The sequence below is a fragment of the Terriglobus sp. ADX1 genome (assembly GCF_036877645.1).
GTDB lineage: Bacteria > Acidobacteriota > Terriglobia > Terriglobales > Acidobacteriaceae > Terriglobus.
The window spans coordinates 1-41,057 of record NZ_JAEDXV010000035.1 but is presented as its reverse complement, the minus strand read 5'-3'; the positions used below and the strand labels follow the sequence as shown (position 1 = coordinate 41,057).

Sequence of the window (41,057 nt, the reverse complement as noted above, 5' to 3'; positions counted from 1 at the left end):
GCGCGTCCCTGGAAGCCATATCCGCGCACGAAGTCAGGATGCTTGTCATGAATGTTGCGAAAACGTGGGATATAGATCCCATTTGGCCGGTTGCCTAATTGCACGTGGTCTTCAAAGCCCGGCAGTCGCCCACTGGCGCCACTGTGGAAGATGTGGTCCATCAGGTTGTGTCCCAGCTCGCCGCTTGAATTTGCAAGTCCGTTTGGAAATTCAGAGGTAGCCGAGTTCATCAGAATACGAGCCGATTCAAGTGTGGATGCACACAGGAAGATCAGCTTGGCGTGGAACTCCATCGTCTGGCGGGTGTCTGCATCGATGATGCGAACGCCAGTGACGCGGCGTGTTACGGGATCGAAGATCAGGCTGTGCACCACGCTCATGGGCCGCAGCGTTAGCTTGCCTGTGGCTTGTGCTGCAGGCAATGTGGAATGGATGCTGCTGAAGTAGGACCGAGTAATACAGCCGTGATCGCACGGGCCGCATTGGTGGCATGCGTAGCGGCCCTTATGGTCTACCGTCAGGATCGCGGTTCGCCCAATCGTCACCTTGCGTTGTGGGAACTTCGCCTCGACTGCGTGTTTCATTGCAATCTCACCGCAGTTCATTTCGAAGGGAGGAAGAAACTTGCCGTCAGGCAGTTGCGGTAAGCCTTCGGCCTGTCCGCTGACGCCGATGAAATCTTCCACGTAGTCGTACCAAGGTTCAATATCCTTGTAGCGGATTGGCCAATCGACGCCGTGTCCGTCTCTGCTATTGGCTTCAAAGTCGATGTCACTCCAACGGTATGACTGTCGGCCCCACATGACAGAACGACCGCCTACATGGCGTCCACGCAGAAAGAGATAGGGTGCGTCCGGCGGTGTTGTATATGGATTGTCCACGTCGTTGACGAAGAACTTGGAGTTCCATTCATCACCGATGTGGCGCTGCATCGGTTGGTAGACCTCTTCGTATTTCCGATCGCGCAGTCCACGAAACTTTACTTCCCATACTGGCAGGTGATCGACATAGTCACGCTCGGGGATGATGCTCTGTCCTGCTTCAAGCACAAGCGTCTGCATGCCCTTTTCGGTAAGTTCTTTCGCAGCCCAGCCGCCACTCATGCCGGAACCGATCACGATTGCGTCAAAGGTATTCGTCTTCAAAGTGACAATGTTCACGAGCGGGCCTCCGAAAGTGGTGCGCATCCCGCGTGCTTTGGCGGGATGATTGAGGCTCCAAGTTCTTTTAAGAAGCCAATCTCAGATGTGTAATAACCCACGATCGTGAGGCGTTTCACGGTGTAGAAGAAGTTTGCGGGTGGTTGGGCAGATTTGGTCTTTTGCGCAAGTTTCGAAATCCGCGCGTACGCCATCGCTTCGTTGTCCCAGACCGTCATCAACTGCGTCTGCTGCGCGGCGGAGCATTCCACAAACGTTTTTCCGAACTGCTTCTGGCTGGCGGCATCCGCGTCGGCGATGCCCTGCAGAAATCGTTCGGTATCCGGCTTGTCGTACCACTCGGTGAGCAACAGATCGATGAACTCATTCACCTTTACCCCCTTCGCGCCTGGTGTGGCCGTTTCGGGGATAATCAACTCGCTGATGGTTGTGATGGTCGCATTTTGATGTGCATTCAATGTTCTCAAGCCCACAGTAGGGCCGACTTCCGCCCGCGCTTGCTGCAGAGACTGGAACATCTCCAATGGCAGTGAAGACACGACTGCTGCTGAGGTCAGCAGGCGCAGAACATCTCGTCGTTGCATGGATCGACTCCTTTTGATTTTGTGTGGCAGCTCAAAGCCGTACTGCTGCTACACATCGCAACGGTTGACCGCCTGCAGCAGGGCTGCATACGGGTCGCCAAGTGGTTTGAATTCGTGCGCAACGTAACCAGTGAAACCGGTGGCTGCAATGCCGCGCATCACACCATCCCACTGCACTTCCTGCATGTCATTGAGGTCATTTCGGCCGGGAACGCCGCCAGTATGAAAGTGACCGATCCACTTGATGTTCTTTTGGATCGTAGCGATCAGATCACCTTCCATGATTTGCATGTGATAGATGTCGTAGAGCAATTTACAGCTGGGGGAGTTGACCTGCTCCATGACCTGCGCTCCCCACTCTGTATGGTCCGCCATGTAGTCTTTGTGGTTGACCTTACTATTGAGGAGTTCGAGGCACAGAGTGATGTTGGCGTCTTCCATCATGTGTTTCACTCGGTTCAGACCGATGATCGTGTTCTTGGCGCCTTCTTCATCGGACATACCGTTTCTGTTGCCGGAAAATGTGATGAGATTTGGAACGCCCGATTTGACTGCAAGCGGGATAGTCTGTCGCAGCGCTGCTTCGATTGGTGCGTGATTCTCAACCCTGTTTAAGCCGTCCTTGATGGTGCCCGCGCCCGCATATCCCATGGCGCAGGTGAGCCCGTACTTCTTCGGGGTCTCAAAGTCTGCCGGCTGCAAAAGGTCAATACCCTTCAGGCCAATGTGAGCGCCATAGCGACAGAGTTCATCGATGGTAAGTCCGGGATAGGGGCCTTTACAAACGGACTGTCTGATTCTTCCTTTGCGAGTAAGGGGGACATCTTTGTCCTCTGCCTTCTGGCCTGACGACGGAGATGGGCTAGCGGCTAATGCTGCTGCAGCCAGGCCGCTCTGGAGCATCGCCCGACGAGATACCAGTGCCATAAAACAACCTCTTTGTTCGGTGTAGAAGACGCGTGCGTTTGTTGAAACTTGCCGGTTGCTGGTTGCAAGCATCATCCATAAGGATGAATTGAAAGACGGATTCGCCGTGTGGCGAACATCTTATCCGTCATTCAGTAAAACCGGCAAGAAGCGGTATGTCGAGATACCCGCGGGCAGTGGTGAGTTATCGAAGACTCGCGGCGATAACTCACCGCGATTCAAACGCGTCTTGGATTTGAGGGAGACCGTATAGAACGGGAACGGTGGACCAGTAATTAGCTTCCCAGATGGATGCGCCGCTTGCATTTGGGTCGTATCATGGCTCGTGATCGCGATGAGACCTATCAGGCTGGCAAAACTTGTCATTTCTCTGACAGCGTTGTTGATGAGCGTTTCTCTTCTGTACAGCCAGAACCCACTGGAGCAGCGGACGCAGAAATCACAGGAGGGCGCGCAATCTCCCGCTCAGGGTGGTTCGAACACTGCCGGAGCTTTCCCTCCTGTACTGGACGCTGACAAGCGACCCATCACTCTCGGTGGCACGGTTCGCACAGGCCCCATTCCGTATGCGGATGTGACCGTAGCTGCGGGGCTCTCCGTGTGGAAGCATGTTTCAGGGCAGGATGAAAAGCGATACATCCTGGAGGTGGTTGGCTCTGGCGTTGCGCTGTTCGACTACGACAACGATGGCTGGCTCGACATCTACTTGCCGAATGGTTCCACGAAAGCTGCGATGGAAGGGAAGGCAGAGTCTCCTCGCGCCGCACTGTTCCACAACAATCATGACGGTACCTTCGAAGACGTAACGGAAAAGGCTGGAGTCGGCAACGGACGGTGGGCCTTCGGCGCAGTTGCTGGAGATTTCGATAATGACGGCTGGCCGGATCTGTACGTAACAAACTTCGGCAAGAACCGGCTCTATCGCAATAATCACGACGGCACGTTCGTGGATGTTGCAGAGAAGGCAGGAGTGGCCTTGGGCGGCTGGTCAACAGGAGCGACCTGGGGCGACTATGACGGCGACGGCAAACTGGACCTGTTCGTGCCGGGCTACGTAAAAATCGATCTGAAGAATCTGCCGGATGCTGCACCGGGCGCAGCCAGTCTCGCCTACTGTTCGTTTCGTGGAGTGCCGGAATACTGCGGTCCGAGAGGCTTGCCGGGAGAATCTGACCATCTGTTTCACAACAAGGGCGATGGCACTTTCGAAGACGTCAGTGCCAGGGCAGGGGTAGCAGACAAACCGGGATACTACGGTCTGGCCTCCGCATTCGTCGATGTGAACAACGACGGCAAGCCTGACCTGCTGGTGGCGAACGACTCCACGCCAAACTATCTCTACCTGAATAAAGGCGATGGCACCTTTGAAGATGTGAGCTACGCCTCCGGTTACGCACTCAACAAGGATGGAAGAGAAACCGCATCCATGGGGATAGGGATTGGCGACTATCGCAACAATGGGCTGGTCGATATCTTCAACACGACCTTCTCCGATGACTACAAGCCCCTATACCGCAATGACGGAGACGCGAACTTCACGGACGTGAGCTACGAGATGCATATCGCGGAGGGGACGATTCCGTTCCTTGGCTGGGGCACGGCGTTTCTCGACTACGACAACGACGGCTGGAAGGACCTGGCCTTCGTCAACGGCCATGTGTACCGTGATGCGGATAAACATCCGTGGGGCACAAGCTGGGCGGAGCGCCTGCTCCTATTTCGGAATGCGCAGGGTAAGCTGGAGCCCGTTCCCGCAGTGGAAGGCACTGCGCTTGCCATGCCTCGAGCGTCTCGTGGACTGGCCGTAGGCGACCTGTTCAACACGGGCAAACTCGATCTGGTAATCAACAATATGGATGAGTCTCCGACACTGTTGCGCAATGTCTCGAAGACCCAGAACCACTGGGTTGGCTTCCACCTTGTTGGCGGGCCAAAGAGCCCACGCGATGCCACGGGCGCGGTTGTCTACCTACAGGCTGGTGGCATACGCCAACGCGTCGATGTGGTAGCCGGTGGGAGCTTTGCCTCAAGCTCGGATCCGCGTCCTCACTTCGGTTTGGGGTCTGTCAGCCGCATCGATTCCGTTGAGGTGCACTGGCCCAGTGGAGCTGTCGAGAAACTAAAGGTGCCCGGTCCGGACCGCATGTACACGGTTGTGGAAGGCCACGGGATTCAGTAGTAATGTTCGCGATTGAATAACTCACGGACTGACAGTTTTCATCTGTCTGGCATACCATGTTGTGCACTTCAGGATGTCTATGTCCCACCGTTTCGCGCGTGTCTTCACCGGCTTCGTTCTGCTCTCCATGGCGCTTGCCGTGGGCAGCTTCGTTGTGCGGAATGCTGTTCACGCGTCAACAGACGATGACGCGCACAGGGCGGCACGAACGGCCTACAACGAGAAGATTGCAGCGACCTACAACTATCGCTATGGCAAGGATCATCCGTTCACGCCGTCGAACATGACCACAGATAACGGCGAGTTCATCGATCCCAAGGACTTTCCCACGGCACAGTATTGCGGTCATTGTCATCAGGCTGCGCACCAGCAGTGGCGCGAGTCGGCCCACTCCAATTCCAATCGTGTGCCGTGGTACCTGAAGAATGTCGGACTGTTGAACGAGGAAAAGGGGATCGAGTTTTCACGGCACTGCGAGGGATGTCATGATCCCATTGCCATGGCCGCGGGGGCATTGACGCAAGCCGGACCGAAGAAGCGACCGTATGACGCCGACGGTATCACCTGCACCGTCTGCCACAGCATGCAGAAGAATGACCTGCGCGGAACGGGCAGTTACGTTTTGGCCGTGCCTGCGGTGCTTGTCGATGAAACTGGTGCACCCATCCATCGCAAGGTTTCCGATCTGGAGATTCTTTCGCATCTTGACCGTCATTCCGCTGCGGTGATGAAGCCGTTCTACAGAACCAGCGAGTTTTGTGCGAGTTGCCACAAAGCCGCGCTGCCGCATGAATTGAACGACTACAAATGGCAGCGCGCGATGACACCGTATGACGAGTGGCAGAACTCGAGCTTTGCGAAACAGTCGCCCTTGCCTTTCTATGTGAAGCCGGCGGTTTCTACGTGCGAGACGTGTCACATGCCCCGCGAGGCTCTCACGGGTAAGGGCGACCCCGGCGCGAAGAATGGTCAGCTTGCCAGCCATCGCTGGCTCGGCGCGAACTCGCTGATTCCGGCCTATTACAACTACGACGAACAGGCGAAACGCATTCGCGAATTCCTTGCGAATGGTGTCTTCAATGTCGATATCTTTTCCCTTGAGCGCGAAGGCGGGAAGGGGCAGCCTGATACGATCACCGCGCCCCTGGGCATGGTGTCCTACGCCGTAGCTCCGGGTGAAAAGCTGACGGTCACAGTTATGATTCAGAACAAAGGTGCTGCACATTCTCACGTGCCCGAACAACGGGACATGTACGAAAGCTGGACGGCGTTTACGGTGAAAGACAGCGCGGGCAGGCTCATCGGTCAAAGCGGTGGGCTGGAACTTTCCGGTGATCTCGATCCTGCGGCGCACAGTTTTACAAACCGGCTGATCAACAAAGAGGGAACGCTGAATGGCCAGCATGAAGTCTGGAACAATCGCGTGGTTGCCTATAACAACACGATTCAGAGCGGCCGATCGCAGGTTGTGCGTTACAGCTTCACCATTCCGAAGGACTGCACAGGATCGATCAGCATTACGGCCGCGGTCAGGTATCGCCGGTTTGATCAGCAATTCATCAATTTCGCACTGAAGCCGCACTATCAGCAGCCAGTGCTCGACATGGTGACGGCAACGCGAACCATCAACATCGGCAAGAATTTGCCGTCTGCACCTGATGCTGCCGAGAATCCTGTCTGGATGCGCTGGAACAACTACGGCATCGGCTTGCTGGACGCACAACAGTACGCAGCCAGTGTCAGCGCCTTCGAACAAGTGGTGAAACTCCGGCCAGACTATGCAGATGCCTATACCAACGTGGCTATCGCAGACATCCAGTGGGAGAGATACGCAGACGCCGTTCCGAGCTTGCATAAAGCCCTCGCGCTGTCTCCTGACAATGCTCGCGCGCTCTACTATCTTGCGCTGATCCAGCGGAACGAAGGGCAGGTGGATGAAGCCATCACCAACCTGCGGAAGGTGGCGCAACAGTTCCCGCGTTCCCGCGATGCTCATCGGGAGCTTGGCTTCAGCCTTTACCAGAAACAGCGTTATGCGGAGGCGCGCATCGAGTATGAGACGGTTCAGTCCATCGATCCCGACGATCTTGCGGCTCACTACAACCTGTCGATCATCTATCGCCGACTTGGGTTGAAGGAGGAGGCCAGCAAGCAGGCCGCCTACTTCGCGGATCAGAAGGATGATCCCACCGCGAGTACCTTTGCGTTGGAGTACTTGCGGAAGCACGGCGACATTGCGCAGGAATCCGTGCCGTGGCACACGCATGATCTTGATGCACACGGCAAAGCCGTAGCGGGTGAACTTACAACGAGCATGCTGCCGTCGCAGCAACAGCCGTGACGGTTGGGGATTCATGCCACGCCACACGCCTACTCCTCAGCTCGCCTTCCTACTGTTCGCCATCTTGTTCCTTTTGACGGCGCAACGGTCGTTCGCGCTCGATTCTCAAAGTGAAGCAGTAAAGGCGGGTGCTGTACTGTTTGGGAAATCGGGGTGCACGTTCTGCCACGGCCCTATAGGGGCGGGAACTGAACGAGCGCCATCACTGCACGATGTGTCCAAGCGACGGAATGATGAGCAGATTCGGCGGCAGATCCACGATGGAGGCCAGATGATGCCGCCCTTCGGTGAAGCGCTTACCGAGGACGAGATTGCGCAGCTCGCGGCATTTCTGCAAGCGAAAGACGCGTGGAATCTGGTGCCTCCGCCTAAATGACGCGAAGGAGACTCAATGCGTTGCGGTCGCTAAGGCAATGCTGATCCAACTACGCCCCAGATAGAGCTTCAGCCCATCTGCGGGATCGTTCAACAGCTGTAAGGGGCGAGGTCGCGGCATGCTTTGGTCCAGGTTGGTATCTGCCTGCAGGAGAGTGTGGCCTCCCACATCGGTGACGATGAACTTACCGTTTACCACGCCAGCGCCGTAAGCCCCCGGAGCGAGACGCTGACTGCCAATCTCCAATGCTCGTTCCGTAATCAGGTACATCTGATAAATTTCCTGCACGCTGCTGGCATAGCCGCTGGTATCGACCATTGCCACGAGAAGGTATCCGTCTGGTGCGAACCTCGCACCGGCGGAGTTGCGCAGTTGAATGGGAGCACTCTGGCCGCGGTAATAAACAGTCGCAGGCATTAAGTGCTCCACTTGCGCAGGCGTTAGCAATGTCGGTGCCTGGTCATCCGGCGCTGGGGACGTGGTGGAGCTCTGTGACTGGCTAGCAGCTGGGCCAGATACTGCATGGATTGCAGGCGCGACAGCCAGCATGAAAGAGACGGTAGCGACGGAAAGCGCATTTGTCAGATAACCCATTGCCATCCTTTATCGCATGGAGAAGGCTTGGTTTGCATGGATGGCTCGCACTCTCTGTTGCGCGAGTTCGGTGTGCGGCCTAATCTACTCCGTATGCCCGGCAGACCCGCGCTGACGCGCGCAACCCGCCAAGTTGCACACCACCTCCTATCGGCCTGTTTTGTTGCGATGCTGCTGAACATGTTGGCTGCAGCGCAGGACTTGAGGTATCTGCGGCACGGTAGCTGGTCTACGGAAAATGGACTTCCGCAAAACAGCGTTCATCAGATTCTGCAAACGAAGGACGGCTTCCTCTGGATTGCTACGGAGGACGGTATTGCGCGCTTTGACGGTGTGGTGTTCAAGACTTTCAAGCACGATAACGAGCCGGCATTTGCAAGCAATGACGCGTGCTGCCTTGCCGAAGGACCTTCCGGCGATCTCTGGGTGGGAACAAATGATGGCTTGTTGCGGTTGCGACGGGGTATTTTCCAGCGTTTCAGTGAGAAGGACGGTCTTCCGTCATCCGGAATCCTTGGATTGCAGGTAACAGATTCCGGCGATTTACTGGTACAAACGGCCTCCGGCATAGCCGTACAAAATGGAGAACGTTTCCTGCCACGCGTCAGCAAAACCTCTAACGATGCTGGCGCTGTTCATCCAGCGGTGAAAGGCCTTCGCGGAGAAGACTGGACGATGTTCGCGACGGGCGTAAAGCGGACGACGCCGACCGTCACTCGGGAGTGGACCATATCTAGATCTAACGGTCTGCCGGGCACACGCGTTGTGTCCCTTTTTGTAGACCGTCAGGGCAATGCATGGGTAGGCACCAATGATGGTCTCGCTGTTATCAAGCACGGAGCAGATTCCGTGGAAAGCATTGCATCGCTACATGGAGACTCCGTCCTGCAAACCTACCAGGATCGCGACGGCAACTATTGGATCGGGACAGAGTCGACAGGCCTGCACCTGCTGCACGCAGAAGTTTTTCGTGCGGCACCAGACCTTGCCGATCAGCCGCTGACATCGGTTATTCAGGGAAGCAATGGAGATATTTGGGTAGGCACCCGGAACGACGGTCTTCGACGCATCCGTGATGGTCGCGTTGACAATCCGGTGCGTGCGGACACTCTCACCAGCCGCTTCATTCTTGCGCTGGCACCCGGGCGCAACGGTGATGTGTGGGTGGGAACGCCGGATGGGTTGAACCATATTGATGCCACGGGCAAGGTGCAGCGGTTCACCTCTGCGGACATGCTGCCAGATGACTACATTCGCGCCTTAACAACGGGATCAGACGGAGCCATATGGGTTGGTACGCGCAAAGGCCTGCTGCGCCTGAAAGGAACCACCGCAAAGGTCTTTACCAGCGCTGACGCGCTAGGTGCAGATCTGATCGGAGCGTTGCTTTCCGCCAATAACGGGGACTTGTGGGTAGGCACTTCCGGCGGTCTTTCAAGGCTGACCTCCGATGGTCGATGGCTCACCTATGCGGCTAAAGATGGTTTGCAATCTCCGCTTGTGTCAGCACTTGCCGAGTCGCCCGCCGGAACAGTATGGGTGGGTACCACCGACGGAAACATAAGTCGCGTGAAGGATAACCACGTGTCGACTGTGCAAAGCTCGTCGTTGCACGCGGGGAAAATCTCAGCATTGCTTGCCGATCGGACTGGGTCTATGTGGATACGTGGCGAACAATCCCTGCTGCGTATTGCCATCGCTGACCTGAACAACTGCATTGACAGAGGAGAGCGCTGTGTTCTGCCGCTGAACCGGTACACCAAAGCGGACGGCCTCCCAGGTTCGGAAATTGTAGCGGGCGGATCGCCATTGCTTTGGCAGATGCGGGATGCGGAGGTCTGGTCGGCAACGCAGAAAGGCGCGGCAATTGCCACAGGTCAACCCATTGCGGTCGCACAATCGTTCCCCGTCGTCATCGACCGGATGCTGGTGGACGGTACCGAGCAAAGTCTGCAGCAGGGTTTGTTGACTCTTGGCCCCGGCGATACGCGTGTTGATATTGAATATGCGGGCCTCAGCCTCGCTTCGCCGCTTCGGGTTGAGTATCGCTACCGGCTCGATGGATTTGATCGAAACTGGACAGATGCAGGGACCCGACGCACGGCAACCTACACCAATCTGCCACCACGGACATATACCTTTTACGTGGAAGCCAGAGCCAATGATGGCACTTGGCTTCGATCTCCAGCGATCCTGACGTTCCGAGTCACACCACCTGTCTACAGGCGTTGGTGGTTCCTGCTTTCGACCTTTCTGTTGGCCATGGCAGCAGCCGTTTCACTGTATCGGTTGAGGCTTCGCGGGCTGCGGCGGCAGTTCGAGGCGGTGCTGGGGGAACGCAATCGGATTGCCCGTGAAATACACGACACGCTGGCGCAGGACTTTGTCGGTATCGCACTGCAGCTTGATCTCATTTCGCAGTTCCTTGCAGGCGGTAAGCCTGAGTCCGCCCAGCGGCAGGTCCAATCCACGCGGAAACTCGTGATGGAGGGGCTTGCCGAAGCACGGCGAAGCATCTGGGATTTACGTGCCATCAGTAGCAAAGACAGTCTTCCGACGCGTCTGGCTGCGCTGGTCGATCGATATACGGCGCCGTCCCTCACCATCAAGCTTCAGGTGGGTGGCGCCTACCGTCAACTTCTGCTGCGTGTTGAAGACGAAGTATTGCGGATTGCGCAAGAGGCGCTGTCGAACATCCAACGACACTCTGGTGCCAAAACCGCAGACGTTCAATTGCATTTCGGAACGAATATCCTGATGATGACTGTCAGAGATCACGGGTGTGGTTTCCGCGTTGACGAGCAGGCGCTCCTGCAAGGGCACTTCGGCGTGAGCGGCATGCGCGAACGTGCAGCAGCCATAGGAGCAACACTTCTCATCGAAAGCGAGAATGGCCAGGGAACAACGGTAACGCTGCGCGTCAGCATCACGGTTGAAGAGGGGAGACGGTCATGAACACAAAGATTCGGCTCATGGTTGTCGAAGATCATCATGTCGTGCGCGAAGGCCTGGTCGCACTTTTGTCTTCCATCGACGAGATGGAAGTTGTTGCTTCCGTCTGCGACGGTGATCAGGCCGTAACCAGCTTCTCTTCGCTGCATCCTGATGTAACCCTGATGGATCTGCAACTGCCGGGGATGGGTGGTGCGGAGGCGACAAGGAAGATTCGTGAACAGGCACCAGATGCCCGTGTGATCGTCCTGACCACTTACGATGGCGATGAAGATATCTTCCGAGCGTTGCAGGCTGGTGCGTGTGGCTATCTGCTGAAAGGTATGCCGTTCGATGATCTGCTGCAAGCCATTTACGCCGTGCACCGTGGTGAGTTGAGCATCCCTTCACAGATTGCCGACAAACTTGCGGAACGCAGCAAAGGCGAACAGCTCACACCGCGGGAGATTCATGTGCTGGAACGTATCGTCGCTGGCAGGGCGAACAAGGACATTGCGTCCGACTTGTCCATTTCAGAGGCCACTGTGAAGACGCATGTGAACAACCTGCTTGCGAAGCTTGGCGTCGTCGATAGAACACAGGCGGCAACGGCTGCATTACAACGCGGTTTTGTCCGTTTAAGGTAAAACGAATGTTTGCATGCCGTATCTGGATATGTTCTTTGTTACTCGTGCTTGCGATGCCGTTCAATCGTGCTGAAACCAAGGCGATCTGGCGCGCTGCAAGTCCTTCCGAACTCGAGGCATTTCTGCCTGCACGCGCTCCTGTAGACAAGGAGCACATTGAGACGGAACTGCGAACCGCAACGGGTATAAGGGACGACCAGGGCCGTACTGTGGCCGCTGTCGTCTTGATCACCGCTGGCTATGCGGCAGAGGGACGTTATTCGCATTACCTGCTTACCCAAATCACACTTCGCGTTGGCGACACGCTCGTATTGAAACCAGGCGCTTATGTGCTGGGCTGGACACGAGTGGCGGAGGGATTAAACGTGCATGTGTACGACGCCCGTAGCGGAACAGAGCTGGGGGCCGTAATCGCTCATCCATATAAAACCAAGGTTCGCGTTGAACCTATTCATATCTGGCCGCCTGCCGAGAACAGCCTCATCCAGATTGGCCGCTACTTTCTGACTTACCATCTCCTCTCAGAGGATTGAGTGCGCCCCTTAGTGGTGGGCACGCAGGTTGTGCTTCGACAGCCTTCTGCAACATGCGTAACATCATCTGCGAGTAAGGTTTCCTATCATCAACGTCATGCGGTCCAAGCCGATTGCTCGAAGCATCTCCGTCCTGTCCTACGGCAGCGCGTTGCTGTTTTTTTTGCCCATTGGACTCTGCGTAAGTCTGTCGGTTGCAAGGGCGTGGTCTCAGAATCAGCAGTTGCAGGACGTAGCCATGCTTTCCGGACGTGTTGTTGACTCGACAGGAAAGCCAGCGCCCGGCGCACGTATATATGCAGAGCCGCACGACGGGAAGACAGTAGTGCAGACGGAGACAGACATCTCCGGGCAGTTCCTGATCCGCTCCCTGGAAGCTGGCAGCTACACAATTCACGCGGCCGGCCACGGTCTTCAGAGTAGTCGGTCAACGCTCGCCGTAACGAAGGATTCCCGGCAGAACATCACGATCGTGCTGCACTCTGCAGGTACGTCGGATACAGGCACTGCTGGTTCGGCTGAGTCCGGCGACAGCATCAATTTTTTTGATAAGCCAAGCTTCGCTGTGGCGGGAGTTACCGATTGGACTGCGGTTGGTGGCCACGGTTCCGATGCCACGTTGCGCACCAGTGAAGAACTGAATCGTGAGGCATTGGCGTTGCGGGCGCAGAACTCCGCGGCTACGGCGACTGTGGAAGCGGCCAAAGCCGACGAGCGAAATAAGAAACAAATCGCGCTGCGTGCCGCGGTTTCCGCGTCTCCTTCAAGCTATGCGGCGAACCGCGATCTCGGCCTGTTTTACGTGAACGAGATGCAGTTCCAACAGGCCATTCCGTTCCTGGAAAAGGCTGCGAGCCTGAACGGTGACCAGCCCATTGACGAATACAACCTCGCCCAGGCGTGCAATGGAGTGGGCGATTTTGCCTCCGCACAGCTTCACGTGAAACGGGCTCTGGCGCAAGGCGATGCTGCTGAGTTTCATGAGCTATCTGGAGAAATCGAGGAGAAGTTGGGGAACCCATTGGTTGCGGTCCAACAGTATCAGCGGGCTACGCAGCTCGATCCGAAAGAGGCGAATTACTTTGCGTGGGGAACTGAGCTCCTGCTACATCGAGCCATCTGGCAGGCGGCAGATGTATTTGCAAACGGCGCGAAACAGTATCCCGCTTCTTTGCGGATGAAGACTGCCTGGGGCGCAGCACTTTTTGCAGGTGGTCAGTATGACGAGGCAGCGGAGAAGATCTGCGAAGCCTCTGACATGGAACCGACCGCTCGCGAACCTTACCTGTTCGCAGGCCAGATCGTCGTGACGTCATCGTCAATCAACAAATGCGTGGGGCCAATGCTCGAACGCTTTGTTCGCCAGCATTCAGACGATGCGAAAGCGAACTACTTCTACGCCATGTTTCTACTGAAGCAAGGCGGAACAGGTGCGCAGGACCGCGTCCGTCCACTATTGCTGCGAACCGTCGCGTTCGATCCAAAATACAGTGACGCCTACCTGCAACTCGGCATCATGCAGGCCGGACAGAAGGACTACAGCGCAGCGATTGCTTATTACCGGAAGGCGTTGGAAGCGGATCCACAGAACAGCGAAGCGCACTATCGTCTTGGCGTCGCATATGACCGCACAGGCAAACCCGACCAGGCAAAGGCGGAATACCAGATGCATCAGCAGATCGACGCTGCAAATGCGGCACTCGTCGAAACGCAACGACGCGCGGTGAAGCAGTTCTCGGTTGTTCCGAATGCCTCGTCAGCGCCTGCCAAGGCTCAGTAGATGCACAAATAACTTATGTAGTTCGTGGCTTCGTGCGTTGCACAATTCCATGTCCTTCTCGTATGGTAAGGATTTGATTCGCACTTACCCGAGGAAAGCGCTCTACTAACTGCGTTGTGGGCCACTTAACTTCCACCATGTCTGCTACGGTGGCAGTGCCCAGACCGAAGTGGAGACGCAGATCGCTCTGTGACATAACGCTGGTGCCGCTGTGTACTTCGTCCATCTGGGTATGTTTCCCGGTTGTTACTTTCACCCGGGCGCCAATCGCCGTGCGGTTGCACTTTGTGCCAATTAGTTTGATCTTGATCCAGTTTCCGCGATGACGGCTGACGTTGTGCAGAAGGGATGGAAGATCGTTCATGTTGAGTATGAGCGCGTCCATGCCTCCATCATTGTCGTAATCCCCGAAGGCTGCACCCCGACTTGAAAATTTCTCCGCGATCCCGGGGCCCATGCTGGATGAAACATCCTGGAAGCTCCCATTGCCAAGATTGCGGTACACGATGCGAGGGTTTTTGTAACTCTGCGAGAAATGGTACTTATCAATTTCCGGATAGACATGACCGTTGATCTGCATAACATCGAGCCAGCCGTCGTTATCGTAATCAAGGAAGCCGCAGCCCCAGGCGACATACTGGTTGTTACCACCAACGCCAGCGGTGAAGCTTACATCTGTGTAAGTTCCATCACCGTTGCAGTGATACAGATTTGAACTATCATCCGCGAAATTCGTTTTAAAGATATCGAACCATCCATCGCAGTCGTAGTCCGCCACGGCAACTCCCATGCCTGCCTGCTCGTGTCCGCCGTCACTGTAGGCACAGCCCGCCTCGACGGCAACATCAGTGAATGTGCCATCATGGTTGTTCTTAAACAGGATGCTGGGTTGCGAATCAACAGCCACATAGATATCGGGCCAGCCGTCGTTGTCGAAGTCGTAGGAGACAGCGGTAATGGAGTAACGTGGCCCCGGCTTCAGGATGCCTGACTGATCGGAGACATCGGTAAAAGTCCCGTCGCCATTGTTGTGGAACAGGAGGTTTGTGTCAGGCGGTAGACCACGTGGGCCGCACATGACAGGCACTCCCTTCCACTGGCAGAAGTGACTATCGTCGGACGTGTTCATATGCTGCGGATCAAGCTTCAGATAGTTACAGATGAATAAGTCAAGAAAGCCGTCCCGATCGTAATCCAGGAAGGTGCAGCCCGCTCCCCAGCGCACCTCATCGCGGTAAAGTCCTGCTTTTCGCGTCACATCGGTGAAGGTGCCGTTTCCATTGTTGTGGAAGAGGATGTTCTGGCCCCAGAGGCAGCAGAATAGATCGTCCCAGCCATCATTGTTGTAATCGCCGACACAGACGCCGGTCTGCCATCCGGTAATACCCAGCCCGGATCCCTCTGTCACATCGGTAAAGGTGCCGTCGCGGTTGTTTTTATACAGGTGCGATGTGGGCGCCTCACCCTTCGGCCACTGCGTGTCGAGGCGGTCGCCGTTCGTCAGGTAAATGTCGAGCCAGCCGTCATGATCGTAATCAAAAAAGGCCAGCCCGCTGCCCTTCGCCTCAATGATCGAGCGCTTGTGATCGACGCCGCCCCAGACACTCGGAGATGTGAGGCCAGCTTTCGCGGCGACGTCTACGAACTGCACCGGAGATGTACCCGCAGTTGACGATGGCGTCATAGTCGTTCCGCTCGACTTCGCTATCTGCAAAAGCGACGGGTCGGTCCACTTCCACAGAGGTGTTGCCAGTGCTTCCGTCAGTGCGCTGCCGAGCATAAACGCGGATGTGGCCAGGAATCTCCGCCTTGGTAAAAGCATGACGGCAATTATAGGTGGCTATGGCGGAGCTTCACTACGGTGCCGCGTCGAGTGCTGCGATGCCCTGCCTGGCTGCGGTGTTTTCCGGTTTGAGAGTCAGCAACGACTGCAATGCCTCTCGCGCCTTTGCCCTTTGACCTGTCAATACGTAGAGACGGGCAAGATTTATATACGACTCGTCAAAGGTGGGAACAAGTCGGACACAGGTCTTGAACTGCAGTTCCGCCTCGGCATAATTTTTGTCGTGAACAGCTAGCACGCCAAGATTATTCAAGGCCTCAGGATAGTCGGGTCGCAGTGCGAGAGCCTTACGGAGATAGTCCGCGGCAAGTTTCGATTGATTTTGTTGTGCGTACAGCATGCCCAGGCTGTAGTTAATTTCTGGATCATCCGGCTGAAGCGTCAGTGCCTGTGTCAGGTAGTTTTCCGCTTCATTGAAGGAGCGCATGCGACGGTATACGTTCCCAAGGTTCAGAAGGGCGGTCGCGTAGCCCGGCCGCAGCGCGAGCGATTGGCGGAAACTCTGTATCGCCTCATCCATCTGTCCCTGCTGGCCTGCAAGCATACCCAGGTTGTTCAAGGCCTCTGGATAATCTGGCTTCAAACTGAGTGTCTTTTGCAGATACTGCTTTGCTTCCGCAAAGCGGTTCCTGCGCAGACTCAACGTGCCGAGATTGTAGTAACCTTCCGCGTCATTTGGCCGCGCAGCAACCACTTGCTGGAAGGACTCTGCAGCCTGTTCCAGATACCCATGCTGGAACATGGCCACGCCATAGGTAAAGTCATTGCGAACAAATTGAGCTTCGTGCAAAGTGCCAGGGAAGGGAAGAGCTTTCGCGAATCGTTGCTGCTGCGTTTCCGGAATGGATCGCGCGTCGGTAAGCACCTGCTGCACACTGACTGTGCCCTGGTAAACCTTCACGATCATGCCTTGCCGATCGAGTAGAAATGATCCAGGCAAAGGCAAGTTACGGCGGCGATCATACAGGTAGCGAAAGATGATGTTGTAGATGCCCGCGATATCTTCGGTCGCAAAGAGGACAGGGAAGTTGAATTTCTGCTTTGCGGTATGCTCGCGCGCCTTTTGTATGCTTTCTGCTCGGTCGACATTGACCGTCAGAAGCTCCACTCCTGCCGCTTGCATTCCGCGCTGGTCCCGTTGCAACCGCAGTAGCTGGTCACTGCACGCTGGTGAGTCAATCGACCAGAAGTGGAGAAGTGTCACTCTCCCCTCCGTGGAGGACAACGTCCGCATCGCTCCGGCGAGATCGGGCAGGCTGAATCCAGGCGCTTTCAAAGGATCCAACAGCCAGGTATGCACAGGCTCCGCCGGAGACAAGTGGGAATCGCGTGAGGACTCCGCTGACTCGTGTACAGCTGGACTGTTGCCGAATGGTTTTGCTGTGAAGGTAGTTGTCCCCTCGATGAGTTCCACCTGATGATTTGCTGGCAGGTCTTTGAACTGCTGTACCAGACCGCTGGGCCAATGTACTGTCGCATCGATCGACGTCTGCGCATAGCCAATCCCAAAGAACAGATTCTTCGAATGCTGTGCGAGAAAACCCGAACCAGCCTGCACATAACGCGTCTGCTTTAGATCGCCGGCGATAAGCGTGATCGCCGTCCCGATCGCATCACGATTGCTCTTGGTTCCGTGCAGGCGAAATGCGATGGAACCACCGATGTCTTTCAGCGTGTTGCGAAGAATGCGAATTTGCGGAGCGTTGCGATTCTTCAGAATGATTTCGAGCCGGCCGTCATGATCAAGGTCCGCGAGAGCAAAGGACCGGCTATCTTCCAGAAAGTCCAGTCCCGCTGGTCCGGAAACTTCAGAGAAAGTGCCATCACGATTATTCAGAAGCAAGACATTGCGTTCGTTACCACTCCATGAGTTATCAGTACGGATCAACTCATTCAATGCGTTCCAGCCGTGCTCGTACGCAAGCGAAGGAGTCGCTTCGTCGGACGATTTTCCCACCACCTGACGCCAGAAGAAGCTGCCGAGGTCGATATCGTCGGCACCCTGACCTTTGACGTTCTGCTTTCCTTCCTCGGCTGCCATCCCGCTCTGCACCGGAGAGGTGATGTAGCCGTTTGTGACATAGATGTCCTGAAATCCATCGTGATCGAAATCAAGAAAGTCGGAGCACCATGCCCAGCGGCCCACTTCAACATCTGCTGATTCGCTCACGTTTTGGAATGTGCCGTCACCCTGATTCCGGTACAGGGCATTTCCACGCGCGTGCCTGCGGTACAGTTCACGGATCGCCTCAGGACTCTTTTCGTGAAACAGCTTCTGCTGCGAGACGCGCTGGCCCGCTGCAGACCACATGTTGGCGACATACAGATCAGCGTGCCCATCGTTGTTGAAGTCTGCCCACGCTGCGCTCATTCCTGCTCCGACGTCTTCGACATGAGCATTCGTGGAAACTGCCTTGAACGTTCCGTCGCCTTGATTGCGATAGAGATTGCTGCGCCCGAAGTCGTTGACCACGTAAAGGTCTGGTGAGCCAGTTGTGCCGGATTGTCCCCACGCGCAAGCGAAGCTGTATCGGTCATTTTCTACATGGAGGCCGGATGCTTCCGTCCGATCAACAAAGGCCGCATCGCCTTCATTGTGGAACAGGAAGTTCGGGGGGCCGTTACGCGCGTCGAAGTAGGGCATTGGATAGTGGTACTGATCCAGTCCCAGGTAATAACTGTAGACACAAAAGTAGATGTCGAGGCGGCCATCGCCATCGTAGTCAGCAACAGCGGCATGGGTGAAGGTGCCCTCCGCGGGACGCGCAAACCGGAAGGCATCATGCTTGCGAGCGAACGTACCGTCACCGCGATTGAGAAAGAGCAATGGCCCAGTGCCACATACAACCAACAGGTCCTGCCGGCCTATGTTGCGGAAGTCAGCAAAGATAGCGCAGGCGGTATTATCCAGCACGCCGACGCCGGCCTTCTCGGTTACATCTTCGAAAGTGCCGTCGCCACGATTGCGGTACAAGCGGTTCGGCAATCCTGCTGGCTGACACACATAGAGGTCATCGAAGCCGTCACCGTCATAGTCACCGGCGGCCACGCCATTGTTGCCGTAGACATCAATGCCGCTGGCTCCATCCAACTGCGTGCGCCAGTCGTCTGCACCTCGAAGCAACTGTTCTCTGTACGATTGGGCCTCGCCGAGCGACCGCTGGGTGATATCAACAAACGCGGGGCCTTGTAGAGCCGTTCGTTTTTCCGCCGTCGGCTGCCAGCGGCGTAGCTTCCAACCCTTTGCATCAGCTTCTGAGGAAGAGCGGCTCCAATCCATCTGCCACAATCCAACCCGCTGTTCCCGCTCATCTTTCAATGACGTTGCGACGATGCTGTATCGAACGTTCGTTCGCACGCTGAGAGGTTCGCCCGGGAGTACATCAATCGCTGTGATCTCCAACTCGGCAACTCGAATGTGCAGGCCTGACGGTAGCCAATGTTCCAACTCCTGAACCAGTCGTTCACCCGGTTGCGTGAGCGCAGAATTGAATTCTCGCGCGGAACTGTGGATGCTGGCTTTCTGGCGCAGTACCACCTCGCGCACCGGAACAAACGATGACGCTTCCAGCGAATCATGGAAAGAACTGCGGAGCCTGGCGAAGTCTCGTTGTTTCAGGCAAACGGTCCAGCTGTCGAGAATCAGTCCGATCTCGTGCGCATAGCCCTCAGTGACAAACTCGTCGGAACCCGGGCGCACCCTGCGCAGCACGTCTTCAAGCGGCGATCTAGCCGGATAGCTCGGCTCGTAGCGCAGGTCAGTGAGTGACAACGGCAGGTTTGTAGGCGTCGGGTTTACAGCGAAGTTCCACTCACCGATAAGGGGGGATGAGCGAAGAAGAAGCGGCGCCAACCCCAATCCCTGCAGGAGACGGCGTCGGCTCAAATACTGGAAACCGGTAGGTGGAAGTGCCATGATCCGTGTGCATCAGCTTGCGCTCATGCGCCTGCTGCCTTCCAGCAAACGTAGCATACGTGTGGCCTAACGTCAGCGAACCAGAAGCCGGTGGTTAGGCATGTTGAGCCGGGCTTCAGGTTGTAAATTTATCTCCACCAAAAGGTTGACACGTTAAGAAAAGGGCACTTAGTATGGGCACCTCACACGAGCGGACCCATCGTCGGTTCTCTCTCTGCAAGACTTTTGATTTGCCCTGAAGGGGGTTTTCGGATGGCTTTTGCGCACAGAATACTTAGCGGAATTCGACACTTTCATCTAACCGCTCCTGTCGCCGGCATGGTGTTGATGCTTGCTGTGGGGCCAGCCCATGCACAGGTTGACCAAGGCGCCATCACGGGCGTAGTACAGGATTCCACCGGCGCGGCGATACCGAACGCTCAGGTGAAATTGCTCAACACGGATCAGGGAATCAGCCTTGAATCCCGAACGGGCGATAGCGGCATTTATACCTTTTCGCCGGTTCGTATTGGGCATTACACCATCACTGTTTCAGCGCCGGGTTTTTCTGCGACAACACAGGAGAACCTGACCGTTACGGTCGGTTTGAACCTGAAAGTAAACATCGCTCTCAAAACAGGTTCCACTTCCGACACAGTGACCGTTTCTACGGCGCCTCCGCAACTGCAGGCGGACGAAGCCTCCGTTGGCCAGATCGTGGACCAGCACACCATCAACTCTCTTCCACTCAACGGTCGTAATTTCACCTTTCTGGCTCAGTTGAGTGCGGGCGTCAATAGCTCTCAGGCAGATACACGCGGTAACGCCGCTTCTGGTGCGTTTACTGCAAACGGCCTGCAACCGGCGCAGAACAACTATCTGCTTGACGGAATCGATAACAATTCCAACGCTGCTGACTTTCTGAACGGTACGAATTTCGTCATCCTGCCACCGGTGGATGCTATTCAGGAGTTCAAGGTACAAACGGCAGATTTCAGTGCGGAGCTTGGTCGCTCGGCCGGTGCCGTACTGAACGCCACCATCAAGTCAGGTACAAATTCGTTACACGGCGCAGTCTGGGAATTCTTCCGCAATGACAAGCTGGATGCGGCGGACTGGTTTGAAAACAACAATGGCCGCCCAAAGGGAAGACTTCGGCAGAATCAGTTTGGCGCCTCTATCGGCGGGCCAATCTTTAAGAACAAGGCCTTCTTCTTCGGCGATTACGAGGGTCTTCGGCGTGTGCAGGGAACGGTGCTGCCCGGCTCAGTTCCCACCCTGCTGGAACGCAACAGTGGCTACACGAACCTTACGGACATGATCACGTTGCAGACGGGTGGAAACCGCACGGATGCACTGGGACGCAGCATTCCTTTCGGAACCATCATGGATCCGGCAACCACCAGGGCCGTGACCGCAGGTGTTGTCGATCCTGTCTCCGGAAGAGCAGCAACCACTACTGGCTTCGCTCGCGATCCGTTCGGCACCTGCGCGCCAAGTACCCCGGCGTTCACATTGGCCGCATGTAACCTAAACCAGCTTCCTGCCGGTCGCATTGATCCGAACGCCGTCAAGTTGTTGAATCTTTACCCCAGCCCAACCTCATCGGGATATTCGAACAACTACGCCAACAGCCCGAAGCTGTATGAGCACCGCAATGCTTTCGACGTGCGGTTGGACTACAACCCGGAGGACAAGGATCAGATCTTCGGTCGATTCAGCTACGTGGACGATCCTCAGTTCGTACCGAGTATCTTCGGCGGAATCGCAGACGGCGGAGCCTTCCAGCAGGGCATTCAGACCGCACAGTCGCAGCAGGCGGTACTTGCCTATACGCACGTATTCACGCCAAGCACCATCAATGTGGCTCGTGTCGGCTTCAACCACCTGCACACCACGCGCTCCGGGCCAAACAGCAGCGTGAGCGGCATTCCTGCGCAGTTCGGTATCCAGGGTATTCCGCAGGGTGGTCTTAACGGCGGTCTACCTGCCATCTATATCTCTGGCCTCAGCAACCTAGGCACCAGCGATTATCTGCCCTCCGATGAAGTCAGCCAGACATTCCAGTTTGTCGACGACTTCACCAAGGTGTATGGCAAGAACAGCTTCAAGGCTGGTTTCGAATACCAGAATGTGCACTTCAACACTCTGCAGCCACCATTCGGCAAGGGAGAGTTCAGCTTTACCGGCAACTTCACCGGCGTGCCCAATCAGGCGGGTGATTTGACGGGCCGCGCTGCGTTCCTGCTGACACCTGCGGCTGCCACGGTTCCCAATGGGATTGGCTATGTCGGAGGCGCCAACCAGGTAGAAGCGTCGGCTATCAGCAAGACCTATGACGCACGCGGTTACTATGCCGCTTACCTTCAGGACGACATCAAGGTTACTCCGTCGTTCACACTGAACATCGGACTGCGTTGGGACTACTTCACACCGATCGCAGAGACGAATGGCGCACAGGCGAACTTCGTACAGGGTGGTCCGCCGAATGGCACACCAACCTATATTGTTCCCGCCAGCGGCAAGGCGCCTCGGCAGTTCTCATCCACGGCCAACAATCCGTCTCTGAACGGTGCGGGCTTCCTGGATTTGCTGGCAAAGGATGGTATCAACCTTCTGGTGACGGATCAGTACGGCAAGGGAGTGCTCCAAACCCAGAAGACCAACTTTGCGCCGCGCTTTGGGTTTGCCTGGACGGCAACTCCCAAGCTTGTGATTCGCTCAGGCGTCGGACTGTTCTTCAACGCGTTTGAGAATGCAGGGTACGGACCAAACATTGGACGTAACTACCCGTTCTCCTACTCCTACAACTTCCAAAACAACGGATCGGACTCGGCCCCGTTCGGCACGGGAGCAAACCCATACGGAACGTGCGCGACGGCTGGACCAGGCGGAAGCGCGACCATGGAGTCTGGTCTTACATGTGCGTCGTTTACGCCTTTGGCGGTGCGTGCGTCCGGTATCGGACTATCGGGACTGCAGTTTGATTTCAAAACGCCCAATACCATCAGCAGCAACCTCAGCATCCAGTACGCGCTCACCAATAACATGTCGTTTACAGCGGCTTACGTGTACACGCATGCCAGCCATCTGCAGGCAAGCATCGGAAACAATCGCGTGTCGCAGCTGATTCCTAATGGCACACCGCTGGTGCGTAACGTCAATCAGCCAGACACTCCGACGAACCATAACTACATCCCGTTTCCGGATTTCGCGACCAATGGCAGTTATCAGCGGACGCTGGGCGCGAGTGTGTACAACGGATTGCAGACCAAGCTCGAGCAAAGGCTCGCGTATGGTTTCACCTATCTGTTGACCTACACATATTCCAAAACGATGACGAACTCCGGGGACCTTCTGAACGGAGGCAGCGTGAGCGGCTTCCGGGCACCTTACATCCCTGGATTCGGTACGGCTGCGGACTGGAGCCTGGCGGCATTCGATATCCGCAACGTGTTCCACGGCAGCGGTGGTTATGAACTGCCCTTCGGTAAAAATAAGAAGTTCTTCGCTAACTCCGGCAAGGCGGCCAATGCGGTTCTCGGCGACTGGAGCGTGCAATACATCGTTACGCTTCAGAATGGTCAGCCAGTTACCATCGGCTGCCCGACTGCGGTCACGGCGGGCTCAAGCTGCTATTCAGTCCTTGCTCCGGGACAGGATCAAAAGAGAGGTATACGCAGGGTTGTCGCCGGTAACACTTCAAACCTGTACTGGTTTAACAACCCGGCCGCCTTCCAGCAGCCGTGCCCTTACACCTTCAATGGACCTACACCGACCATTGCGAATTGCCAGATGCTAACAGGTACGCAGGCACTTGGCGCAACCTCTGCTACGACCTACGGACCTCCGTTCAAGCGGTTTGATTTCTCGGTGTTCAAGAACTTCAAATTCAATGAGCGGGTGTCGATGCAGTTCCGCTCTGAGTTCTTCAACATCCTGAACCATCCGAACTTCAACGCACCGGGTTTCGGCGGAAATGGCGTAGTTGCTATTGGCAACTCTCTTAACTTCAACGACACGACGAACTTTGGACGAATCGGTTCAACGCGCGACGCTCCGAACGATCCGCGTCAGATCCAGTTCGCTCTCAAGCTGTATTACTAATCAGCAGCCTGGAGCTTCAGGATTGACCGAACGGTCAGTTCTGAAGCTCCGGGCCTAACTGTTTCACCCAGCTTACTTAGCTTCGTGAAGGAAATGGCTATTCACGGTCGTTCATCTTTTGACCTCTTCGATCCACGCCTCTTGAGCCTCAACAGGCGTGAGTTTCTTCGCGATATTGCCGGCATGGCGCTTGGATCGGCTTTAGTTAGTGGCAGCCCTTTTCTGCATGGTCAGACGATTCGCCAGAAGCGCAAGGTGATCGTGGTGACGTTTGGAGGAGGAGCGCGGGATCAGGAAACGTTTGCGCCCGAGGGCCAGGCGAACATTCCTCACCTGCTGCAGGAACTGGCACCTCAGTCCAGCTTCTTCACGCACATGACGAACCAGGGCATCCTGGGCCATTACGTCGCAACGGCTAGTCTGATCACAGGCGTCTATGAGACGTTTAATAACTTTTCTGCCGTTCCACCGGCAAACCCTACCGCCTTTGAATATTTCCGCAAGGACCTACGAAGGCCGGCATCAAATACGTGGGTCGTTGCCCCCAGCAATGGGTTCAACCGCATTGGTGAAAGCGACTATCGCTCCTATGGTCCGGGCTTTGGGGCAGGTGTCATCCTTCCCAAGCACTTGTTGAGTGCAGCTACTCGCGGAAAAGTCGACAACCTGGACCATATTCTGCGCGATAACTACGAGACTCCACTTTTCACACCAGTGCTGGGAGGCGGGGAAGTTGAACTACAGCAGCTTGAGAATGTCCTGAAGCTGTCCGTGGAAGACTTCATGTCGCATGCGCGGACATTATCGAGTCCAGACGAACTGTCGCTCTACGTTGTGAAGCAATTGATGCGCCAGCAGTCGCCCAGCTTTCTGTGGCTCACGATGCATGACATTGATGTCGCGCATACCGGGGCGTATTCGCTGTATGTTGAGGCGATCCAGCGTACGGACCGGCTGTGTGCAGATCTCTGGAAAGCTGTTCAAAACGACCCGGAGTATGCGGGAAACACCACAATGTTTATCCTTCCGGATTTTGGACGGGACGCCGACTTCGTAGCGGGCGGGAATGGATTTCAGCACCACAGAACGGGTGATCCGGCCTCTCGGACCACCTGGATGATGGCCCTTGGGGCTGGCGTTCGCCAGGGCGTGGTCTACGATCGCGCCGTGCAGTCGATTGATCTGGTTCCCACGTTGGGCTCTCTCATGGGCTTTACCGCAGGCCGCGCACAAGGGGCACCGATTCGAGAGTTGCTTTAGCCATGCTACCCACGTCACTGGTTGCCGGTAACTTTTCGCAGTATCAGCCCGAAGCGCGTGCCATCGCCGTGTCGCATCTGGAACAGTTCCGGCGTATGCCGTTGAGCTTTCTTCCCAGCCTGCTTCAAGAATTAATTGAGTACGACCACAATTTCCCCGCAGAGCGCAATGCTTTGGACCGTGAATTGAATTACCTGAGCAATCTTTCGCCGACGCAGCAGGAGCGGGTGTTTAAAGAGTTTGCACAGATTCGAGTGTCTGAGGAGCAAAGCAAGCTGGATTGGGTCAATCAACCCCTTACGTTCACTGAGGCCTTCTCCGCTAACTTATGGAGCACCCATCAGATGATCGCTTTCCAAAAAGCCGCCGCCACATACAGCGAGGGTTTACACGCGGCTATCCCGGCCCCATTACCGGCTGTACCCAGGTTGGGGATCGCGGTTATCGGTGCGGGGGTAGATTCTTACTCCAACACTCTTTTTGCACAGTTGCGACCGCACGGCACCTACTTCAGCAATATTCAGCCCGAAGGTGGCATGGAAAAGCTGTTGGCGGCAACAGTATCCCGCGCTGAAACCCACCCTATTCCTTATGGGCATTGGTACGTCGATGGCGGTAAAACAGCCGCTACCAATCCATCGCTCGCCTGTGTGTCTTACGCTTCACTCCTGCCGGCGCGCAGAGCTCTGCTGGACAAAATTCAGAACGAAGTAAGCAAGCCCGGTACCGGGCCGGAAAGCCTTCGGAACTACATAGCGCACCTGCAGCCAGAACAGTTGGGACTTGGCGGAGGAACACTGGATCGCTTCCAGATGAAGCTGTTGACGGACGGTTCCGGCACACAGATATTCAGCACCACCTTTGCTCAATGGACGACGCGCGAGGTGCTGCGCCGAGCCGAAGCGATTACTTTGCTGGTGCGATTCGCGCCGAGACAACGGCAAAGACCTATGAATGAGTTGCTTTCGAATCACCAGAGCGACGTTGAACTTGATCCGGTTGGCTCGCTGATCGATGCTGACATGGCCGCATACTACCAGTGGATCAATCAACAGCGGTTGCCCGGACACGACCAATCAGTGTTCCTCGTTTGGTTCGAAGGCCACAACCAGGCGCTCGCAATTGGTCCTACGCTTCCGCGCGGAGTCGAGTCTAAATCTGCGCTTGACCTAAGATCCTTGCTGTCTGTTGCCATGGGCGCCTAAGCTTTCTCAGGAGCAAACCAGAGCTGGTTATATTGGGGCTGCAGCGGGCGACATACTGCATGGCCTTGGTGTTTCCGATAGTGCTCTTTGACTAAGGATAGCCATGCAGGCGCGTTTTGATCTTATGGTGTGACCCGTAGAAGAACCACACCGTGGACAGGTATAGCTGCCTGATACGTAGCGCCGTTTATGGTGACTGGTTCGTGTTTCCAGAGATCACGCACTTTGAATCCGGGACGAGCGGAGATAGCGCTCCAGTCCAGGTTGATGGATGCCGGTGCATTTCCACGATTGAAGAGTCCCACGATAGTCGATCCATCTGCCATGAGACGGGTGAGTACTTCCACAGTTCCTTGCTTCGCTTGACGTTGCACGGGATGCACAGCGGGATCTTGGTCGATCGCGATGACATCTCCGTTCATAAGGATCGATTTTGTTTCTTCAGACATGTTGCTCAGATCATTGCCTGCGATAAGCGGCGCTGACAGAAGTGACCAAAGGCTCATGTGAGTGCGGTACTCGTCCGCGCTCATGCCTCCGTTGCCCACTTCAAGCATGTCAGGGTCGTTCCAGCGGCCGGGTTGGTTGTAGGATGCTATGTCGATCTGCGAGAAACCGATCCTATCCATGGATTCCCATTGATCGCGAATGTCCCCTGTGGTTCGCCACAGGTTTCCACCGGCTTTGTAGCCCCACTTCCACGGATCATTTTCGCCATACTGGCAAAGGCTGAAGACGATTGGCCGGCCAGTGCTCTGAAGCGCCTCTCCCATTTTCTGATAGAGGGCCTGATGTATCTCCGACGTGGATTTGTAGATATTGCGAGCGCTGCAAAGATCGTACTTCAGGTAATCGATACCCCAGGACGCGTACGTCTTGGCGTCCTGAGCTTCATGTCCGAAACTGCCCGTATAACCGGCACAGTTCTTGGGTCCTGGCGATGAGTAGATTCCAAGCTTCAAACCTTTGGAATGGACATAGTCAGCAAGTGCCTTCATGTCGTGAAACTTTTGGTTTAACTGGATGTTGCCGTTAGCATCACGGCCACCTTCCCAGGTGTCATCAATGTTCACGTAAATGTAGCCCATCTTGCTCATGCCGGTGGATACAAGTGCGTCCGCAGCAGCACGTACATCTGCTTCCGTGACGCGACCTGCGAACTTGTTCCAGGAGTTCCATCCCATTGGCGGCGTACGTACCAGGCCGTTGTCCGGCAGGTCGCGCAGTGCGGGAAGTGGGAGCGGCGCCGGGGGCATGGCTGCCTCACGCGTGCTGCGCACCGCTTCGCCGGTCATGGTCTGGCCGCGAAACCCGGTGGAAGTGAGCGTCATGGTTTCACCATGCAGCGCGCCGTCATATACCGTGGGCCGCCCGCCAAAGCCGCCGGGAGCCGAATTGGGCGGCGGAGGTGGTGGAACTGTAGCGAAGTGAACCTTGCCTGCCTCTACGCTGCCCTGCATGGGAATGCCATTCGGGTCGCGACCGTACCACTTGCCCGTCAGGCTATTGCCATTCTGAATTAGTTCAAAGAAGGTTTCACGGAAGGTGCCATCGCCATTCGGGACGCGGAGATCCCAATAGCCTGTCAGATTTCCCTGTGCATGGGCAGCGGCAGCCGTAAGCAGCACTCCAGCGGCGAAACGCACAAACCCACGGCCCATCAGGACGCGAACGCTCATCATCATGACCTCGAAATAGAAAGCCGCAGCGCTGTCTCACGACGGTCGCATGGCCCACTAATGTAACTGAAGGTGATTGATAAAAAGCAAGCGCCCAATGCATGAATGCAAACGGGGGGCGAGAGATGACGTCTTGTTCCTACGGGGCGTCCGGTCAAGATCAACTGGATGCCGAAGGTAGATACTCCTTGCTCATCTCCACATATCCCTCGCGTGCAGTTTTCTTGCCGCGTTCCAGATAAAGAGCTTCATCGCGGGGCTGCCACGTGTCTAGCCCGTCGACGTAGCGGTTGTACATGCAAAAGGCTGCGGCGATGAGTATTGTGTCGTGGATCTCTACGTCGGTCGCGCCTTGTGCACGGGCGGCAGCGATGTCGGTGGAGGTAACGTTTTTACCGCCGCTCTGCACTCTGGCTGCGATAACAAGAAGTGTCTTAAGCTTCTCTGAAATCTCTGCAGACATAAAATCTTCCTTCACGCGCTTGACCAGATCGTAGCGATCGCCCAGGCACGCTGCCGCGATAGCCCCGTGCACGGTTTGGCAGAAGTAGCAGTCATTCAGATAGGAGACATACGTGGCAATCAGCTCGCGATCAGCCTGAGGCAGGGAGTTTGGCGCGTGCAGCAATACCTCCACCAGTTCATTCAGGGGCTTTGCTGTTTCAGGCCGAAACGCCATGGCGCTGCGGATACCCTGTAAGCCTTCAGGAAGTTGAATATGTGGCATCGATCTCTCCCGGTTACTTGGTTGCGACAAAGCATAAACCTGTATCGAACGAAGACGATAGATCTAACCGCATATCCAACTTTAGGTTGAAGACAAAATCGGGTCCCACTAACTACTATTCGCGTGGATCAGCAAACAACTTTGAATTGCCCGCACAAGGACATTAGAACGAATGCCTGATCCACGCACATATGAAATAAGTGACGAACGCTCGATTCGTTATCCTGGCTGGGGCATAGTGGCAGCGGCGTTCGTGGGTGTGATGACGAGTTTCTCGCCTATCGTTCCTTATACCTTCAGCCTCTTTTTAAATCCCCTGCATACCGCCTTTGGCTGGAAGCGTGAAGCGCTGGATGGCTCGTTTGCCATAGCCGCCATGACAGTAGCCGCGGTCTCTCCATTCCTCGGAATGCTGCTCGATCGTTTTCCGCCACGCCGCGTCATCCTTCCTTCCATTCTTGTATTCGCGTTGGCGTTGGCGTCCCTCAGTCGCTTGAATGGCGATATTCACCGCTTTTACCTTACGTTTTTCGTTCTTGGGTTAGTCGCAAACGGTACCGCGCAGTTTGCTTATGCGCGAACGACACTTACGTGGTTTCAGAAACGACGCGGCCTGGCGCTCGCGTTGATTCTGACCGGCAGCGGCGTTGGGTCAATACTGATACCGCCTTTGACGCAGTGGACAATCACACATCAAGGTTGGCGAAGCGCTTACATCCTTCTTGGTGATATTGCCCTGGTTGGCCTGCCGCTTACTGCCTTGGTGGTCCGGAATCGTCCAATCCCCGTTCTCGATCAAGACATCTCGACAGCCGCCGGCATGTCCGTCAAGGCATCCCTGGCGAGCACAGCGTTCTGGGTACTTTGTGGGATCACAGTTCTATCTGCCTTCAGTGAGAATGGACTTGTCACCAATCTTGCTGCAATCCTTACAGGCCACGGAATTAGCTCAGAAAGCGCGGCGCTCGCTCTATCTGCGCGAGGCGGAGCGGGCATTTTAGGCAGACTGTGTGTCGGTCTTCTGATCGACCGCTATTCGCCGCAGCGCATCCAGACAATCATCCTGTTGCTCTCTGCGCTGGGAACACTGGTACTCGCGTTTGCCGGCTCCTCCATCATGGCGTTGCTCGGAGCGACATTGCTAGGAGTGGGCCTGGGGAGCGAAGCGGATGTGCTTCCGTATCTGCTTGCGCACTACTTCGGTCGCAAGCATTTCTCAGTGTTGTACGGCCTCACCTGGACGGCCTATGCAGTAGGTGGCGGCATAGGGCCCATTTTTATTGGTCATCTGTATGACACTGCCGGTTTCTACCATTCGCGCTTTATCGTCTACCTGGCGGGAGTTGCTGCCGCCGCCGCGGCTATGAGCCTGGCACTTCGAAGCGAACGCAGCAGAACCCTACATGCTTCTAACCTGCATTTTGCAACGCCTGATTTATCGGAGGAGTAACTATGCCGCACATCGATTTGCCCGAAGGTATGCCCGGAATTACTGCCGGATTCAGCTTCCGCCCTGAGACTGCCAAGCCTATGCGCGAACTCGCTCATGTGCTTCTGCACACATCGGGCAACGACGGCTTAAGTTCTGCCGACCGCGAACTTATCGCATCGTTCGTCTCGTCACGCAACGATTGTTTCTTTTGCAAGACAAGCCACGGCGCAGCGGCGGCGCACCTTCACGAGGGTGGGGAGCGTGTCGTCGATGCGGTGTGTGCAGAGTACGCCTCAGCACCCATCTCAGATAAGCTCAAGGCTCTCCTTGCCATCGCCGAGGCAGTTCAGATCGACGGGAAACGCGTCACAAAGGAACTGGTCGACAAAGCGAAAGAAGAAGGCGCTACGGACACCGATGTTCATGACACGGTCTTGATCGCCGCCGCTTTCTGCATGTACAACCGCTACGTTGACGGCCTGGGCACTTGGCAGCCGCGGGATATCTCTGCCTACGCGGAAATGGGAAAACGCATGGCAGAATGGGGCTACTCCGGCGAACCTGAACCTCAGAAATGAGGATTGGAGCGATGCCGTGCAATCGCGTAATCGTGTGTCACCGCTTCGTCCATTATCGTGTTCCCGGAATACGCGCAGGAAACGAGCTTCGACAAGCAGGGAGGCTACTCAAAGACCAAGTTACGTACTCACGATTGTTGGTTCGGATGTTCCTGCAAACGAGGCAGCAGCGCGTTTCCTCACGGGGGATGAACTGCCGCAAGAACTGCAATTCATCCTGAAGAAGCAGAATCTGCGCAGCTTTGAGCTGCTGTTGCGGGGCCACCATCTTCATGGTGAATCCAACGACAGGCTGGCGGTTTGGCGGTTGTTGTTTGTTGCGTCACGGATCGCTAACAGGGAAGCGCATGGAACGGCGATACCCGCAACGTAATCACACCATAACCTTCATAAGCATTTGGATCAACTCCTTCGGCGACATGACGGTTAGAAGTAGAGACGCCATTGGTAACAGTGACATGACAATCAGTTTGATGAGATCTTTCGGCGCAACCGGAAGCGGTTTCATGTCTTGGATGATCTGGAAGCTATTGCCTAAGTCTGCAAGGGATTGGATGTCTGCAGAGCCAAGCAGCATTTCATGTCCCGGATTATCACCCTTGATCCACCGCCTTTGAAATGAACCTGTGTAGACGGTAGCGAGTGCGCCGTATTGATGAAGGCTCTGACGTTTTGTCGCCAGTAGCTTCGGAGTGAAAACCATCAGTGGCAGAGCCGCAAATAGAAGGCAGGAAATCGCATAGGCAACAATGGCGGGTGCAAGGTGCTGCAGCTGTATCCCTCCGTAGAACACTTCATTCGCAAGTACTCCTGTGATGCCGCAGGAATAAGCGAAGAAGGTCAATCCAAAGAAGCGTTGCGCTTCGCCCACGAACCCTAATCCGCCGGCCGCATCTGGATGAGTGCCAAAAAGCTTGAGGTCAAAGTTGCTAACGCGTTTCAGAAAGCGAAACCAGAGGAAGATGCGCCATATCCAACGCAAGATGAGGAACTGCATTAAGGGAACGCAGATTAGCAACTGCCACCAACCGGCTCCTGTAAGGCCATAACTGCTGTCAGGCCTTGCAGTGGAATACCACGTGGCTGTATGGACCGCCAGCGTGCGGTAGGTCATAAACGTGAAGCTGTAGGAGAGAATCGCAATTACGATTTCAGCAATGACTGAGTCACGAAGACGTAGGCCATCTTCAACTGCGGCATCGAACTGTTTGTAGTCCTTGGGGGTAACTATGCCGGAAAGCAGGAATTGCTCAGCGGCCTCGGCGATTCGGGGTTCCACTACGAGTTCAATGAGAAGCAATAAAGGAATGCACACAAGGAACCGACTATAGGCGCTGAAGTCGTGCAGAAACGGAATCTTCACGCCAGCGAACGCAGTGCCTTGCAAAAGGGTAAAGACAAGTAGAGGGAGCCAAGTAAGACAAACGGCCGCAAGAGCGCGGCGTTTTGTGAGCAGAGCGTTGGTATGCACTAACCCGATACGTTGCTCAATCCGATAAAGCGGCCCCCCTTCCATCAGAAGGAAAGGGCGCGATTTATGTGTGTGATCCGGATCAGGTATCGCATTCAAGTCCGGAATCATGTTGCTCTCTGCTTCCACGGCTCCCCCCTGTTTGTTCTGCGCTTATATACCCATCATTTGCTGTACTGCCCGATCATTCTTAACAGCGTGAACGAGGGCAGCGTGATCAAGCACTGTCTGATCGCCATAGGCTTCGGCAAAAGTGGCAAGCGCATCATCCAGAACGCCGGAGTTGCCACAATAACCGGAAAGCAATGCTGCGTCGGTAGTACGCGCGTGGGCGCGAGCAAGGATTGCGCCGCATGCCCAAACGTAGAAGTAAAAGGCATCTCCTGAAAGCCACTCGATAGGGATCGAGCCCTTCATGTTTTTCATCTGACGGACGAAAAAAGGTCGGCCGTCGATTTGAGTCCAGCCAAGCATGACGTCAGTGGATGCCTGAAGTGCGCGTTGTCCTGTGACGATGCGTTCTCCTTCGTGAGAAATCAGAACGTGCCCGCGGCGTTCAATATAAGGTGCCAGCGCCGGGACGATAGCTTCCTTTACTTGCAGGAAGAGTGGATCACTATCCGCATTGCCGAAGAGCATGGCCAAATAAGCTCTAGTTCCAACACTGCCGACTCCAACGACGCGATGAGCAACGTCGGCGATTCTGTAGCGCGAAAGCATGAATCTTCGTTCAAGATTCAAAGTGTCGGCGTATTCGATCAGTGCTTTCTCAACGGAGTCGCGGATGGTTGAGTCGACCCGAGTCAATATCGGAGGTTCTTCTCGGAACCGCCAGTGTCCGCTGACCTTTTCGGCCACCTTGTTGAGGAACGTTTCATTGGTCTGACGCTCTGCTTTAGCCGTTGCCTTGGACCAGACCGCTCTTGATTTTGGATCGACTTTTGCCAGTGGATTATCGCGGCCGGGATATGCATGGAGATACCACGTTTCCAAAACGCCGAGTTTCTGGAGGCGATTGAGATTCTCGCGATAGCCACGCACGGTGCGATGGACTGCCGCGGCTCGCTCACGAACGTTGAGACCGTTTTCTCGTGCGGCTAAATTAACACTCGCAACAAGACGCTTCAGATCCCATTCCCAAGGCCCGATCACAGCTTCGTCGAAATCGTTGAGGTCGAAGATAATGTCGCGCTGCGGTGTGCCATACAAACCAAAGTTGTTGATGTGCGCATCGCCATCAATCACGGCCATTACTCCCGTGACATCCGTAGGAGCAAGATCTGCAGACATGACAGCAGCAGCTCCACGGTAAAACGCGAAGGGAGAAGCAGCCATTCGAGCCAAACGCAAAGGGACATACTTTTCCTGACGCCCTTTGTTGCCTTCCATCACAATCTCAACGGCGCCTGGGAAATTTGACGGACGAGACCAGTTGGCATGCATCTCGCGTGGCGACTTCTCGCGGAGAGCCTTACCTTCAGATCGACGTTCTTCAAAAGGGCGATACCCCTCAAACGTGATCAGTGGTTCAGGAGCAACCACCTTTGCCTTCTTTGGCGAAGCTGCGGGAGAGGGAGCAGATCGTGAAGACTTTTTTGCTGGAACTGTTTTCAACTTTGCCATTTGGTACCTCAGCATGATGTGAATTGGCCATCCATACGTACTGAGCCAATCACTCTACTCGGTTCTCACTGAGGCGTCTACGCGAATTTCTACCAGTACCTGTGCTTTCGGCGTCCATAGCGCCATCGCCTGTGTCTGAAGTGCGCAGTCGATTTCCGGCACTTTGGAAGCACGGGGAAATGTACTTGCGAACGACTTGGAATGCGATAGTCGCTCAATTTTCGAGAGACAAGGACTCTGCCTGTCAGCAGGAACTCGTCGCGGCAGCTGTGACTCTTAGGGGAAGCAATGAGCGGCATCTTCGACGGCTTGGACAGCGTATTCCCGACTCCATTGGTGTTCCAATCTGATGCACGCAGATAACAGATGGCCTCCGCTTTACGCGGAGGACATCTGTTATGCGAATGCGCGATGTTCGGGCTTGTACGGGCGGAAGAGAACTCATGCGTTTTGAGCTGAGTCCTGGCGTCCATAGGCCAGATAGAAGCCAGCGGGCACCAGGAAGATTGTTAACAACACAGAGAGTGTCAATCCTCCGATGAGCGCCTGAGCAAGTGGAGCATACGACTCGCTGCCTTCGCCCAGCTTCAGCGCCATGGGAAGAAGTCCAATGAGTGTGGCAAGGGAAGTCATCAAGATGGGGCGCAAACGCACTCGGCAGGAGAGAGTAATAGCTTCTTTAACCTGCATCCCTTGTGAACGTAGGTGATGTGCAAATTCCACGATCAGGATGCTGTTGGAGAGAGCAATACCAGCAAGCATGACTACACCCATCAGCGACATGACATTTAGAGTTGTGCCCCAAAGCAGCAGGGCAAAAATGACGCCAGTAATTCCTGGAGGCAATGCCAACAGGATGATGAACGGATCCAGAAACGAACGGAATTGCGCAACGAGAATCAGGTAAAGAAGAACCACGGATAACGTCAGTCCGATTGCAAAGCTGCGGAACGACGCATTCATCGAGGTGACACTACCTGCAAGCGTTACGTTGATGCCTCGCGGCGGATTCGCCTGATCTACGATCTTCTGAATTGCTGTTGTGATCTTGCCGAGATCTTCTTCCTGTGGACGCACATAGATATCCAGATTGCGGCGAATCTGTGTGTGATCCAACTCTGTGGGCGCATTGAACTGTTCGATCTTTGCCACCATATCGAGACGTGTCGGTTGAGAGATATTTGTGCCATGCAGAGGAATTGCCTTCAGATCCTCAAGCGATTTGATCTGGCCTTCCTTGTACATCACTGTTAGGAAGTAGTTGTTGCCACTATTGGGATCGATCCAGATAGAAGGTGCAATCATCTGGTTCGATGTCAGAGCAGTGATGATGTTGGAGACGACTTCTTTTTCTGTCAGGCCAAGCTCACTGGCGCGCGTGCGGTCCACGGAGATGCGCAGTGAGGGGTAATCAATATCCTGCGGAATATATACGTCAGCAACGCCATGTACCTGACGGATCTGTGACGCCAGCTTCTGCGCAAGACCAAAATCAGCAGTGACGTCGTTGCCAGTGATGCGGACATCAATAGGCGCGGGAGAACCCATATTCAGCACGCCATCCACCAGGCTTCCCGAGGAATAGAAGGTCTGAACTTCAGGGATTTCCTTTGCAATAGCCGCTTTTACCTCGTCGATATAGCGGAAGCTGCTGACCTTGTGGCTGTCGGCAAGAGCGACCTGCGTGAATCCCGTATGCATTGCTGCATTTGGAGAGAAGAGAGCGGAGAATCCCGGATCAACGCCGATATTCGTGACGACCATGCCGAGATCATGTTTCGAAACGATGCGTCGAACAATTGCCTCGATGCGCGCCGCTTCTTCTTCCGTCGCTTCCAGCTTTGTTCCAGAGGAAGCCTTGAAGCTGATGACAAACTGGCCGGCATCCGTACGGGGGAAGAAAGAGAGTCCCATGAAGGGGAAGAGGCAGAGCGACACAAGCAGCAACAGGCCGGAGGCGACCAAGGTTTGCCATGGACGTTCCAGAACCCATGCGACAAGCCGATCATAGCGATGCAGCAGCGCGTCGAATCCGCGCGCAAAAGCAGCGTTGAACCTCGCCCAGACCCCGTGATGCGTGCTCTTTTCATCGGGAGTAATCTCTGCTTCGAATTCTGATGACTCGTGGATCACATCACCATGCGGGCTCTTGATGAAACGTGCACAGAAGAGAGGAACCACGGTCAACGCTACGAAATACGAAGCGAAAAGCGAGATGACAACTGCGAGTGCGAGTGCCGAGAAGAGAAATTTGCTGACACCGTACAGCATAGTGACGGGGAAGAAGACTACAACCGTGGTGAGCGTGCCTGCCAACACGGGAAGAGCAACTTCTTTGCCACCGTTTTCCGCTGCAACTTCAGGTGACTCACCTTCTTCAAGATGGCGGAAGATGTTCTCCAGCACGACGACGGAGTTATCAATCAAACGGGAAAGTGCAAGCGCAAGACCGCCAAGCACCATGCTATTGACCGAACTGCCAGTCATCTTGAGTACAAAGAATGTCGTAAGAAGCGATAGCGGAACAGAAAAGAAAACCGCAACTGTTGCGCGCAGGCTTCCCAGGAAGATGAGAATCATCAGACAGGTAAGGAAGAGCCCCACACCACCTTCGTGGACCAGCGTTTCGATAGCCGTTTTCACGAAGCGAGACTGATCGAACTCAACGTCTGTCTTAAGGGAAGCCGGAACGTCCACCAGCTTCTTCAGCGTGTCTTTCACGCCATTGACAATGGCGATGGTGTTGGAGTCGCCACCCTGCTTGAAGATGGGAAGATAGACACCACGTTGCCCATTCACGCGAACGATGTTGTATTGCAGACCGAATGAGTCTTGCGGCGTTGCCACATCACCCACTCGAACAGGTGCCTGGCCCACCATTTTCAGCGGAACCTGCGCGATGTCAGAGGCACCCTTCAGCATGGAGTTGGTGTAGATGTTGTAGTCATAGCGGCCGATCTGAACGTCACCAGCAGGCAGAATGACGTTGGACTCGTTTACAGAACGCACCACGTCCATGGGGCTGAGCTGATTGGCTTCCAGCTTGTACGGATCTGCATACAGCATGATCTGTCGCCAGCGCCCACCAAATGGCTGCGTTACCGATGCACCGGCGACGCTTGCCAATTGGTTACGTACGAAATTCTGCCCCACATCTTTCAGCTTGCTCTCGTTCAGTCCGGAGCCGCTGAGCGTAACCAGGGCAACCGGTGTGCTGGCAGCATCCTGCTTCAGAACGATGGGGGGATAGGTTCCCGGCGGCATATCGCGAAGATCACTGCTTGCAAGCGAGGAGATGCTTGCCGCGTCCGCATCAGGATCTGTACCCGCGCGGAAATACACCTTAATGAGAGACACGCCGGGAAGGGAACGTGACTCCATGTGATCGATGCCTGAGGCGAGTGTGAACTGACGCTCCAGGTGATAAGTAATGTTGGCCTCAATCTGCTGCGGTGGCATGCCGGAATAGAACGTGGCTACGGCCACAACAGGCAAGTTCACCGCTGGAAACATGTCTACGGGCATGTCACCAATGCTGACGGCGCCAAGGATCATCATCACAAGGCACAGCACCACGATGAGGTAAGGATTGCGGATGGAAAAGGATGACATCGGCTTTCGCTCGCCCTCTCTGTTAGCTGCCCTTGGTTTCATAAGCAGCGGGTTGTGCATCCACACGCTGACCATCCGAGATTCCTGTATGCCGTCCTACGATGACCTTGTCACCTTTATCGAGTCCGGAAAGAATCTCCACGCGATTTGCTGTCTGCAAGCCCACCTGGACCGTGACGAGATGCACAATACCGTCGCGCACTACATAGGCCTGCTGAACGCTGGTTCCTAGTCCATCCACTGCATCAAGCGGCACACTCAATGCAGCAGGACGATTTGCGAGATGGAGATGTACTTCTGCATACATGCCTGGGACCAGGGAACCATCAGGGTTTGGTACATCCACTTCGGTGTCCATGGTTCGTGTCGCAGTCTGTACTGAGTCGGCGTAGCGAGTGACTTTGCCTTGCAGCTTGCGACCGGTGCTTGTGACTTCCACGTCGACTGTTTGTCCATTGCGGATTTCAGCAACAGCATTGACCGGAACAGGAAGAACGAGCCTCAGCAAGTTGTTCTCCACAAGCCGCACAACAGGCATCGCCTGCGTCTGCGAAGAGATGCCTGCCTGAATCATGGAGCCAGTGTTGGCATAACGCTTGGTAACAACGCCAGTAAATGGTGCACGGATCGTCGCATATTGAAGCATCGCTTGTGCGCGTGAATATTCCGATTGTGCTTGTACTCTGCTCTGTTCTGCTGCTTTCAGCGAGGAGTTTGCACTTGCAAGTTGCGCTGCAGCCTCTAATTGCTTTGCCTGTGCAACATCAATTTCCTGCCGTGGCACTAGGCCCTGATCGCGCCTGGCAACATCGCTGATGCGCTTGAACGAAAGCGTTGCGATATTCGAGTTTGCTTCTGCACGTTGTACGGCTGCTTGTGCTGTGATGATGTTTGCATCGGCGGCAGATACGCCTGCCTTTGCCTTGGCAACGTCATCCTGAATTTCAGGTACTTCCAGAGTGGCAAGGACGGCGTTCTGCGCGACGTGGCTTCCTATATCGACGTTGATCGCTCTTACGTAACCCGCGATCTTTGCCATCACGTCCACTTCCTGAAAAGGACGAAATTCTGCGGAAAGCACCAGGTTGTTTTCCAGGCTGGCCGGCGCGGCGATGGCGACAGGGACAACAGGAGTTACCGCTGTAGGTGCAGGTGCCGATTTGCAACCTTGCATCGTTGCCAGCGTGGCCAAGGCAGCCCCAATCAAGCTACTTTTGTTTTTCACGATAGTCGCCCTCTTAGTTCAGAAGTCCTGCTGCAAAATCAAGCTCAGCGTGCCGCGACAGATAGGTATATGTCGCATCGGCGGCACTGATTTCGGCGGAAGTTTCATTCAGTTGTGCTTCGTTCAACTCGACAATGCTGCCCAGGCCAGCGTCATAACGGTCCTTCGCGAGTCGCAATGCTTCTTTGCTTTGCTGCACAAGTCGTGCTGTAACGTCGAGACTGCGATAGGCTTCGTCAGCGCGATACCATGCATCACGCACCTGTTCATTCACTTGCAATCGAAGAGCCTCTGTATCGCGCGTGCGGGCGGTGGCTTCCAGTTGTGCTTCGGCGCGCCGTGCTGCAAACAGCCCGCCATTAAATACGGGAATATTGAGGTTGAAGCCGGCGGCAGCATAGCTGTCATGCAATGTGTGATCGTGATACGGAACTTGTCCGGCCGCTCCCAGAACATTCAGCGTTGGGTAGCTAAGACGCTTTTCCGATTGTGCAAACTGTTCTGCTGCTAATTGCTGTGCGTGTGCGGCACTCAGATCTGCGCGTTGTGTTGTCGCCTGTTGGAGCAGGTCTTCCGGTGTTGGGGGAAGTGCATCCGGAGCGGTAGGCTCACTCAATGCCGCATGGATGACTTGTGGTTCTCCCATTGCAGTTGCAAGCCGTGAACGTTCCTGAGAAACAGCGCTCTGAGCGCGGACGACTGCCAGTTCGGCTTCGCTTTCCAGAACTTTTGCGAAGTTAACGTCCAATGTGGAACGAAGTTCGCTTTGTGCGAGTGCTTCCAACTGTCGAGAGATAAGTTGGCGGTTTTGTTGTGCGGCCTGAGCAGCTCTGAGGACAGCTTCGGCACCAAGTACGCCATAGTAGGCTTCCCGGACATTGAGGCGAACCTGTGCCCGCGTTAAGGTTGCCAGGTCGCTCTGTGCGGCAGATTGATAACCCGTTGAACGGATCAGTGCGCTGGTGCGGCCGAAATCTGTAACCAGCTGCGAAAGATTGCCACCGTACGCAAAGCGATCTGAAACGGCAGATGTAGTGATATTGCCTGCTGCGGTAGAGCTTCCGGTATCGGCTACTAACGCGCCTGTTGCATTGAATGCAATGGTGGGCTGCAGTCCGGAACGCGCTTCACGGATACGCTGTGAGGAAGCTCTTGCGCGAAGTTGCGCGGCGAGTAGACGAGGCTGATTCGCCACTGCAATGCTCTCTGCCTGCGACAGACTCAGCGGTCCCTGAGAGGAGGACACCGCAGTGGTTTGAGCGCATATGGAAACCGGCAGAAAAAGGAGGCAGCTTGTTGCAAGTAAATTTCGAAAGGACATCTGTCGTTACCGGCCTCCGCGGGATGAAAATGAGGCAGCGTTGGCCGCTCCAGGCGGATGAACGACCAAAGTTATGGAGATTTGGCGCATGGACGCGGATGCTCCGGAGCAGATGTGCTCAACCGGAGTGGACCACTATCTTCCCTTACAAAGCCTGACAACTTTCTGACATTTCAAAATGGCACTTGTGTCCGTGTTCCACGTTGCGGAATGATATGAAAGAGGGCAGGGAATGGCGCAGTCATCTTCGAAAATCCTGATTATTGAAGACGATCGAAAGATGTCAGATGCCCTTGTCGCGGGTATTCAGGCAGATGGCTATGAGGTGGTTGCCGCAGGTTCCGCGGAGGAGGGCTTTTTCCTAGTTCACAGCGAACGGCCTGATTTGCTTCTATTGGATCTGACACTTCCGCAGCGTAACGGTCTGGATATTCTTCGCCAGCTTCGCAAAGATGGAACGGACCTGCGGGTTTTGATCCTCACTTCGCACAATACGGTGGAAGACCGTGTGGCGGGCTTGAATACCGGTGCAGACGACTATCTCGGAAAACCGTTTTCTTTTCCTGAGCTACTCGCCCGCATCGACGCTTTGCTGCGACGGTTTCTTCCTTCGAAAGAAACCTCGACTCTCTCTATTGGCGACCTCTGCCTGGATCGCAAAGCGCGAACCGCATCGCGTGGTGGCGATGTTCTTGATTTAACCGCGCGCGAGTTTGATCTGTTGCTATATCTTGCTGAGAATCGAGGACGCACTGTGTCGCGCGAAATGCTGGCTCGGGATGTGTGGAGAGAGATGTCGCGCTTCACACCAATCGATAATGTGATCGATGTGCAGATTGCACGGTTGCGTCGTAAGGTGGACGATCCGTTTTCCGTGAAGCTGCTGCAGACAATTCGGGGATTAGGATTCAGCCTCAGGGAGCCTCTGCCCTGATGCGATGGCTGCCGTCTAACCTTCGATCCAGACTGACGTTCTGGTATGTCGGTGTTTTGGCAGTGCTTCTTGTCGTGTATGCAGCGCTTGTCT

Annotated in this window: 26 protein-coding genes; 13 read left to right on the top strand and 13 right to left on the bottom strand. The window is 55.2% G+C overall.

Features of this window, described 5'->3' with window-relative positions; translation table 11 throughout:
* The 3 genes from JAO32_RS17655 to JAO32_RS17645 all read right to left on the bottom strand — a co-directional run.
* Positions 1-1,160: GMC family oxidoreductase (locus JAO32_RS17655; protein WP_334242834.1), on the bottom strand; the 1,160-nt coding region annotated here is incomplete at its 3' end.
* Positions 1,157-1,744 carry a gluconate 2-dehydrogenase subunit 3 family protein gene (locus tag JAO32_RS17650; RefSeq protein ID WP_334242832.1) on the bottom strand — a complete coding sequence of 196 codons (588 nt, stop codon included), beginning with the start codon at positions 1,742-1,744 and terminating at the stop codon, positions 1,157-1,159. The genes JAO32_RS17650 and JAO32_RS17655, both read right to left, overlap by 4 nt.
* Positions 1,745-1,792: 48 nt before the next feature.
* Positions 1,793-2,746: a hydroxypyruvate isomerase family protein gene (locus JAO32_RS17645; RefSeq protein ID WP_334242831.1), complete on the bottom strand. Its 954-nt coding sequence runs from the start codon at positions 2,744-2,746 to the stop codon at positions 1,793-1,795.
* Positions 2,747-3,056: 310 nt separating this feature from the next.
* Between JAO32_RS17645 and JAO32_RS17640 the strand changes: the two genes are divergently transcribed.
* The 3 genes from JAO32_RS17640 to JAO32_RS20100 all read left to right on the top strand — a co-directional run bounded on the left by JAO32_RS17640 (position 3,057) and on the right by JAO32_RS20100 (position 7,567).
* Positions 3,057-4,850, top strand: a complete 1,794-nt coding sequence (locus tag JAO32_RS17640) for a CRTAC1 family protein (RefSeq protein WP_334242829.1) — start codon at positions 3,057-3,059, stop codon at positions 4,848-4,850.
* A gap of 79 nt (positions 4,851-4,929) precedes the next feature.
* Complete coding sequence (locus tag JAO32_RS17635) at positions 4,930-7,191, top strand: tetratricopeptide repeat protein (protein ID WP_334242828.1); 2,262 nt, start codon at positions 4,930-4,932, stop codon at positions 7,189-7,191.
* A 13-nt stretch (positions 7,192-7,204) separates the two neighbouring features.
* Positions 7,205-7,567 carry a c-type cytochrome gene (locus JAO32_RS20100; protein WP_443082615.1) on the top strand — a complete coding sequence of 121 codons (363 nt, stop codon included), beginning with the start codon at positions 7,205-7,207 and terminating at the stop codon, positions 7,565-7,567.
* Positions 7,568-7,579: 12 nt separating this feature from the next.
* Here JAO32_RS20100 and JAO32_RS17625 read toward each other — a convergent pair whose 3' ends face one another.
* A complete protein-coding gene (locus JAO32_RS17625) occupies positions 7,580-8,161 on the bottom strand; it encodes a hypothetical protein (protein WP_334242824.1) in 582 nt (193 codons plus the stop codon).
* A gap of 36 nt (positions 8,162-8,197) precedes the next feature.
* Between JAO32_RS17625 and JAO32_RS17620 the strand changes: the two genes are divergently transcribed.
* The 4 genes from JAO32_RS17620 to JAO32_RS17605 all read left to right on the top strand — a co-directional run bounded on the left by JAO32_RS17620 (position 8,198) and on the right by JAO32_RS17605 (position 14,052).
* Positions 8,198-11,116, top strand: coding sequence for a sensor histidine kinase (locus JAO32_RS17620; protein WP_334242822.1), 2,919 nt, complete (start codon positions 8,198-8,200; stop codon positions 11,114-11,116).
* A complete protein-coding gene (locus JAO32_RS17615; protein ID WP_334242819.1) occupies positions 11,113-11,739 on the top strand; it encodes a response regulator transcription factor in 627 nt (208 codons plus the stop codon). The genes JAO32_RS17620 and JAO32_RS17615 overlap by 4 nt, the downstream gene beginning before the upstream one ends.
* A 44-nt stretch (positions 11,740-11,783) precedes the next feature.
* On the top strand, positions 11,784-12,272 hold the full coding sequence (locus tag JAO32_RS17610) for a hypothetical protein (protein WP_334242836.1): 489 nt from the start codon (positions 11,784-11,786) through the stop codon (positions 12,270-12,272).
* Between the two features lie 238 nt (positions 12,273-12,510).
* Entirely contained in the window at positions 12,511-14,052 is a 1,542-nt protein-coding gene (locus JAO32_RS17605) for a tetratricopeptide repeat protein (RefSeq protein ID WP_334242818.1), read from the top strand.
* Between the two features lie 13 nt (positions 14,053-14,065).
* On the opposite strand, the gene JAO32_RS17600 is transcribed toward JAO32_RS17605, so the two are convergent.
* A complete protein-coding gene (locus JAO32_RS17600; protein WP_334242816.1) occupies positions 14,066-15,832 on the bottom strand; it encodes a CRTAC1 family protein in 1,767 nt (588 codons plus the stop codon).
* Positions 15,833-15,908: 76 nt separating this feature from the next.
* Positions 15,909-19,811 carry an FG-GAP-like repeat-containing protein gene (locus tag JAO32_RS17595; RefSeq protein ID WP_334242813.1) on the bottom strand — a complete coding sequence of 1,301 codons (3,903 nt, stop codon included), beginning with the start codon at positions 19,809-19,811 and terminating at the stop codon, positions 15,909-15,911.
* Between the two features lie 252 nt (positions 19,812-20,063).
* Between JAO32_RS17595 and JAO32_RS17590 the strand changes: the two genes are divergently transcribed.
* From JAO32_RS17590 to JAO32_RS17580, 3 genes are all read left to right on the top strand, one after another.
* Positions 20,064-23,897, top strand: coding sequence for a TonB-dependent receptor (locus JAO32_RS17590; protein ID WP_334242812.1), 3,834 nt, complete (start codon positions 20,064-20,066; stop codon positions 23,895-23,897).
* Positions 23,898-23,990: 93 nt separating this feature from the next.
* Positions 23,991-25,157, top strand: coding sequence for a hypothetical protein (locus JAO32_RS17585; protein WP_334242810.1), 1,167 nt, complete (start codon positions 23,991-23,993; stop codon positions 25,155-25,157).
* Positions 25,158-25,225: 68 nt separating this feature from the next.
* Positions 25,226-26,362 carry a hypothetical protein gene (locus JAO32_RS17580; protein ID WP_334242807.1) on the top strand — a complete coding sequence of 379 codons (1,137 nt, stop codon included), beginning with the start codon at positions 25,226-25,228 and terminating at the stop codon, positions 26,360-26,362.
* Between the two features lie 122 nt (positions 26,363-26,484).
* On the opposite strand, the gene JAO32_RS17575 is transcribed toward JAO32_RS17580, so the two are convergent.
* Together JAO32_RS17575 and JAO32_RS17570 are read right to left on the bottom strand one after the other, a co-directional pair.
* The gene (locus JAO32_RS17575) at positions 26,485-28,047 is read right to left on the bottom strand and encodes a glycoside hydrolase family 27 protein (protein ID WP_334242806.1); all 1,563 of its coding nucleotides are present in this window, start codon (positions 28,045-28,047) and stop codon (positions 26,485-26,487) included.
* Between the two features lie 154 nt (positions 28,048-28,201).
* Positions 28,202-28,768: a carboxymuconolactone decarboxylase family protein gene (locus tag JAO32_RS17570; RefSeq protein WP_334242804.1), complete on the bottom strand. Its 567-nt coding sequence runs from the start codon at positions 28,766-28,768 to the stop codon at positions 28,202-28,204.
* A gap of 172 nt (positions 28,769-28,940) precedes the next feature.
* Here JAO32_RS17570 and JAO32_RS17565 point away from each other — a divergent pair, with 172 nt between their 5' ends.
* Together JAO32_RS17565 and JAO32_RS17560 are read left to right on the top strand one after the other, a co-directional pair.
* Positions 28,941-30,218: an MFS transporter gene (locus JAO32_RS17565; protein WP_334242802.1), complete on the top strand. Its 1,278-nt coding sequence runs from the start codon at positions 28,941-28,943 to the stop codon at positions 30,216-30,218.
* A gap of 2 nt (positions 30,219-30,220) precedes the next feature.
* Positions 30,221-30,778, top strand: a complete 558-nt coding sequence (locus tag JAO32_RS17560; RefSeq protein ID WP_334242801.1) for a carboxymuconolactone decarboxylase family protein — start codon at positions 30,221-30,223, stop codon at positions 30,776-30,778.
* A gap of 373 nt (positions 30,779-31,151) precedes the next feature.
* Here JAO32_RS17560 and JAO32_RS17555 read toward each other — a convergent pair whose 3' ends face one another.
* From JAO32_RS17555 to JAO32_RS17535, 5 genes are all read right to left on the bottom strand, one after another.
* Positions 31,152-32,360 (bottom strand): hypothetical protein, encoded by a 1,209-nt coding sequence (locus JAO32_RS17555; protein ID WP_334242800.1) that lies wholly within the window; start codon positions 32,358-32,360, stop codon positions 31,152-31,154.
* A gap of 42 nt (positions 32,361-32,402) precedes the next feature.
* Complete coding sequence (locus JAO32_RS17550) at positions 32,403-33,791, bottom strand: DUF2252 domain-containing protein (protein ID WP_334242798.1); 1,389 nt, start codon at positions 33,789-33,791, stop codon at positions 32,403-32,405.
* 522 nt (positions 33,792-34,313) lie between these two features.
* A complete protein-coding gene (locus JAO32_RS17545) occupies positions 34,314-37,484 on the bottom strand; it encodes an efflux RND transporter permease subunit (RefSeq protein WP_334242796.1) in 3,171 nt (1,056 codons plus the stop codon).
* Between the two features lie 22 nt (positions 37,485-37,506).
* Entirely contained in the window at positions 37,507-38,709 is a 1,203-nt protein-coding gene (locus JAO32_RS17540; protein ID WP_334242795.1) for an efflux RND transporter periplasmic adaptor subunit, read from the bottom strand.
* 13 nt (positions 38,710-38,722) lie between these two features.
* Complete coding sequence (locus tag JAO32_RS17535; protein WP_334242793.1) at positions 38,723-39,955, bottom strand: TolC family protein; 1,233 nt, start codon at positions 39,953-39,955, stop codon at positions 38,723-38,725.
* Positions 39,956-40,262: 307 nt separating this feature from the next.
* On the opposite strand from JAO32_RS17535, the gene JAO32_RS17530 reads away from it, so the two are divergent.
* Positions 40,263-40,964, top strand: a complete 702-nt coding sequence (locus JAO32_RS17530; protein ID WP_334242791.1) for a response regulator transcription factor — start codon at positions 40,263-40,265, stop codon at positions 40,962-40,964.
* Positions 40,965-41,057: the final 93 nt, after the last annotated feature.

Excerpts from the sequence above, each read along its gene's own strand:
- JAO32_RS17650 (WP_334242832.1), bottom strand. The coding sequence starts at position 1,744 with ATGCAACGACGAGATGTTCTGCGCCTGCTGACCTCAGCAGCAGTCGTG.
- JAO32_RS17645 (WP_334242831.1), bottom strand. The coding sequence starts at position 2,746 with ATGATGCTTGCAACCAGCAACCGGCAAGTTTCAACAAACGCACGCGTC.
- JAO32_RS17640 (WP_334242829.1), top strand. The coding sequence starts at position 3,057 with ATGAGCGTTTCTCTTCTGTACAGCCAGAACCCACTGGAGCAGCGGACG.
- JAO32_RS17635 (WP_334242828.1), top strand. The coding sequence starts at position 4,930 with ATGTCCCACCGTTTCGCGCGTGTCTTCACCGGCTTCGTTCTGCTCTCC.
- JAO32_RS20100 (WP_443082615.1), top strand. The coding sequence starts at position 7,205 with ATGCCACGCCACACGCCTACTCCTCAGCTCGCCTTCCTACTGTTCGCC.
- JAO32_RS17625 (WP_334242824.1), bottom strand. The coding sequence starts at position 8,161 with ATGGGTTATCTGACAAATGCGCTTTCCGTCGCTACCGTCTCTTTCATG.
- JAO32_RS17620 (WP_334242822.1), top strand. The coding sequence starts at position 8,198 with ATGGATGGCTCGCACTCTCTGTTGCGCGAGTTCGGTGTGCGGCCTAAT.
- JAO32_RS17615 (WP_334242819.1), top strand. The coding sequence starts at position 11,113 with ATGAACACAAAGATTCGGCTCATGGTTGTCGAAGATCATCATGTCGTG.
- JAO32_RS17605 (WP_334242818.1), top strand. The coding sequence starts at position 12,511 with ATGCTTTCCGGACGTGTTGTTGACTCGACAGGAAAGCCAGCGCCCGGC.
- JAO32_RS17600 (WP_334242816.1), bottom strand. The coding sequence starts at position 15,832 with ATGCTCGGCAGCGCACTGACGGAAGCACTGGCAACACCTCTGTGGAAG.
- JAO32_RS17595 (WP_334242813.1), bottom strand. The coding sequence starts at position 19,811 with ATGGCACTTCCACCTACCGGTTTCCAGTATTTGAGCCGACGCCGTCTC.
- JAO32_RS17590 (WP_334242812.1), top strand. The coding sequence starts at position 20,064 with ATGGCTTTTGCGCACAGAATACTTAGCGGAATTCGACACTTTCATCTA.
- JAO32_RS17585 (WP_334242810.1), top strand. The coding sequence starts at position 23,991 with ATGGCTATTCACGGTCGTTCATCTTTTGACCTCTTCGATCCACGCCTC.
- JAO32_RS17575 (WP_334242806.1), bottom strand. The coding sequence starts at position 28,047 with ATGATGATGAGCGTTCGCGTCCTGATGGGCCGTGGGTTTGTGCGTTTC.
- JAO32_RS17570 (WP_334242804.1), bottom strand. The coding sequence starts at position 28,768 with ATGCCACATATTCAACTTCCTGAAGGCTTACAGGGTATCCGCAGCGCC.
- JAO32_RS17565 (WP_334242802.1), top strand. The coding sequence starts at position 28,941 with ATGCCTGATCCACGCACATATGAAATAAGTGACGAACGCTCGATTCGT.
- JAO32_RS17560 (WP_334242801.1), top strand. The coding sequence starts at position 30,221 with ATGCCGCACATCGATTTGCCCGAAGGTATGCCCGGAATTACTGCCGGA.
- JAO32_RS17555 (WP_334242800.1), bottom strand. The coding sequence starts at position 32,360 with ATGATTCCGGACTTGAATGCGATACCTGATCCGGATCACACACATAAA.
- JAO32_RS17545 (WP_334242796.1), bottom strand. The coding sequence starts at position 37,484 with ATGTCATCCTTTTCCATCCGCAATCCTTACCTCATCGTGGTGCTGTGC.
- JAO32_RS17530 (WP_334242791.1), top strand. The coding sequence starts at position 40,263 with ATGGCGCAGTCATCTTCGAAAATCCTGATTATTGAAGACGATCGAAAG.